Origin of the sequence: Xanthomonas sp. 3498, assembly GCF_014199795.1 — a bacterium.
Classification (GTDB): domain Bacteria; phylum Pseudomonadota; class Gammaproteobacteria; order Xanthomonadales; family Xanthomonadaceae; genus Xanthomonas_A; species Xanthomonas_A rydalmerensis.
In genome coordinates, this window is the sequence record NZ_JACHOH010000001.1 from 1,149,427 (window position 1) to 1,207,097 (window position 57,671).

40 protein-coding genes and 1 pseudogene (2 of these 41 only partly in view) are annotated in these 57,671 nt (G+C 69.3%); 9 read left to right on the forward strand and 32 right to left on the reverse strand.

The annotated features are described in order from the left end of the window. Positions 1 to 448 carry the 3' portion of a leucyl aminopeptidase family protein gene (locus GGR66_RS04605; protein ID WP_184447370.1) on the forward strand. It extends 923 nt beyond the left edge of the window, so 448 of the gene's 1,371 nt are visible here — the last part of the coding sequence; its start codon lies beyond the left edge, outside the window; it ends in the stop codon at positions 446 to 448. Between the two features lie 384 nt (positions 449 to 832). Here GGR66_RS04605 and GGR66_RS04610 read toward each other — a convergent pair whose 3' ends face one another. The 14 genes from GGR66_RS04610 to GGR66_RS04675 form a co-directional block, all read right to left on the reverse strand. Next, the gene (locus GGR66_RS04610) at positions 833 to 2,194 is read right to left on the reverse strand and encodes a VOC family protein (RefSeq protein ID WP_184447371.1); all 1,362 of its coding nucleotides are present in this window, start codon (positions 2,192 to 2,194) and stop codon (positions 833 to 835) included. A gap of 1,103 nt (positions 2,195 to 3,297) precedes the next feature. Continuing rightward, positions 3,298 to 3,888 carry a hypothetical protein gene (locus tag GGR66_RS04615; protein ID WP_221236324.1) on the reverse strand — a complete coding sequence of 197 codons (591 nt, stop codon included), beginning with the start codon at positions 3,886 to 3,888 and terminating at the stop codon, positions 3,298 to 3,300. Between the two features lie 414 nt (positions 3,889 to 4,302). Beyond that, on the reverse strand, positions 4,303 to 5,061 hold the full coding sequence (locus GGR66_RS04620; protein WP_184447372.1) for an HAD family hydrolase: 759 nt from the start codon (positions 5,059 to 5,061) through the stop codon (positions 4,303 to 4,305). 199 nt (positions 5,062 to 5,260) lie between these two features. After that, complete coding sequence (locus GGR66_RS04625; RefSeq protein WP_160970970.1) at positions 5,261 to 5,638, reverse strand: EF-hand domain-containing protein; 378 nt, start codon at positions 5,636 to 5,638, stop codon at positions 5,261 to 5,263. Positions 5,639 to 5,864: 226 nt separating this feature from the next. Then, positions 5,865 to 6,254 carry a hypothetical protein gene (locus tag GGR66_RS04630; protein ID WP_160970968.1) on the reverse strand — a complete coding sequence of 130 codons (390 nt, stop codon included), beginning with the start codon at positions 6,252 to 6,254 and terminating at the stop codon, positions 5,865 to 5,867. Positions 6,255 to 6,333: 79 nt separating this feature from the next. After that, the gene (locus GGR66_RS04635; protein WP_010340161.1) at positions 6,334 to 6,531 is read right to left on the reverse strand and encodes a CPXCG motif-containing cysteine-rich protein; all 198 of its coding nucleotides are present in this window, start codon (positions 6,529 to 6,531) and stop codon (positions 6,334 to 6,336) included. A 30-nt stretch (positions 6,532 to 6,561) separates the two neighbouring features. Further along, entirely contained in the window at positions 6,562 to 7,323 is a 762-nt protein-coding gene (locus GGR66_RS04640) for a M15 family metallopeptidase (RefSeq protein WP_255421570.1), read from the reverse strand. A 129-nt stretch (positions 7,324 to 7,452) separates the two neighbouring features. Next, the gene (locus GGR66_RS04645) at positions 7,453 to 8,817 is read right to left on the reverse strand and encodes a peptidoglycan-binding domain-containing protein (RefSeq protein WP_184447373.1); all 1,365 of its coding nucleotides are present in this window, start codon (positions 8,815 to 8,817) and stop codon (positions 7,453 to 7,455) included. 67 nt (positions 8,818 to 8,884) lie between these two features. Next, positions 8,885 to 9,436, reverse strand: coding sequence for a lysozyme inhibitor LprI family protein (locus tag GGR66_RS21120; RefSeq protein WP_255421571.1), 552 nt, complete (start codon positions 9,434 to 9,436; stop codon positions 8,885 to 8,887). Positions 9,437 to 9,652: 216 nt separating this feature from the next. Continuing rightward, positions 9,653 to 11,563, reverse strand: coding sequence for an XVIPCD domain-containing protein (locus GGR66_RS04655; RefSeq protein ID WP_184447374.1), 1,911 nt, complete (start codon positions 11,561 to 11,563; stop codon positions 9,653 to 9,655). A 155-nt stretch (positions 11,564 to 11,718) separates the two neighbouring features. Next, entirely contained in the window at positions 11,719 to 12,501 is a 783-nt protein-coding gene (locus GGR66_RS04660) for a hypothetical protein (protein WP_184447375.1), read from the reverse strand. A 387-nt stretch (positions 12,502 to 12,888) separates the two neighbouring features. Further along, positions 12,889 to 13,818, reverse strand: a complete 930-nt coding sequence (locus GGR66_RS04665) for a hypothetical protein (RefSeq protein WP_184447376.1) — start codon at positions 13,816 to 13,818, stop codon at positions 12,889 to 12,891. A gap of 113 nt (positions 13,819 to 13,931) precedes the next feature. Next, positions 13,932 to 14,732, reverse strand: coding sequence for an N-acetylmuramoyl-L-alanine amidase (locus tag GGR66_RS04670; RefSeq protein WP_184447377.1), 801 nt, complete (start codon positions 14,730 to 14,732; stop codon positions 13,932 to 13,934). 85 nt (positions 14,733 to 14,817) lie between these two features. Beyond that, positions 14,818 to 17,610 (reverse strand): TonB-dependent receptor, encoded by a 2,793-nt coding sequence (locus tag GGR66_RS04675; protein WP_184447478.1) that lies wholly within the window; start codon positions 17,608 to 17,610, stop codon positions 14,818 to 14,820. A gap of 341 nt (positions 17,611 to 17,951) precedes the next feature. On the opposite strand from GGR66_RS04675, the gene GGR66_RS04680 reads away from it, so the two are divergent. Together GGR66_RS04680 and GGR66_RS04685 are read left to right on the forward strand one after the other, a co-directional pair. After that, positions 17,952 to 19,346 (forward strand): SH3 domain-containing protein, encoded by a 1,395-nt coding sequence (locus GGR66_RS04680; RefSeq protein WP_184447378.1) that lies wholly within the window; start codon positions 17,952 to 17,954, stop codon positions 19,344 to 19,346. Next, the gene (locus tag GGR66_RS04685) at positions 19,343 to 20,449 is read left to right on the forward strand and encodes a dipeptide epimerase (protein ID WP_184447379.1); all 1,107 of its coding nucleotides are present in this window, start codon (positions 19,343 to 19,345) and stop codon (positions 20,447 to 20,449) included. The genes GGR66_RS04680 and GGR66_RS04685 overlap by 4 nt, the downstream gene beginning before the upstream one ends. 247 nt (positions 20,450 to 20,696) lie before the next feature. On the opposite strand, the gene GGR66_RS21125 is transcribed toward GGR66_RS04685, so the two are convergent. The 6 genes and pseudogenes from GGR66_RS21125 to GGR66_RS04710 form a co-directional block, all read right to left on the reverse strand. Further along, the gene (locus GGR66_RS21125) at positions 20,697 to 21,713 is read right to left on the reverse strand and encodes a glycoside hydrolase family 43 protein (protein ID WP_326520934.1); all 1,017 of its coding nucleotides are present in this window, start codon (positions 21,711 to 21,713) and stop codon (positions 20,697 to 20,699) included. Further along, positions 21,687 to 23,159, reverse strand: a pseudogene (locus GGR66_RS21130) (MFS transporter); the annotation flags it as partial. The gene GGR66_RS21125 and the pseudogene GGR66_RS21130, both read right to left, overlap by 27 nt. Before the next feature lie 10 nt (positions 23,160 to 23,169). Continuing rightward, positions 23,170 to 25,812: a glycoside hydrolase family 3 protein gene (locus GGR66_RS04695; RefSeq protein WP_184447479.1), complete on the reverse strand. Its 2,643-nt coding sequence runs from the start codon at positions 25,810 to 25,812 to the stop codon at positions 23,170 to 23,172. A 53-nt stretch (positions 25,813 to 25,865) separates the two neighbouring features. Then, entirely contained in the window at positions 25,866 to 27,557 is a 1,692-nt protein-coding gene (locus GGR66_RS04700; protein WP_184447381.1) for a glycoside hydrolase family 43 protein, read from the reverse strand. After that, the gene (locus GGR66_RS04705) at positions 27,557 to 29,536 is read right to left on the reverse strand and encodes a sialate O-acetylesterase (protein ID WP_184447382.1); all 1,980 of its coding nucleotides are present in this window, start codon (positions 29,534 to 29,536) and stop codon (positions 27,557 to 27,559) included. Before GGR66_RS04705 ends, GGR66_RS04700 begins: the two co-directional genes overlap by 1 nt. Continuing rightward, positions 29,533 to 31,680 (reverse strand): alpha-glucuronidase family glycosyl hydrolase, encoded by a 2,148-nt coding sequence (locus GGR66_RS04710; protein WP_304942087.1) that lies wholly within the window; start codon positions 31,678 to 31,680, stop codon positions 29,533 to 29,535. The genes GGR66_RS04705 and GGR66_RS04710 overlap by 4 nt, the downstream gene beginning before the upstream one ends. Positions 31,681 to 31,776: 96 nt before the next feature. Between GGR66_RS04710 and GGR66_RS04715 the strand changes: the two genes are divergently transcribed. Then, the gene (locus tag GGR66_RS04715) at positions 31,777 to 32,835 is read left to right on the forward strand and encodes a LacI family DNA-binding transcriptional regulator (RefSeq protein WP_184447383.1); all 1,059 of its coding nucleotides are present in this window, start codon (positions 31,777 to 31,779) and stop codon (positions 32,833 to 32,835) included. Positions 32,836 to 32,849: 14 nt separating this feature from the next. Here the strand turns inward: GGR66_RS04715 and GGR66_RS04720 are convergent, their stop codons facing one another. The 7 genes from GGR66_RS04720 to GGR66_RS04750 form a co-directional block, all read right to left on the reverse strand. Then, positions 32,850 to 35,402 (reverse strand): exo 1,3/1,4-beta-D-glucan glucohydrolase, encoded by a 2,553-nt coding sequence (locus GGR66_RS04720; protein ID WP_184447384.1) that lies wholly within the window; start codon positions 35,400 to 35,402, stop codon positions 32,850 to 32,852. A gap of 22 nt (positions 35,403 to 35,424) precedes the next feature. Continuing rightward, entirely contained in the window at positions 35,425 to 36,759 is a 1,335-nt protein-coding gene (gene xylA, locus GGR66_RS04725; protein ID WP_184447385.1) for a xylose isomerase, read from the reverse strand. Positions 36,760 to 36,802: 43 nt separating this feature from the next. Further along, complete coding sequence (gene xylB / locus GGR66_RS04730) at positions 36,803 to 38,335, reverse strand: xylulokinase (protein ID WP_184447386.1); 1,533 nt, start codon at positions 38,333 to 38,335, stop codon at positions 36,803 to 36,805. 23 nt (positions 38,336 to 38,358) lie between these two features. Beyond that, positions 38,359 to 39,870, reverse strand: a complete 1,512-nt coding sequence (locus GGR66_RS04735) for a tryptophan halogenase family protein (RefSeq protein WP_184447481.1) — start codon at positions 39,868 to 39,870, stop codon at positions 38,359 to 38,361. A 31-nt stretch (positions 39,871 to 39,901) separates the two neighbouring features. After that, positions 39,902 to 40,903: a cupin-like domain-containing protein gene (locus GGR66_RS04740; RefSeq protein WP_184447387.1), complete on the reverse strand. Its 1,002-nt coding sequence runs from the start codon at positions 40,901 to 40,903 to the stop codon at positions 39,902 to 39,904. Between the two features lie 21 nt (positions 40,904 to 40,924). Then, on the reverse strand, positions 40,925 to 41,683 hold the full coding sequence (locus tag GGR66_RS04745; RefSeq protein WP_184447388.1) for a SapC family protein: 759 nt from the start codon (positions 41,681 to 41,683) through the stop codon (positions 40,925 to 40,927). A gap of 94 nt (positions 41,684 to 41,777) precedes the next feature. Beyond that, positions 41,778 to 44,909, reverse strand: a complete 3,132-nt coding sequence (locus GGR66_RS04750) for a TonB-dependent receptor (RefSeq protein WP_184447389.1) — start codon at positions 44,907 to 44,909, stop codon at positions 41,778 to 41,780. 402 nt (positions 44,910 to 45,311) lie between these two features. On the opposite strand from GGR66_RS04750, the gene GGR66_RS04755 reads away from it, so the two are divergent. From GGR66_RS04755 to GGR66_RS04770, 4 genes are all read left to right on the forward strand, one after another. Then, a complete protein-coding gene (locus tag GGR66_RS04755; protein ID WP_326520935.1) occupies positions 45,312 to 46,307 on the forward strand; it encodes a LacI family DNA-binding transcriptional regulator in 996 nt (331 codons plus the stop codon). A gap of 987 nt (positions 46,308 to 47,294) precedes the next feature. Further along, the gene (locus GGR66_RS04760; RefSeq protein WP_184447390.1) at positions 47,295 to 48,113 is read left to right on the forward strand and encodes a L,D-transpeptidase family protein; all 819 of its coding nucleotides are present in this window, start codon (positions 47,295 to 47,297) and stop codon (positions 48,111 to 48,113) included. After that, on the forward strand, positions 48,110 to 49,405 hold the full coding sequence (locus GGR66_RS04765; protein ID WP_184447391.1) for an APC family permease: 1,296 nt from the start codon (positions 48,110 to 48,112) through the stop codon (positions 49,403 to 49,405). Before GGR66_RS04760 ends, GGR66_RS04765 begins: the two co-directional genes overlap by 4 nt. An 87-nt stretch (positions 49,406 to 49,492) precedes the next feature. Continuing rightward, the gene (locus GGR66_RS04770) at positions 49,493 to 49,990 is read left to right on the forward strand and encodes a hypothetical protein (RefSeq protein WP_184447392.1); all 498 of its coding nucleotides are present in this window, start codon (positions 49,493 to 49,495) and stop codon (positions 49,988 to 49,990) included. 130 nt (positions 49,991 to 50,120) lie between these two features. On the opposite strand, the gene GGR66_RS04775 is transcribed toward GGR66_RS04770, so the two are convergent. Continuing rightward, complete coding sequence (locus GGR66_RS04775) at positions 50,121 to 50,624, reverse strand: hypothetical protein (protein ID WP_184447393.1); 504 nt, start codon at positions 50,622 to 50,624, stop codon at positions 50,121 to 50,123. Between the two features lie 168 nt (positions 50,625 to 50,792). On the opposite strand from GGR66_RS04775, the gene GGR66_RS04780 reads away from it, so the two are divergent. Then, positions 50,793 to 51,101, forward strand: a complete 309-nt coding sequence (locus tag GGR66_RS04780) for a hypothetical protein (RefSeq protein ID WP_184447394.1) — start codon at positions 50,793 to 50,795, stop codon at positions 51,099 to 51,101. 585 nt (positions 51,102 to 51,686) lie between these two features. Here the strand turns inward: GGR66_RS04780 and GGR66_RS04785 are convergent. The 4 genes from GGR66_RS04785 to GGR66_RS04800 form a co-directional block, all read right to left on the reverse strand. Continuing rightward, positions 51,687 to 52,832, reverse strand: coding sequence for a PQQ-dependent sugar dehydrogenase (locus tag GGR66_RS04785; RefSeq protein WP_184447395.1), 1,146 nt, complete (start codon positions 52,830 to 52,832; stop codon positions 51,687 to 51,689). A gap of 182 nt (positions 52,833 to 53,014) precedes the next feature. Then, a complete protein-coding gene (locus tag GGR66_RS04790) occupies positions 53,015 to 55,189 on the reverse strand; it encodes a glycoside hydrolase family 3 N-terminal domain-containing protein (protein WP_184447396.1) in 2,175 nt (724 codons plus the stop codon). Positions 55,190 to 55,444: 255 nt separating this feature from the next. Further along, a complete protein-coding gene (locus GGR66_RS04795) occupies positions 55,445 to 56,386 on the reverse strand; it encodes an alpha-E domain-containing protein (protein ID WP_160968786.1) in 942 nt (313 codons plus the stop codon). Then, on the reverse strand, positions 56,386 to 57,671 hold the 3' portion of the coding sequence (locus tag GGR66_RS04800; protein WP_184447397.1) for a circularly permuted type 2 ATP-grasp protein. The gene runs 163 nt beyond the window's last position; only the last 1,286 of its 1,449 coding nucleotides appear in the window; its start codon lies off the right edge, out of view; its stop codon occupies positions 56,386 to 56,388. The genes GGR66_RS04795 and GGR66_RS04800 overlap by 1 nt, the downstream gene beginning before the upstream one ends.

Here is a 57,671-nt window from a genome sequence, read left to right on the forward strand (position 1 = left end):
AGGCCGCCTGGTGCTGTGCGATGCGCTGGCCTATGCCAGCGAGCAGCGCCCCGACGCGATCCTGGATTTCGCAACGTTAACCGGCGCCGCGCGCATCGCCCTGGGCCCGGACCTGCCGGCGCTGTTCAGCAACGACGACACGCTGGCGCAGGCCTGGATCGCCGCCGGCGAGCGCACCCGCGACCCGGTCTGGCGCATGCCGCTGTGGCGTCCTTACCTGCGCTACCTCACCAGTTCGGTCGCCGACCTGGCCAATGCCGGCTCGCGCATGGCCGGCGCGGTCACCGCCGCCCTGTACCTGGAGCGCTTCGTACCGGCACGGCAGGCGTGGGCGCACCTGGACGTGTACGCCTGGAACGACAGCGACCGCCCCGGCCGCCCCGCCGGCGGCGAAGCGCTGGCGCTGCGCTCGGCCTACGCCATGCTCAAGGCGCGTTACGCGGGGTAAGCCGCGTTCGATGGGGCTGCGCGGACAAGGGTCGCGCGCAAGCAGACGCTGCGCCGGTGGCTAGGCGGTATCGCGCGGTGCACCGCTTGGCATGCATCGCGTGCAGGAGCCGCTTCGGCCGCGATGCGCGGTGGTGTGAGCATGTTTGTCTTCGGATGCCGTCGGGACTGAAGTCCCTCCCACATTGCACCCGCCGCGCCGACCGTCCTCTCGTGGGACGGCTTCAGCCGCGACGCGCAGTGGCGTGAGCACTACCGTCTTCGGACACCGTCGGGACTGAAGTCCCTCTCACGGTGCACCGCCACATCGATCGTGTGCGTGTAGGGACACGACGATGGGAAACCGCTGTTGCGATTCCCCAATCCCCATTTCCCAATCCCCGCTTCAACCCGCCAGCGCCTGCAGCGAATCGCGTTCGATGCCGGCGTAGATGGCGAACTCGTCGTGCACCGTCGCGCCCAGCGCCTGTTCGAACGCGGCGCGATTGGCGTGGGCGGCGTAGGCGCGCTGCTCGCCGCCGCCGAGGTTGGACTGGAAGATGCCCGCGGCGCTGACCGGCAGGAAATCTTCGTAGACGATCGGATCGGCGCTGGCCAAGCCGTCGGCGATCAGTGCTTCGGCCGGCTTGCCGGCCAGGGCGGCGGCGCCGGCCGCGCGACCGGCGTCGGTGAGTGCGTAACGGAAATAGCCCAGCCCCTCGCGGCGCAGGGTGGCGTAGTCGTCGGGGAAATCGGCGAAGGCGGCCTGCAGGCGCGTGGCGTAGTCGGCACCGGCGCTGCCCTCGGCCGCGCGGGCGCGCTCCAGCAGTGCGTCGTACAGCGCGCGACCCTTCGGCGTCAGGGCCAGGCCGCGCTGTTCGATCTCGCCGAACCGCGCGGTGTGGGTGCCGGCCTCGGCGCCGTCCGCGCCGGCGGGGAAGCGCACGGTTTCCTCCAGCGCCTTGAAGCTCGTCTGGCGCAGCAGGATCGGGCAGGCGCGGCGCGGCGGACCTTCGATCACCGCCTTGGCGTCGATGCCCCGGCGCAGCATCTCCGCCTGCGCCGCGTCGATGTCCAGGGTGCGCGGGGTCAGGTGGTTGATGTGCGGGCCGTGGAAGCTGACCACGTCGGCGATCAGCTTGTGCGCCTCGCTCAGCGCGCGGTAGGTCGGCAGGCTCACGGTCGCGTCGCTGTGCCAGCGGAAGGTCTCCAGCGCCTCGGCGACGAAGCGCTGCGCGTCGGCCTCGGCCAGGCCACCGTCGCGTTCGCACTGCGCGATCAGCGCGAGCGCGCCGTCGGTGAAGATGCGCCGCTCGGCGAGGATCTGCGCCGCCTGTTCGCGCAGCGCCGGATCCTCGATCAGCTCCAGTCGCAGCAGCGAGGTGAACACGCGGAACGGATTGCGCGCCAGCGCCGCCGCGTCCAGCGGGCGGAACGCGGTGGAGTGCACCGGCACGCCGGCCACCGACAGGTCGTAGTAGCCCACCGGCGCCATGCCCATCACCGCGAACAGGCGGCGCAGGGTGGCCAGTTCCTCGGCGGTGCCGACGCGGATCGCGCCATGCCGCTCCTGGTCCAGGCGCGCGCGTTCGTCGTTGCGCTGCAGCTGCGCCTCCAGCGCCGGGTCCGCGGCCAGGGTCTGCGCATTGACCTGCGCCACCAGTTCCATCAGCGTGCCGTACAGCGGCACCTCGGTGCGGTACATGTCGGACATGGCCTGCGCGAACAGGCTGCGGATAGCGTCGGGCGAAACGAAGGCGTTGGTCATCGGGCGGTCCGGAGCGGCAATGGCGCCGGCGGCAGGACCGGCAGAACGTCTATTCTCGCGCCGCGGCGGCGGCGCGGCCAGTATGGATGAATGGGCGGCGGCGCGTACCGGTGCGGCACGGGAATGGCCGGCACCGCTGTCTCCTTCTCCCGCCGGGAGAAGGTGCCCCGCAGGGGCGGATGAGGGTACGGGCGCAGCCTCGTGCTCCCACACTGCGTGAGGTGCTGCGCGCCCGACCCTCACCCCAACCCCTCTCCCGAGGTGAGAGGGGCTTGAGCATCAGCAATTCTTTATGCGCGCGGACGACACCGCTGTCTCCTTCTCCCGCCGGGAGATGGTGCCCCACAGGGGCGGATGAGGGTACTGGCGTAGCCTCGTGCACCCACACTGCGTGAGGTGCTGCGCGCCCGACCCTCACCCCAACCACTCTCCCGGGGGGAGAGGGACTTGAGCATCAGCGATTCTTTATGCGCGCGGACGACACCGCTCTTTCCTTCTCCCGCCGGGAGAAGGTGCCCCGCAGGGGCGGATGAGGGGACGGGCGCAGCCTCGTGCTCCCAAACTGCGCGAGGCGCCGCGCGCCCGACCCTCACCCAAACCCCTCTCCCGGAGGGAGAGGGGCTTGAGCATCAGCATTCTTTATGCGCGCGGACGGCACCGCTGTCTCCTTCTCCCGCCGGGAGAAGGTGCCCCGCAGGGGCGGATGAGGGGACGGGCGCAGCCTCGTGCTCCCACACTGCGTGAGGTGCTGCGCGCCCGACCCTCACCCCAACCCCTCTCCCGGAGGGAGAGGGACTTGAGCATCAGCGATTCTTTATGCGCGCGGACGACACCGCTATCTCCTCTCCCGCCGGGAGAAGGTGCCCCACAGGGGCGGATGAGGGGACGGGCGCAGCCTCGTGCACCCACACTGCGTGAGGTGCTTCGCGCCGGACCCTCACCCCAACCCCACTCCCAGAGGGAGAGGGGCTAGGTCTCCGGTTGGCGTTGGAGCGCGCCGCTGGTGAAGCCTGCATCCTCACTCGCCGCGCGTGGCAGTGCAGGGATGCGCACGACGTGGACGTGAATCCAGGCGGCGGCGGTGCCGTCGCACTGCCGTGGGCCTACTGCGAACGCGTAGACCCGTCCTGGGGCTGCGCCGCGGCCCGGTCGCGTGCGGCGCGGTCGCCCAGTTGCCGGCGCAACAGCGCATCCAGCACGATCGGGCGGTCCCAGTGGTCGTAGCTGGCGACAATGGCGTGACGCAGCGTGCGGTAGGCCAGTGAGCCGGGCGGCGCGTCCAGTCCCGTCGCCACCGCCGCCCAGCCGGCCGGCGCGCCGGCGGCCGTGCGTGCGCGCACCACCTCGCGGTAGGGCCGCCCCGCGGCCTTGGCCAGGAACGCGGCGACATAGACATCGCGCGGCGGCCAGCGGCGCTCGCGCAGCAGGACCTCGGCATAACCATGCGGCATCTGCGCGTAGCGCGCCACCTCGTCGAGGAAGCTGTCGGGGTAGCGCGCGGCGTAGCGGTCGATGTCCAGCAATTGGCGATCGATCCAGGCATCGTCGGTGCCGGGCACCTCCACCGGTGCGGCGTCCGCGGTTTCGGCGGCAACTGCGCGCGCGGGTGGCGCCGCGCCCTGCGCCACGGCCGGGCCGGCAGCGCACAGCACGACACACAGGAACAGAGCGGCAGGAGACGAAGGCAGGCGCATGCGCCGATTCTGCCGGAGGCGACGGGCGCTGTCAGCGCGCGTTACCGAGGAGACCAACCGACAGGTGCGCATCGCGGCCTCGGTGGCAGGGCAACCGGCCTTGTGGGCATGATGGTGTCCACCGCCGCGACGCGCACGCGGCGCATCGACGCAAGCGCGCCCCGCCTGCTCACCGACAGGCCATTGTCGGAGGCAGCGCGTGGACATGGGCGTTATCGACTGAGGCTGGCTACCACAGGAATCGACAAAGCGTTCAAAGCAAGCAAGAGAAAACCACGGGGCGCAATCGCCGGCGCTTGTAGGAGCGGCTTCAGCCGCGACCGGGCTGTATCGGCAAGGCCTCGTCGCGGCTGAAGCCGCTCCTACGAGACACGATCAAGCGGGCACGCCAACGTCGCCAGGCAGGGGAGTCGCTCAGCCCCGCGGCAGGCTCGCCGCATGCCGGTTGAGATCCGCCACCGCCTGCGGCCAGTCCGCGGCCGCGGCCACTTCGCGCAGGCGCGGTTCGTCGGCGGACAGGCCGTGCTCGGCCTCGTGCGCCCAAGTGGTGGTGTACGGCGTGTGGATGCCCCAGCCGCCGAGCGCGATCACCGGCTCCACGTCCGACCGCAGCGAGTTGCCGATCATCACGAAGCGCTCGGCACCGATGCCGAATTCGGACAGCACCTTGGCGTAGGTCTTCGGATCCTTCTCCGACACCACCTCGATGCGCGGGAACAGGTCGCCCAGGCCGGATTGTTCGATCTTGGCTTCCTGGTGGAACAGGTCGCCCTTGGTAATCAGCACGATCTCGAACTCGGCGGCGATCGCCGCCACCGCCTCGCGCACCCCATCGATCACCTCCACCGGATGCTGCAGGGTGGCGCGGCCGATCTCGACGATGCGCTGCAGGTCGCGCGCAGCGATGCGGGCGTCGGTCAGTTCGATTGCCGCCTCGATCATCGACAGGGTCATGCCCTTCACCCCATAGCCGAACACCGCCAGGTTGCGGCGCTCCACCGCCAGCAGATGCTGCAGGGTGCGGGCGTCCTGCAGGTCCAGATACTGGCCGAGAATGGCTTCAAACGCGGCTTCGGCGTCGCGGTAGTAGTCCTCGCTCTTCCACAGCGTGTCGTCGCCGTCGAAACCGACCAGGGCGATGGGAGAAGCGCGCAAAGCAGTGGGCGTCGGCATCATCGGCCAAGCATAGCAGCGCGTCCCGACCGCAGCCGACACGCTGCTCCACCGCACAACGCACGACGGCGGCCATGGGCCGCCGTCGTGGTGGAGCGTCTGGCTGCAACGACGCCCGGGTGATGCACCAGAGGTTCGGTCCCAGCGAGGCGGTTGCGTGCTCATCGCCACGCAACCGCCAATGCCGGTACCGCTCCCGTTACTGGCCGCCGTTGCTGTCGCTGCCGGTCGCCGCGCCGCCCTGCTGCTTGGCGACGTAGGCCTTGTACTCGTCCGGCGTCAGCTTGCCGTCATGGTCGGCGTCGGCCTGCGCGAAGATCTGGCTGAGGCCGGCGTTGACCTGCGCCTCCTGCTTGCTGATGGCGCCGTCCTTGTCGGCGTCGACGTCGGCCCAGGTTTGGCCGCCGCCCGAGGCCGCGCCGGCCTGCCCACTCTGGCCGGTGGCGCTGGTCGACGACTGCGTCTGCGCCTGCGCAGCGGCATCAGCCTGCGCGTCCTGGGCGAACGCCGGCAGGGCCAGTGCGGCGGCGAGAATGGCGGCGGTACCGATCAGCGGGGTGCGGGTGCGAATGTTCATGGGTGGATTCTCCTTGGCTCTCTCGGTGTGACATGTCCGGTCGATTCCGGAACACGGCGCTACCGTGCCGGTCTCAGACTGAATCCATTCCCTGTCGAAAATTGCCGCAAAACGGATCGTTAACCACGGCGCCGACGCAGCGCGCTACCGCACTGGTTAGGGATTGGTGAGCACGCAGTAAGGCGTCCATTCGAGACGTTTGGATTGCAGAAAGAAAACGTCTTTTTCAGCGTGTTTCGTGACCGCCGTCGCCGGCGTTTTCGCTTGAACGCGCCCTGAATACGATCCACGCCAGGGCCACGCCGGACAGCGCGCCGGCCACTTCCAGCACCACGCGCGAGCCCAGTTCGTCCGGATCGTGGATGGTGGACAGGGCGATGCGCGCGTACAGCGGCGACTCCAGGCGCACGATGCTGGTGTAGAACAGGTTCCAGCAGTCGATGCCGGCCGACACCGCCACCGCGATCAGGCACGCGCCGCCCAGTTGCTGGCCCTCGGACCAGCCCAGCCGCCGGCCCAGCCACTGCCACAGCGCATACACCAGGAAGCCGACCGCCAATGCGATCAGCCCGGCTTCCAGCGAGCCCAGCAGGCCGAAATGCAGCGGCAGGTTCATCGGGATTCCTTGGTCGGCAGGGACGCAAGTCTAGAGCGTGTCGCGCCTCGGCGTGCGATGCGCCAAGCCGGCGCGCAGATCAACTGGCGTTTTCGGCGATCGCGCTCACCACTGGCGCACCGTCCTCGTCCCAGCGCACCGTCATCAGCATCGGCTTGCAGCACACCTGGCAGTCCTCGACGTACTGCTGCACGTCCACCGACGGATCCAGCGCGACATCGATCCATTCGCCGCAGTAAGGGCATTGCAGGTCGACGAACTGGTGCGTGCCGGTCATGGGGGGGGCCGTGGCGAGGGTGGCGTGCCGCTAGCGCACCGGCACGTCGAAGGCGACGCCGGGGCTGGGCTCGGGCTGGAAGGTGTAGTGCCACCATTCCATCGGATAGTTGACGAAGCCGCGTGCGGCCATCGCCTTCAACAGTTGCTGACGGTGCGCGCGCTGGGTGGCGTCGATGGCCGGCGTGTCGGTGTGTGCGCTGGGGTCGAAGAAATCGAAGCCGGCGCCCATGTCCAGCGCGCGGCAAGCGCCCTGGCGGCAGTCCAGCAAGCCCAGGTCGACGGTGGCGCCGCGGCTGTGGCCGGAGTGCTCGGCGATGTAGTCGCCCAGCAACACGCTTTTTTCCAGCTTGGGGTAGTAGCGCGCCTTGGCGACCTGATCCTGCGGATCGCGCGCCCAGGCGACGAAGGCGCGCACCGATCGCTGCGGCCGATAGCAGTCGAACACCTGCAGGCGGTAGCCCTTGGCCTGCAGGTCGTGTTGCACCTGCGCCAAGGCCTTCGCAACCGGTGCCAGCAGATAGCACTTGGGCGCGTCGTAACCCGGCACGGGACGCCCGGTGAAGTTGTCGTGGCCGGCGTAGCGGATGTCCATCGCGATGTCCGGCGCCAGCGTGTGCACATCGACCAGTCCCGCCTGCGCCGGCGTGGTCGCCGGCGAGGTGGTCGGTTCCGCGGCGAGCGCGACGGGCGCGACGACGAGGGCGAGCGCCAGGCCTACCGCGCGCAGTGCGCCATGCCGGCGCCAGGGGCGCGAGGCACAGCGGTGGCGGGAGCGGCGGTCATGCGGCATGTGCGCAGCATAGGCCATGGCCGTCGCCGCTGTCCTGCCACAACACGCAGCCGTCGATGCACGATCTGCGAACCACGCGATGCGCGGCGGCCACCGGCGCATGCCGATGACCGCCCTGCACAGCGCGCGTCAGCGTCCGGGAGCCTGCGCCTGGGTCTGGGTGCGCTGCTGGTCCTGCACCTGCCGCTCCTGGGCCTGGCGCTGGGTCTCGGCCGCCAGTTGCTGCTGGCTCTGCTCCAGCGGCACGGTCGCCGCCTGCTGGCGATCGACATAGGCGCGATGCACGTCGTGCGCGTTCTCCGGGTTGCGCTGCACCGCGATCATGCCACGGCCATCGGTGCTGGCGACCAGGTCGTCGATGCGCGACATGCCGCTGACCTTGGCCTCGAACGCCAACTGCCCGGCCGCACGCTGCATGGACTCGCGGTCGCCGTAGCCACCGTTGGGGCCCTGCTTTTCCAGCTGCGCGACCGCCTGGTCGAACAGCGGGCTGTCGCGCCGCAGCTGCTCCACGCCCTGCTGCCGCTGCACGCTGCGGTCGATCGCGGCCAGCGTCTCCGGGCCGGCCTTGCCGTCCACGCCCTTCAGGTGCTGGTCCTGCTGGAACTTCTCCACCGCCGCTTCGGTCTTGGGGCCGTAGGTGCCGATCGCATCCTTGGCCTCCAGGTAGCCGAGCGTGGCCAGCTTTTCCTGCAGGCCCTTCACCGCCTCGCCCTGCGCATTGCGCGCGAGCACGCCGCCATGCGCGGCCGGCTCGCGCTGGCCGTCGTGCGGCTTCGGCGCCGCGTGCCCGTCGCGCTGCTCGCCAGGCTTGGCCACGGTCTTGCCGAGGTCGGCCAGCTTGAGCAGGTCGGCCTTCTCGTTCTCGGCGCGGTTCTCCAGCGAATCCAGGGTCTTCTGCTTGTGCACGCGCGGGAACAGCTCCTTGACGTGCTCGGCCTTGTAGTCCTGCACCGCGCTGACGATCTCCTTGTCGGAAATCTTCGACAGGTCGGCCTGCTTGCCGAACTTTTCTTCCATCGCACGCAGGAACACGCCGGAGCCGCCCGGCTTCTTGTCGCTGCCGGGGCCGTACTGGACCGCGGTGCTCCACATCGCGTCCTGCACCGCCGGGCCGCGGTCGGACAGGTCCATGCCCTTGTCCTTGAGCCGGTCGACCAATTTGTCGAAGTGGGTGCGCTTGATGTAGTCGTGCTGTTCCTGGCCGAAGCCGGGGTCGGTCTTGGCCAGGTCCTTCCACTTGGCGCTGAACGCGTCCGAACCCGGCTTGAGGCCGGCGAAGTCGTCGCTGTACTTGCTGTCCTTGACGAAGGCGGCGACGGTGCCGCCGTTGATGACCTTGCCCTCACGGGTCGTCGTCTGCGAGGTCATCTGGTACGAGCCGTAGGACACGCCGCCGGGGTCGTCGACGCCGGAGGACACGGTCGACGCGCCGCGGCCGCCGGTCTCGTAATGCTTGGAAGTCTGGCCCAGTTCCCAATCCTTGTCGCTCATCGCTATCTCCTTGGCTGGACGCGCGGCGTGGAAAACGCCGCGCGTCGGGGTTCAATACAGGGGTGAATCAGTGCGCTTCGAGTTCGTCGGCGCGGCGCGCGGTCATTTCCAAGCGGCACTCGGCCGCATCCACACGCTCGGCCTGGCCACCGTCCGGATCGGCGACGCACTTCTCGTCGCGCTCGGCGATCCACTTGCGCTGCCGCTCGCGCAGCGCGTGCTGCTCGGTCTCGCCGAGCTTGGCCATCGCCGCCTTGTAGGCGGTGTTGAGGCGCTGGTCCTGGTAGGCATGTTCGTCGGAAATGCACTGCAGCATCGCCGGGGTGGCGCCGCCGGCGGCGGTGATGCAGGTGTCGTAGGACGGTCGCAACACGGGGGAATCTCCTGAAGCGGTGGAAGGGTTGGGCGCCGCAGCGGATGCGGCCGGCGTGGCCGTGCCCACATCGGCCTGGGTGCCGGCATCGTGGGGGGCAGCAGGGGATGCCGCGGTAGCGGCGTCCGCAGCCGGAGCGGCCGGTGCCTGCGCCTGGCTGGGCGTGGAGGACGGCGCACTGCAGGCGGCAGTGGCCACGCACAGCAGCAGCAGGGAAGAGCGTTGGAAAGCCTTGGCGATGGCCATGGTCGGATTGCGTCCTTGTCGTTAGCGCGAGCGGAAAGGCGAGGTTCTAAGCGATCATTGCGCACGCTGTCCATCGCACGCCGCGATGGTGGGTGATCGCGTTGGGCTGGCGTTGGGCAATGTCGCGTCGGCGCATGTACGGCAGTGGCCGCCGCCATCGCCATGCACGACCACCGCCGCAACGTGCGCGACGGCGGCCGTTGCCGCACACACCGGTCAGCGCGGCGCCTGGGTTTTCTCGTGCTGTGGATCCGGCTGCTGCGGCTGTTCCTGCGCTTGCCGCTGGGTTTCGGCGGCCAGCTGCTGCTGGCTGCGCTCCAGCGGCACCGATGCGGCCTGCTGCTTGTCCACGTAGGCGCGATTGACGTCGTGCGGATTGTCGGGATTGCGCTGCACGGCGATCAGGCCGCGGCGGTCGCCGCTGAGCACCAGGTCGTCGATGCGCTGCATGCCGCTCACCTTGGCCTCGAACGCGACCTGGCCGGCGACGCGCTGCATCTCTTCGGCGCTCTTGAAGCCGCCGTTGGGCCCCTGCTTCTGCAGGTGCTCCATGGCCTGCTTGTACAGCGGGTTGTCGGCCAGTGCCGCCGCATCGGCCTTGGCCGGCGCGGGCTGCCTGGCGATCGCCTCCAGGGTCGCCTTGTCGGCGATGCCGGTGGGCGCCAGGCCCTTCTCGCGCTGCAGGTTGGCGACCACTTGCTGGGTGCGCTCGCCGTAATAGCCGGTGCCGCTGAGCAGCTTGCCCTGGTCGTCCTTGACGCCCAGTTCGATCAGGCGTTGCTGCATCGCCTTGACGTCGGCGCCCTGCTCGCCCGGCTTCAGCGCCGTGCGCGGTTCCTGCGTGCCCTGCGTCTGTGCCTGGGTCTGCTGGCGGTCCTGCAGCAGGTCGCGGCCCTTGGCCAGCGGATCGGAGGCGAACAGCTTGGCGTTGTGGTGCGTAGCCAGGTAGTCGTCCAGCGGCATGGTGTTGACGCCCTTGCTGCCGGTGGACTGGCTGACCAGCAGCTCGCCGCTCTTGGGATCGCGCACGACCATCATGATGTGGTCGATGCCCTTCCAGTGCTCGTGCGCGGTCTTGCCCGAATCCACGCCGATGACCATGCCTTCCTTCAGCGCGCCGGGCTTGAACACGTCCTTGCCCTGCAGCAGCACGCCGGAGCTGTCGAAGGCCTTCTTGACGATCTCGCCGGAGCCGGACATGCCCTGCACCAGCATGTCCTTCTGGGTGAACACGTCGCGGCCGGCCTTGCGGTTGATCTCGTTCATCGTCGCGTTCTGCAGCTCGGTCACCCAGCCGGAACAGTCGATGTAGCCCTGCGACAGATGCTTGCCGTCCACGCCGGGGTGGTAGTACCTGCTGCTCTTGACGTTGATCGCGTACTGCACGTCGTCGTGCTTGACGCCCAGATCGTAGGCGGCGGTCAGCGCGATGCCGTCGTGGCCGCCCTGCTTGCCGCCGTCCGCTGCCGGCGTGCGCGCGGGCGCCGGCGCAGCCTGGCCCTCGGCGATCGGCTTGATGCCCTTTTCCGGAATCGCGATGTGGTCGTACTTGGCGTCCCAGTACTTCACGAAAGCCTTGGCCATATCCTGGTCGGACAGCTTCTTGAAGTCGGCCAGCGAGGTGCCGGTGTAGGCCTGGAACTGGCGCGCGCCCTGCGCGTCCTTCTCGCCGGGCACGTTGTTGAGGATGTTGGCGCGGGTGCCCTTGAGCTCGAAGTGGCCGGTGGCGATCGCGGCCTGGATCGAGCGGTAGCCACCGGCGCCCTGCTGGTGCGCCATGTACATGTCCAGGCCATCGGGCTGCGGCTTGCCGGACAGGTAGGCGCGGCCGTCGCGCTCGTGCTGGCGGGTCAGGCTGTTGCGGTTGTCCTGGTACATGCGCGCGGCGGCATCGGTGTTGGCCACCGCGTCGAGTTCGCGGCCACGGATGCCATAGGCGCTGGCGGCGCCGGGCGTGAACTGGAACAGGCCCTTGGCGCTGTTGGGACCGCGACTGGCCTGCTCGTCGAAGCGGCCGCCGGTTTCGATGTAGGCGAAGCGCATGAAATCGTCGACCGGAATCTGCCGCTGCCTGGCTTCCCGCTCGATGATGTCGAGATTCTCTGCCTTGGTGGTATCGCGTGCCATCTCGTGTAACTCCTTGAGGTTGAGGTACGGCCATCGCGGCCGCCTGGGTCAACCGAGCTCGTCCATGAGCTTGTTAGTGCGCGGTCAACAGAACGATTGCGTACTGCGGAACATCGGGTGCTGCGTCCATCGGCGCGCCGCCGCGCGCCGTCGGGTCATGCGTCGGGCGCCGGCTGGTATTGGCCGCTATCGGGGTCATAGGCGTACCGCAGCACGTCGCTGCCATCGAGCAGGCGCGCGCGGCCGGGACCGGCGATCGCGGTGCCGTGCAGCGCCACCCGCAGCGCCGGCATGCGCTGGCCGGGCACCGCCTGGAATTCCAGGGTGCCGGTGCTGGACACGTGCGGCACCACGCCATCCGGGTCGCTGACCGCCTCGTTGTCCTCGCCGGCCGCCACCGTGCCGCAATAGACCCAGCTGCGGTAATCGCCGAGGTCGTGCCGGTTCGGATCGAACACGAACAACGCGAAGCCGGCCTCGGTGATGCCGTTGCCGAAGCGGGTGGTGGGCACGGCCAGCAGCAAGCGGCCATCGCCGAGCGCATGCTGCTGCGGGGTGCGCGTGGTATCGAACGCATCGGCACGCGCATAGGCGCCGAAGCTGCCGACGTAGCGCTGCGCATGCAGCACCATCCACGGCCGCTCGCCGCCCGGGGTGGTCAGCTGGAAGGTGGCGGCGCCGAGCGAAACGCCCTCGCCCGGGTTCGGGAAGGTTTCCGCATCGTCGATGCCGTACTGGCCCGGCGTGGCATAACTGAAACCGGTGTAGTACCGCTTGCCGTCCAGTTCGAAATGCCGGCCGCCCCAGAAATTCACCACGGCGCCGTTGTCGATCTCGTAGGACACGGCACCATCGCCGTCCCAGCCGTAGATCAGGTACAGCACGCTGCCCGCATCGGGTGGCATTTCGGGAGCGGCGCGCTTGTTGTCGTTCGACATGTCCAGAACATCCTGTATTCGGTGAAGAAGCCGGAAGAACCCACCTGCACGTCCCGACGCGCACCGCCGCCGCTTCCGCCCAGGCATGGGCGAGGCACGACGCGGACGCGACGCCTGATGCGGAGCGCGAACACTCCCCGCAGGCGCGGTTTCGGACGGAACAAGGTGACGTAACACGCCGGCCCCGAGCAGGGGCAATGATGGCGGTCGCGCATGGCGAACCGCACGCCGGCAATCCACGCCGGCATTTCGGGCGAGTGCAGCATCCCATGCCGCTCGCGAATGACTCGCCTGATCATCAGGCCCCGTGGGGCGCATCTTAAACCAGGTCCTACGCCCGAAACCACCGCTGCCGTGCGCGCAGCGTCACCTCCCCGCGCCGCCCGTTCAGCGGTCCAGCGGCGGGGTGTACTGTTGCTTGGCGGGGTCGTAGGTGTAGGTGACGGCATCGGCCGGGCCCAGCGTGCGGACCTTGCCAGGCCCCTCCACCACCGTGCCCTGCAGGGCCACCCGCAGCGACGGCACGCTGCCGCTGGCCGGCGGCACGAAGCTCAGCGTGCCGGTGCTGGTGGCGCACTTCATGGTGCCCTGGTCGTCGCAGGCGGCGCTGTTGTCCTCGCCGGCGGCGACCGTGCCCAGGTAGACCCAGCCCTTGTAGTCGCCCAGGTCGTTCTTGTTCGGGTCGAAGGTGAAGATCGCGAAGCCGGCACTGGTGATGCCGTCGGCGAAGCGGGTGGTCGGCAGCGCCAGCAGCAGGTGGCCGTCCTGGGTGGCGGTGCTCTGCGGCTTGCGCTGTTCGTCCAGGGTGTCGGCCTTGCCGTCGGACCCGAAATCGCCGGCCCAGCGCTGCGCGTGGAACAGGGTCCAGGTCGGCTTGCCGCCGGCGCTGTCGAGCACGTAGGTGGCCTGGCCGATGCTGACGGTGGCCGCCGGGTCGGGCAGGTCCTGGTCGCCGGCCTGGCTCCCGGGCTTGTCGTACTTGCCGCCGGTGGCATCGGCGAAACCGGTGTAGTACTGCTTGCCGCCGAGGTCGAAGCGGTAGCCGTACCAGAAGCTGGCCACCGCGCCGTTGTCGATGGCGTAGGAGGCCGAGCCGTCGCCCTTGGCGCCGTAGATGTCGGCCAGTACCCGACCCGGCGCCGGCACCTCGGCGGCGGCCGGCTGTGCCGCGGCGCTCGCCTCGGCAGGCGCTGCGGTTGCGGGCGCGCTCGCGGTGGCCGGGGTCTGCGCCGCGGCCGGCGCATCGGCGGCCTTGTCCTTGCACCCGCCCAACAGCAGGAAGGTTGCCGCCCACAGGGCCGTGGTTCCTCGCCTCATCGCACTGCGTCCTTTGGAGTCCGTTGGCGCGCGATGCTACCAAGAACCGCGGCGGCGCCAGGTGACAGGCGTGTCCGCCGCCGCGACCGACGCTGGCGCCACACCGCGCTGGCTCAGGACGCGTCCGGTTCCATCGCCGGGACCGGCTGCGGCCGCGCCAGCAGCGGCTGGGTCAGCGCGTACAGGATGCGCAGGTCTTCGTCGTCGAAGGCGGTGGCGTCGTTGCCGCGGTAGTGGTGATGGAAGGCGCGCAGGGTGGCGGCGCGGTCGTCGACCGGATAGCCGATCAGCGCCAGCGCCTGCCACGGATCGAAGCCGGGCGGCGCCGGCGGCGTGTCGGCGGCCGGCCAGCGGCCGAAGCCGGACTCGGCCAATTGCTTCCACGGGAACAGCGGGCCCGGGTCGACCTTGCGCGACGGCGCGAAGTCCTCGTGCCCGACCACCTGGGTGCGCGGGATGCGCAGGCGCGTGCACAGGTCCTCCAGCAACACCAGCAGGCTGTCGATCTGTTGCGGCGCGAACGGGGTCTTGCCGTCGTTGTCGAGTTCGATGCCGATGGACGCGGAATTGATGTCGGTGATGCTGCCCCAGCGCCCGGCGCCGCCATGCCAGGCGCGGTCCAGGTCGGCGACCAGTTGGTAGCGCGTGCCGTCGCGGCCGATCAGGTAGTGCGCGCTGACCTTGCCCTTGCTGTTGTGCGAGCGCAGCGTGTCCAGGCTCTGCTGCACCGAGTGCTGGTCGGTGTAGTGGATGACGATCAGGATCGGCCGGCGCGCGTCGTAGTTCGGCGACGGCACCCAGGTGGCCAGCGGGTTGCGCTGCGGCGCGTGCGCGCAGGCCCCGAGCAACGCGAGCGTGACCAGCAACAGCAGCCGGCGCACGGCGGACAGGGACGGCACGGGAACGCGGGTCATGGACACTTCCTGGTCGGGGACGCACAAGCGTACGCAATCGGCGCGGCGGCGGCGTGCAAGCGCGCATCGACGGCCACGCGCGCGCTCAGAAGCGGTAGTTGAAGTTGACGTACCACTGCCGCCCGATCGCGCTGTACACCCGCGGGAAGTACGGCCAGGTGGTGTAGGTGTCGTCGCGCGGGTGCAGCGCGTCGAACAGGTTGAGCACGCTCAGGCCGACGGTCGCCTTGTCGGTGATCTGCTTGGCGAGGTCGACGTTCCACACCAGATACGGCGCCACTCGGCCGCGCTCGGCGTAGTCGGGCCGCGAGCCGTAGCGGTAGCCGTACACGCTGGCCGACCAGTCGCCGCGGCTCCAGTTCGCACGCCAGTTGCTGCGCGTGCGGAACGCCAGGTAGTCGACGTCGTTCATCACGTCCACCGGGCGCGCGCCGGCGAACTGCGCCACCTCCATCCGCAGCACCCGGGTCAGGCCGGCCTGCAGGCCGAGCGTGCCCCAGGCGCCGAGGTCCAGGTCGTAGCGCAGGCTGGCGTCGATGCCGTCGGTGCGCATCAGCGACTGGTTGATGGGGAAGGTCTTGAAGGCGGTGATCTGGCCTTCGCTGGTCAGGTCGGTGCCGGGGCTGCGCGTGACCGCATCCAGGTAGAACCGGCAGGCTGCCGAGGCGGTGTCCACCGCGGCGCCGGCGCGGTCGCGGCCGAGCAGGCAGTTGGCGTTGTTCTCCAGCAGGGTTTCGCTGGAAATGGCCTCGACCCGGCCCTGGAGTTCGATGCGGTAGTAATCCAGGCTCAGCGACAGCGCCGGCAGCACGTCCCACACCGCGCCGAGCGTGGTCGACTTGCCGGTCTCCTCGCGCAGCGACGGATTGGACGCCTGGGTGGAGAAGGTCTGGTACTCGTGCGCGCTCGCGCAGGCCGCCGACAACGGATCCAGGCCGTCGCGGCGGCACAGGTATTCGTCGACCACGGTGGGGTTGTTGGCGCTGGTGCCGGCGTAGATCCACAGCAGGTCCGGCGCGCGGAAGCTGGTGGCGTGGCTGCCGCGCAGCAGCAGGGTGTCGAACGGACGCCACTCCAGGCCGGCCTGCCACGTAGCCGCGCCATCGACCGCGGTGATGTCGTCGTAGGCGTCGTAGCGCGCGGCCAGGGTGGCGCTGAGCCGGCTGGCGATCGGCACGCGCAGCTCCAGGCCGGCGGCGTAGCGCTTGCGCGGGCCGCCGCCGGGGGTCTGGGTGAGGTTGTAGATGCGCTCGCTGCCGGTGTAGTCGACAGTGGTGCGCGGATCGGGCTGCAGGTCGTAGGTCTGCCGTGCCGCCTCCAGCACGGCGGCGATCTGCACCATGCCCGCCGGCACCGCGAACAGGTCGCCGCTGACCACGAACTGGGCCTGGTCGGTGGCCGATTCGCCGCGGCTGACCACCTCGGTGGTGAGCTGCTGGTACAAGTCGGGGCTGCCGGGCGCGAACAGCCGGTCCGTGCGCACGCGGCGGATCTCGGTGCCGTCCGGGCGATAGCCCAGCAGCGGCCCGAGGTAATAGTCGCGCACCGCGTTGGTGAGGAAACGCGGGCGCCGGGTGGTGATGTCGTAGCGCGACAGCGACACGCTGGCATCCCAGTCGAAACGTCCGTCGAGGGCCTTGCCGCGCACGCCGGCGTTGAGGTTCCAGCTGCGCTCGTCGTAGTCGATGGTCTTGATGCCGCCGACCTCGTCCGGCAGGAAGATGCGCTGCGCGGTGACCAGCCCCAGGTCCGGATCGTAGGTGGTGAACGCGCCCTCGCCGATGTAGTAGTGGGTCTGGCTGGAGCTCTTGTCCTGCGAGCGATTGGCCAGCAGTTGCGCGTAGGCGACGACGTCCTGGCCGAGCTCGGCATCGCCGGCCAGGTAGGCAGAGGTCTTGCCGTAGCCGTTCTGCACCGAGCGCCCGGCGTAGTAGTCGAACGCGCCGCAGCGGTTGGCCGCGGGCAGACTGTCGCTGGTGCGGTACGGACGGAACGCCGGATTGGTCGCGGTGCAGGCCGCCGCCAGCGCCTGCGGCGAGGTCGACAGCGTGCCCGCCTGCGGCCACAGATAGGTGTTGCCGCGGCGCAGGTAGACACCGGAGATGGACACATTGGGCGAGCTGGGATCGGCCTTGTTGGCCGGATGGTCGTCGTAGGAATCCATGAAGCCGCGCTGGCGGGCAACGATGGGTTCGCGATCCAGCCGCTCGAAGGCGTAGGTGAAACTCCAGCCGTCGCCGCGGCGCCCGCCGGTCCACTGCAGTTGCCCGCTATCGCCGCCGCCACGGGTGGTGGTGCCGGCGCGCACGCGCAGGCTGTCGCCCTGGAAATCGCGCTTGGTGATGATGTTGACCACGCCGGCGACCGCGTCGGAGCCGTAGATGGCCGAGGCGCCGCCGCTCATCACCTCGATGCGCTCCACCGCCGCCGCCGGAATGCTGCCCAGGCTGACCGCGGTGCCGTTGGCGCCGTAGGGCTGCGGATAATCGGCCATGCGCTTGCCATTGAGCAGGATCAGCTGGTAGCCCGGCCCCAGCCCGCGCAGGTTGAGGTACTGGCCGTTGGGCGAGCTACCGGTCTGGTCACTTTCGTTGAAGGTGCTGCCGCTGAACTGGGTCAGCGTGCCCAGCGATTCCCACACCGTACCGAAGCCCTGCTTGCGGATGTCCTCGGCGGTGATGACGGTGACCGGCGCAGGGCCCTCCACCTGCGCGCGGGCGATGCGCGAGCCGGTGACCAGCACGGCATCGAGATCGCGCGGCGTCGCCGCCTGTTCCTGCGCTGCTGCCGCCGCCGACACGGCCGCGGCCAGCGTCGTCAGCGCGGCCAGCGCCACGCGTACGGGACGCAAGGGAAAAGGACGACGAACGATTCGCATGGGCACGCGGCTCTCCTGCATGGCGCGGATGAATGGCGCGAACGCCGCGGGCGCGGCCACAGCCAAGCGCCTGTCCCTGGCGTCCACGCACACGGCGATGACGCGTGCACGGCACGCGGCCATCGTGTTGCGGGTTCCTGCATGTTGCCGAGCGGACGCGGCGCTGCCGTGCGGTGCTTGCACGTTCCCCAGCGCCATCGCCACGCGCCCCCTGTGCATTCGGATGTAACACGCGCTCGCAAAACCTGTCAACGCAGCGCCTTGACAGGGAAAAACCGGGAATCGAAGATCCTGGCGTCGGCGCAGTACGCGCCGGCCTTCTTTCCAGACAGTGGGATCCCATGATCACGATGCGCGGCCTGTGCCTGTTGCTCGCCGCGGCGGCGAGCGGCGCCTTCGCAACGGCACGCGCCAGCGACGCCATGCCGCTGCAGGCGCAGCCGGCGCAATTGCAGGCCGAGCACTGGATCGCCCGGCTGCCGGCGGCGTCGCCTCCGCTGTTGGAGGCGACGCAGCGCGCCGCGTTCAATACCCACCTGCTGCGCGACGATCCGTCGATGCACGACCTGGCCGCACTGCCGGCGCGACTGCCCGCCGCGCAGGTCCGTGCGCAGATCCTGGCGCTGTCGGCACCACCGACACGCACGCTCTACGATACCCAAGGCGCTGTGCTCGACGCCGCGCGCCTGCAGGCGCTGCAGCGCGCGCTGGCGCTGGATGCGCTGCCGGCGCAGGTGCAGCCGCACTACGCGCTGGTGGTGCAACGCGCCGACCTGCGGCGCTTCCCGACCGCCGAGCGCGTGTTCAGCGACCGCGACGATCGCGATATCGACCGCTTCCAGGAATCGGTGCTGTATCCGGGCAGCGCGGTGGCGATCCTGCACGCCAGCGCCGATGGGCAATGGCTGTTCGTGCTGGCGCACAACTACGCCGCCTGGATCGCCCGCGACCGCATCGCCGAGAGCGACCGTGCCAGCGTGCTGGCATACGCGCAGCGCACGCCGCGGCTGCTGGTCACCGGCGCACGCGCGTCCACCGTGTTCACCCCGGAACAACCGTCGGCCTCGCAGGTGGCGCTGGACATGGGCAGTTCCCTGCCGCTGCTGCGCGACTGGCCACCGCGGCAGGTGGTCAACGGTCAGTCGCCGCTGGCCGCCTACGTGGTGCAGCTGCCGCTGCGCGACCGCGACGGACGCCTGCAGTTGGTACCCGCGCTGGTACCGCGCAGTGCCGACGTCGCCGAGGCACCGCTGCCCGCCACGCCGCCGTCGCTGCTGCAGCAGGCCTTCAAGTTCCTCGGCGAACGCTACGGTTGGGGCAACAGTTACGACGCACGCGACTGCAGTGGCTTCGTCGTCGACCTCCACCGCAGCCTGGGTATCGACCTGCCGCGCAACACCGGCGACCAGGCACGCAGTCCCAGCCTGGCTTCGGTGCCCTACGTGGCGACCGACCCGCTGCCGCAGCGCCGGCAGGCGCTGGCACGGCTGCGCGTGGGCGACCTGGTCTACATCCCTGGCCACGTGATGCTGGTGATCGGCCACGAGGACGGCCAGACCTGGGTGATCCACGACGTGGCCGGCGCCAGCTACCGCGACGCCGCCGGGCAGGTGCAGCGCGTGCGCCTCAATGGCGTGTCGGTGACGCCGCTGGAGCCGCTGCTGCTCGGCGACGGCACGCCCTTCATCGACCGCATCACCCGCATCCAGCGCCTGCGCGCGCCCACGACCGAATGAAGATCACTGAGATCCGCCTGGGCATGCTGCGCGTGCCGCTGAAGACCCCGTTCAAGACCGCGCTGCGCACCGTGCAGGCGATCGAGGACGTGGTGGTCATGGTCCACACCGACGACGGCCGGATCGGCCACGGCAGCGCCCCGGCCACCCCGCCGATCACCGGCGACACGCACGGTTCGATCATCGCGGCGATCGAACGCTGCCTGGCGCCGCGGCTGATCGGCGAGGACATCGCCGACCTGCAGCGCCTGCGCGGCCTGATCCAGGGCGCGCTGGAGCACAACAGCAGCGCCAAGGCAGCGATGGAGATCGCCGTGCACGACCTGTGGGCGCAGCAGCATGGCGCACCGCTGTACCGCCTGCTCGGCGGCGGCACCCCGCAGCTGACCACCGACCTCACCATCAGCGTGAATGCCGTGGACACGATGGTGGCCGACGCGCTGTCGGCGCTGGCGCGCGGCTTCGTGGCGCTGAAGATCAAGATCGGCACCGATCTCGCCGAGGACATCGCGCGGGTCAAGGCGATCCATGCCGCGGTCGGCAAGCGCGCGCAGCTGCGACTGGACGCCAACCAGGGCTGGACGCCGAAGCAGGCGGTGCAGGCGATGCATGCGCTGGAGCGCGCCGGGGTGACGCTGGAACTGCTGGAGCAGCCGGTCAAGGCCGGCGACGTGGACGGCCTGCAGTACGTGACCGAGCGGGTGCAGACCCCGGTGATGGCCGACGAAAGTGTGTTCTCGCCGGCGCAGGCGATCGCGCTGCTGCAGCGGCGCGCGGCGGACATCGTCAACATCAAGCTGGTCAAGGCCGGCGGCCTGTCCAACGCGCTGCGCATCGCCGACATCGCTGCGGTGTACGGGGTGCCGTGCATGATCGGCTGCATGCTCGAATCGAGCGTCGGCGTGGCCGCGGCGGCGCACCTGGCGGTGGCGCGCGCGGACGTCATCACCAAGGTGGACCTGGATGGGCCGTCGCTGGGGGCCTTCGATCCGGTGGTCGGCGGGGTGCAGTTCGACGAGGCGCAGATCCGGATTGGCGAGGCGCCGGGATTGGGGATTCGCGAGATCCAGGGGTTGGAGCTGTTGCCGCGGACGGTGCGTTGATGCCAAGTCGTGCGCGGCGCGGGGTGATCGGCGCCTGTGTTGCGGTGACGGATACGAGATCGGATTTTCCCGTTTCCTTCCGCGATTGGAGCAGACCTCCAGCCACGACAACGCACTCGTAGGAGCGGCTTCAGTCGCGACAGGCGTTCCCGGGCAGGCCTGTCGCGGCTGAAGCCGCTCCTACAGCGGACAGGGCGACTGCCTTGGCACGGCCCGTGCCCGTGCAGCGTCGCTGGACATCGGCATCTCAGCCCCCATAGGGATCGACAGTCCGAATGCTCCCATCCGGCTCGACGTGCAGCGGCGTGCACTTGACCGAGCGCAGGTGGGTCACGCCGCCGGACAACAGGGCGTCGTGGTAGAACAGGTACCAGCGCCCCTGGAAGGCGCAGATGGAGTGGTGCGTGGTCCAGCCCACCACCGGCTTCAGCAGCACGCCGCGATAGGTAAACGGGCCGTACGGGCTGTCGCCGATGGCGTAGCACAGCAGGTGCGTGTTGCCGGTGGAGTACGACAGGTAGTACCGGCCCTGGTCCTTGTGCAGCCACGGTCCCTCGAAGAAGCGGCGCGCGTGATCGTCGGCGCGCAGCGGTTGCCCGTGCTCGTCGAGAATCACGATTTCCCGCGTGCGCTCCGCCAGCCGGGTCATGCCCGGGTCCAGCCGGGCGATGCGCGGGCCCAGTGCCGGCGCATCGCCCTCGGGCTCGGCATGCGCCGCCTCAAAGCGGTCGTCGCGGTACTTCTGCAACTGGCCGCCCCAGATGCCGCCGAAGCAGAGGTAGTGCGCGCCGTCGTCGTCCTCGAAGACGGCCGGGTCGATCGAGTAGGTACCCGCGATCGGCTCGGGCTCGGCGGCGAACGGGCCTTCCGGGCGGTCGGCCACCGCCACGCCGATGCGGAACACGCCCTGCGCGTCCTTGGCCGGGAAATAGAGGTAATAGCGGCCATCGCGCGTGGCCGCGTCCGGCGCCCACATCTGCCGGCTGGCCCACGGCACGTCGCGCACATGCAGGGCCACGCCGCAGTCGGTAGCCGTGCCTTCGGGCGAGTCCATGCGCAGCACGTGGTAGTCCTCCATGCCGAAGTGACCGCCCTCGTCGTCGAACGGTGCGCCGCTGTCGATGTCGTGCGACGGATAGATGTACAGGCGTCCCTCGAACACGTGGGCCGACGGATCCGCGGTGTAGATGTGGGTCACCAGCGGTTGCGCGATGGCATGTGCCGCGAGGTGGTCGAGATCGCTTCCCTGCCGCCGCAGCTGCAGGTCGTGTTCGATGCGCAGTTCCATGCGCTTGTCGATCCGGTAGAAGAACAACAGCGCCACCGCGACCAGGAACGGGATGGCGCAGTAAATGCTCACTGTCAGGCGAATGCCATCCACTACGGCCTGCGGCTGCTGCTGCGCGCCTGCCTGGTAGCCGTGGTGCGCGAGGATGCCGGCGACCAGCGCGCCGCCGATGCTGAGGCCGATCTTCAGCCCGCACAGCATCGCCGAGAAGATGATCGCGGTGGCGCGGCGATGGTTCTTCCATTCCGAGTAGTCGGCGACGTCGGCGATCATCGCCCACAGCAGCGGGATGGTGATGCCGTAGCAGAAGCCGTGCAGCATGAAGGCGCCGAAGGCCACGCCGATCGCGGTGGGCGGAAACACGTAGAACGCCAGCAGGAACACGGTGGAAACCAGCAGCGCGCCGCCGAAGGCATCGCGCTTGCCGAAGCGGTCGGCCAGGCTCCGGGAAAAGCCGATGCCCAGGATCATGCACAGGATGCCGCAGGCGTTGAACAGGCTGAACGCCGAGGTGGCCGGGTCCTGCGGCCAGGTGAAGCCGGACAGGCCCCATCCGCTGAGCACCGCGTTCACGCCGCCGATGAAGCCATTGAAGCCGGAGGCGTCGAGAAAGCCCGCCAGGGCGGCCTCGCTCAGGTAGTACTGGAAGTAGTAGATGTAGGTGCCGCCCTTCAGCGCCAGGTTGACGAAGACCAGCACCGTCAGTGCCAGCATCACCTTCCATGGCCGGTTGTGCAGCAGGTCGGACAGGTCCTGCAGCACGCCTGCGCTCTGTTCCTTCGCCGGCACGATGCGCTCGCGGGTGGTGGCGAAGGTGATCAGGAAGAACAGCGTGCCTACCACCGCGAACACCGTCATCAGGCGCTCGAAGCCGCGCACGTTGTCGCCGTCGCCCAGGATCAGCACCAGCGGCAACAGCAGCACCTGGATGATGAACTGCGCGATCATCACCGCCACGAAGCGATAGGCCGACAGGCTGTTGCGCTGGGCCATGTTGCCGGTCAGCACCCCGCTGAGCGCGGAGTACGGCAGGTTGTTGGCCGCGTACACGAGCATCAGCAGGCCGTAGGTGGTCAGGGCATACATCACCTTGCCGCGCGCGCCCAGGTCCGGGGTACTGAAGGCGAGCAGCGACAGCACGCCGAACGGGATCGCCGTCCACAGGATCCAGGGCCGGAACTTGCCCCAGCGGGTCGCCGTGCGGTCGGCGGCGATGCCGATCAGCGGGGTGAACACGAACGCGCCGAGCAGGCCGATCACGAAGATGATCGTCGCCGCCGTGGCGGCCGGCAATCGGTACACATCGGTATAGAAGAAGGCCAGATAAGTGATCAGCGTCTGGAAGATCAGGTTCGCCGCCAGGTCGCCCAGGCTGTAGCCCAGCTTCTCCCGCACCGACAGCACGTGCACGGCGGTCTCCACACTGCGCGGCTCAGTCACGGCGCGCCTCCACGGTGAAGCGCCCACGCACGCGGGCATCGGCGCTGGAGCCGCCGATCCGCACTTCGTAGCCTCCGGGCGGCACGACATAGCGGCCGCGGGCGTCGTCGTACTGGCGCAGCGCCTGTTGCGCATCCAGTTCGAACGTCAGGGTCCGCCGCTCGCCCGGGGCCAGACGAACGCGCTGGAAGCCACGCAGCGTCTGCTGCGCATCGCCGGGCGCGGCCGCCAGCCGCCGCACGTACAGTTGCGCGACTTCGTCGCCCGCGTGCTTGCCGGTGTTGGCTACTTCCACCTGCACCTTGAGGCGTCCGTCGTCGGCGATGCGCGGCGCATCCATGCGCAGCTTGCCGTAGTCGAACCGCGTGTACGACAGGCCGTGGCCGAACGGATACAGCGGGATGCCGCGAAAGTAGCGGTAGGTGCGGCCTTCCATCGCGTAGTCGTCGAACGCCGGCAGCGCCTGATCCGCCCTGTAGAACGTCACCGGCAAGCGGCCGGCGGGATTGACCTCGCCGAACAGCGCCTGGCCCACCGCGGTGCCGCCGCGCTGCCCGGGATACCAGCTCATCAGGATCGCCGACAGATGCGCCTGCGCCCATTCCACCGCCAGTGCCGAGCCGCCGGTCAGCACCATCACCACCGGCTTGCCGGTGGCGTGCAGCGCTTCCAGCAGGGCGCGCTGCGGCGCGGGCAGGCGCAGGTCGGTGCGGTCGCCGCCGGCGAAGCCCGGATAGTCCACCTTCATCTCTTCGCCCTCGACGTCGCCGGTCAACCCGCCGACGAACACCACCACGTCCGCGTTGCGGGCGGCATCGAGGGCCTCGTCGAACGGCGGCTTCGCGCCGGGCATGCGCCAGCCCAGCCGCACGCCGGCGTCGCGCTCGGCGTCGTAGTACTCCAGCTTCACCGCATAGGCGCGGCCCGCCTGCAGGTCTAGGTCCACGCCGTCGGCGCGCATGCGGTCGCTGTCGGTCCAGTGGTCCAGCAGCAGCTTGCCGTCGACATAGAGACGGAAGCCGTCGTCGGCGGCCGCCTCGATCCGGTAGCGACCCGAGACCGGCGGCAGCAGCTGGCCGCTCCAGCGGATGCTGAAATGATCGTTGGGAATGCCCTGCCCCGGCCCCGCTTCGCCGCGGGCCAGCAGGTTGTCGGTCGGCGAGCCGCGGTCCCAACGGAAGCCGATCTGGGCGTCGGTACGGACCAGCGCCGGCGTCCCCGCCAGATCGGGCGTGCGGAAGTACTCGCCGCGCAGGCCACGTTCCGGGGAATCGGCCGACGGCCGCAGGTATGCCGCCTCGATCAGCGGCGTGGCGCCCGGATCGTCGCGCCCTTCGACCAGATCCACACCGCGCGCATAACGCACCTCGATGCCCTTCGCCGCGTCGCGAATACCCTGCAGGATGGTGACCGGCGCCGCCGGGGTGCCGAAGTAGTTGCCGAGCAGGGCCATGGTGTCGTCGGCGGTCGGGCCGACCACGGCGATGCGCTTGAGCTTGCGCGACAGCGGCAGCACGCCATCGTTCTTCAGCAGCACCAGCGATTCCTGCGCGGCCTGCAAGGCCAGCGCATCGTGCGCGGGCGCCTGGTTCACCGAGGCGGGAATGCGTGCCCAGCGCACGCGCTCGGGCGGGTCGAACATGCCCAGTCGCATCCGCGCGGTGAACAGGCGCGTCACCGCATCGTCGATCTCCGCTTCGTCGATCAGCCCCTGGCGTACCGCCGCCGGCAGCGTGGCGTATTCCTGGCCGCACTCCAGTTCGGTGCCGTTCTTGACCGCCAGCGCCGCGGCCGCCTCGCGGCTGGGCGCGAGGTGGTGATGCTTCCAGATATCGACGATGGCCCAGCAGTCCGAGACCACGTAGCCGGTGAAGCCCCAGTCGCGGCGCAGCACGTCGCGCAACAGGAATTGGCTGGCGCTGGCGGACTCGCCGTACACCCGGTTGTAGGCGCCCATCACCGCATCCACCTGGCCTTCCTTCACCAGCGCCTCGAACGCCGGCAGGTAGGTGTCGTAGAGATCGTGCTTGCTGGGGCGGGCGTCGAAGTGATGACGGTCGGCCTCCGGGCCGCTGTGCACGGCGAAATGCTTGGCGGTGGCGTCGAGCTTGCGGTACACCGGATCGTCGCCCTGCAATCCCTGCACGAAGGCCACGCCCATGCGCGCGGTGAGGTAGGGATCCTCGCCGTAGGTCTCCTGGCCGCGTCCCCAGCGCGGGTCGCGGAAGATGTTGATGTTCGGCGACCAGAAGGTCAGCCCCTGGTAGCGGCCGTGCGCGCCTTCGCGGAGGAACTGGTGGTGCTTGGCGCGCGCCTCGTCGCTGATGGTGGTGGCCACCTGCCCCATCAACGGCACGTCGAAGGTGGCGGCCAGCCCGATGGCCTGCGGAAACACGGTGGCCTGGCCTGCCCGCGCCACGCCGTGCAGCGCTTCGTTCCACCAGTCGTAGGCCGGCACGCCCAGACGTTCGATCGCCGGCGCGGCGTTCTGCATCTGCGCCGCTTTCTCCTCCAGGGTCATCTGCGCCACCAGCGCCGCCGCCCGGGTCTCGAAGCTGGCCGAGGTGTCTTGCCACGGCTGGGTGTCGGCGGCATGGCCAACGCTGGCCAGCGTAGCGGCGGCGCATAGGGCCAGCGCGCGGACGAGGCGGCCAGGGCGGGCGGAAGGAAGGGAAGACCTGCGCATCATCATTTGCTCCTCGAGGCGCGCTCGTCGCGCGCGAAAGGACCGAGCAGGGCGCCCACGAAGCCGCCTGCACGATCCGTACTCAACACGGTCCCGTCGACATCGTCGGCGAGCGTCTGCCAGCCCTGCCCCGCACCGGTGTCGAACGCGAATGCATACGTTCCTTCGTCACCCGCGATCTTCAGGCGCAACGACGTCGACGCATCCAGTTCGCGGCTGGCCAGGGTCCTGGTCGCGCCCTTGCCCTCGCGCGCCTCCAGGAAGACCTCCACGCGATCGCGTCCCGCACGGCGCACGCCGAGGAAGTACCACCAGGCCTCGTTCTGGAACGCCGCCAGCCCAGCCGCCACGCCCGGCGCCGGCCGCGTTAGTGCGGTGCTGGCCTCGAAGCGCAGGTGCTGCTGGCGGCGCCCCAGGAAGGCGGGGTTGCGCAAGCTGTCCAGGTTCTCCGGCAACGGATGCACGGCCAGACTGCCCGGGCGCGTGCGCAGGTCCGCCCAGTCCCGCTTGGGCACCCGCACACGCAACCAGCCGCGGCCGAGCGTCGGCCCGTCGAATTCGTCGCGCTCGATGAAGTTGCCGGTGGAAGGCGCCTGCGACGCCTCGCCCTGCATCCACGACGGCGCCTGGACCGCATAGGGGATGGCCTGCCCGGCCGGCAGGATCAGCGGCCAGCCGTCGCGCCACTGCACCGGCAGCAGGTAGGTCTCGCGCCCGGTGTTGTAGTGGCGCACGTCGTAGGTGCGGCTGGCCAGGAACACCGCCCACCAGGACCCGTCCGGCCCTTCCACCAAGTCCGCATGCCCGGCGTTGGCGATCGGCAGCGGCCGGTCGTCGGGCAGGTCGCGCTGGGTGAGGATGGGATTGCCCGCGTACGGCGCGTAAGGCCCCCAGACGTCGCGGCTGCGTAACACCACTTGGGAGTGCTGCGGCCCGGTGCCGCCCTCGGCATCGGAGAGGTAGTACCAGCCATCGCGACGATACAGATGCGGCCCCTCGATCCAGATCGGATTCTTCGCCGGCTCCACGCCGCCATCGATCAGCACCTTGCGCGGCCCCACCGGGGTGAAGGTGGCCAGGTCGAGTTGCTGCATCCAGATCGCGCGATGGCCGTCGTAGCGCGGCGGGCCGGGCGGCTCGTCGTTGTTGAGCAGGTAGACGCGACCGTCGGCGTCGAAGAACAGCGACGGGTCGATGCCACCGATGCCCGGCAGCCAGTGCGGGTCCGACCAGGGACCGGCGGGATCGCGCGCGGTGGCGATGAAGTTGCCGCCGCTGTCCACGGCCGTGGTGACCACGTAGAACATGCCGTCGTGATAGGCGATGGCCGGCGCGAAGATGCCGCGCGACACGCTCAGGCCATCGAAGTCCAGTTGCGTCGGGCGGTCGATCACGTTGCCGATCTGCTTCCAGTACACCAGATCCACGCTCTCGAACACCGGAATGCCGGGGAAGTAGGTGAAGCTGGAATTGACCAGGTAGAACCGCCCGTTCGCGCGCACGATGCTCGGGTCGGCGTGGAAGCCGGCCAGGATCGGGTTGCGGTAATGGCCTGCTGGCAGCGGTGCATCGAAGGCCGCGTCGCGCCCGGCGTATTCGAACCAGTCGAAGTAGACCGGTGGCGCAGGCGCGGCCCACAGCGGCTGCAGCGCAGCGGACAACAGCAGGAGGGCCGAGGCGAGCAGCGGACGCATCAGGGAATCTCCTCGGAAACTGCGAGTTCGAACGGTCCCGCCGGCGCCCCGGACCTGTCGCGCAGCGTGCAGATCGGACCATCGGCCCAGCAGTAGCGCACGCGCGTGGCGGATGCGGCCTGCGGGCTGTGCAGGACGACGTCGCGCCCGTCCAGCGTGGCGTCGGCATACCGGCAGTGCTGCGCCTGCGCATCGCAGAGTTCGAAGCCGATGGGACCGTTCGCACCGGTCGTGACCAGGCTGCCGTCGACGTCGTCGAACACGATCCGCACCGCGCCCTGCGTGCGCGCTGCCGTGCGTGGCGTCGGGCCGGACGGCGCCAATGCGCGTTCGCCGTAGACCACGTGACGCGCCACCCGCGCCAGGCGCCGCCCCAGTTCCTGCTTGTTGGGCGGATGGATGTCGTAGGCATCGCCGATGTCGATGGCCACCGCGAGCCCGGAGTGCGGATCTTCTGCAACGACGCGGCGCTGCGCCTCGCGCAGCTGCGCCCAGCCGCTCTCCGTCGGTGTCTGCGGTGGGCGGCCGTAGCCGGCCAGTTGCACCACCAGCAACGGCAGCGCCGCGCCGAACTGCCTGCGCCAGTCGTCGCGCAGGTGGCGCAGCCGTGTCGCATAGACGGCGCCCTCGCCGGCATTGGATTCGCCCTGGTACCAGACGATGCCGCGCAGGCCGTCGTTGCCCAGCGGCGCGATCATGCCGTTGTACAGCGTCGACATGCCGGAGGCCGCATGCCACGGCGCCAGCGGCGGGGACTGTGGATCGGGCGCCACGCGATACTGCCAATGCCCATCCAGGACGATCCGCGTGCCATCGTCCAGTTGCACGGCATGGGCGCTCGCGGGGCCTGCCAGTCCGCCCTCGCCGTAGGTGTCCAGCACGTTGACGACCACCGTGTTGACGCCCGCTTTCAACAGGCCGGGCGGCAGCGCATACCGGCGCGGATCGCTTGGCGCGTTCTGGCTGCCCACGGCCACGCCGTTGACCCAGGTCATGTCCGTCTCGTCGACCGGCCCCAGCACGAGCCGTGCGCCCTGCGCCGCCTGTGCGGCGGTCAGGGTGACCTGCGTGCGGTACCAGACCATGCCGTTGTAGGCGGCGAGCGCGGGCACGCCCCAACGTTCCCAGGCGCCGAGCGTGGCCGGCGCGTCCTGCCACCGCGTGCGGTCCGCGCCGGGCTGCCAGGGTGTATCGCCCGGCTTGGTACCGGCGCGCGTGGTCCACCACTGTTGCCAGTGCCGGCCCCAGCGTGCGCTCGCGGCGACGGGGTCGGTGGCGTACAGCGCCAGCACGTCCAGCGCATCGTCCATGCCGCCTTGCGCGCGCAGGGCGTCGGCGCTGGTCCAGGCCTCGATGCGCGCGCCGCCCCAGGCCGCCTGGATCAGGCCCATCGGCACCTTAACTGTCTTCTGCAGCTCGCGCGCGAAGTAGAAGCAGGCAGCGGAGAAATTGCGCACCGTCTCCGGCGATGCGGGTCGCCACGCGACGTCGGTCGGAAACATGTCCTGCGGCGTGACCGCCGCGGCCTTGGGCACGGCGAACAGGCGGATGCTCGGCTGGACGGCGGCGGCCAGTTCGCTGCTCGCATCCAGCGCGCGCCACACCGGCAGCTCCATGTTCGACTGCCCGGAACACAGCCAGACATCGCCCATCAGCACATCGCGCACCACCTGGCGGTCCTGCCCCGCGCGCACGGTCATGTCGTAGGGACCGCCGGCGGCGGTAGGCTGCAGCGTCGCGTGCCAGCGACCTCCGGCATCGGCGCGTGCACTGACCGACTGCCGTGCGAATGTCACCGACACCGTGGCGCCCGGCGCGGCGTGGCCCCACACCGGAATCGCCCGGTCGCGTTGCAGCACGGCGTGATCATGGAACAGCGGATGCAACAGCGGCGGCGTCGCCTGCTGCGCCATGCATGGCATCGCGCAGGCTCCTGAAACCATCGCCAGCAGCCAGCCCGTCCACGTTGTCGGCTTCATCGTCCATCTCCGGGTGCGGAGGGAAACTGCAGGGCCTGGTACCAGGCCAGCGAGTGCGGCGGCGCGGTTTCGCCTGGGGGCAAGGGCCGACCGCTCACCGACTGGAAGTACGCCACGCTGGCATCGCGCCACCACTGCGCTTCGCGCAGCTGGATGCGCAGGAACGCCGCGACCTGCGCATGCCGCTCGGCATCCACCTTGCCGCGCAGGCCGTCCCAGGTGGCCTGCATGGCCTGCACCTGGCGCACGCCCTGCGAATAGCGGCCGACCAGCTCGTCCCACAACGGCCGCCCGGAGGCCATGCGGTGATCCCACGGCACGTGGTGGAACCACAACAGCAGCGGCTCGGGCACCCGCGCCAGGTCGCCATACACGGCCGCCACCTCGGGCGCGTACTGGCTCACCGCATTGCTGCCGCGAGCGGTGCGGTCGAAGCCGATGCCGTCGCGATCGGCGCGGTGGTAGTACACCGAGGTCCAATCCGCGCGCGGGCCGCCGTCCACCCAAGGGCCGGGACCGTAGTGGTGGCCGCGCGCCATCAGGTGGTGCAGGCCCAGCGGGGTCATGTAGTTCACCGCGGCCTCGCGCGAGGCCATCATCATCCCGACGATGGGCTGCACCACCTCGGGCCTCGGCGAAAACGTCATCGCCGCCCATTCCGCCGCGATGGCACGGGCGGAGCGATGCGGATTCCAGGCGAGACGGCCGAACGCATACCAATTGGCCTGGTCGAAGTGCGAGCCGCTCCAGGTGCGGTCGTTGCCGATGTTGGCGACGCCTGCGATGCCGCTCAGGGCATGGCCTTCCAGCGAACCGTCCACCACGTCCGCCACCGTGGCGCCCGCGCCGCGGGCGTGGGTGTCGGACTGCAGCACTTCCTCGTACAACGGCCCCAGGTACACCAGGTGCGTGGCAAAGCCGAGATACTCCTTGGTGATCTGGAATTCCAGCATCAGCGGCGTGCGCGGCATCGCGCCGAACAGCGGATGGAACGGCTCGCGCGGCTGGAAGTCGATGGGCCCGTTCTTGACCTGCACGATCACGTTCGCGCGGAACGCGCCGTCGAGGCCGGCGAACTCGGTGTAGGCCTGCATGGCACGGTCCACCGGCACGTCGTGGGCATAGACGAAGGCCCGCCACATCACCACGCCGCCGTGCGGCGCCAGCGCATCGGCCAGCAGGTTGGCGCCGTCCGCATGCGAACGGCCATAGTCCTGCGGGCCGGGCTGCCCTTCCGAATTGGCCTTGACCAGGAAGCCGCCGAAATCCGGAATCCGCGCGTAGATGTCATCGACCTTGTCGCGCCACCAGCGCTGCACGGCCGGGTCGAGCGGATCGGCGGTCTTCAGCCCACCCAATTCGATGGGCGCGCTGAAGCGCGCGCTCAGGTAGACGCGGATGCCGTAGGGCCGGAACACGTCCGCCAGCGCCGCCGCCTTGTCGAGATAGGCCGGCGCCAGGCTCTGCGCGTTGGCGTTGACGTTGTTCAGTACCGTGCCGTTGATGCCCAGCGAGGCATTGGCCCGCGCATAGTCCGTGTAACGCGGGTCGCGCCACTCCGGCAGGCTTTGCCAGTCCCACAACGAGCGGCCCGCATAGCCGCGCTCGACATGGCCGTCCAGGTCGTCCCAATGGTCGAGCACGCGCAGTCGGATCCGTGGCGACTCATGCACTTCGAGCGCGTCCAGCGACGCACCGGTCTGCAGCAGCCGCAGCAGATGGAACACCCCGTACAGCACGCCGATGTCGCGACGTGCGGCCACCAGCAACACCGCGTGCCCGTCGATGCGGGCGCGCTTGAGCAGGTAGCCCTCCTCGCCCAGCGACGCGATCTCCTCCCGGAACGGCGCAAGCGCTGGCGACGACTGCGGCGTGCCCAGCATCACCGCATGATCGCCGGTCGCGACCGCGCGCGTCGCCGGCGCGCGGCCCAGCAGGCCGGTGAGGCCGCGTATCAGTTCATCGCGCGCCGCACGCTGCGTCGGGGTCTGCTCCGGCGCCACTACCTCATCCAACTCCGCCGCGCGCGCAGCGCCTTGCGAAGGCAGATACCGCAGCCACAACGCAGCGCCATCCTCCGCGCGCACGCTGCCCGTGCAGACCATCAGCGCCATGGCAGCGCACGCCATCCACTGACACCGCATGACATGCGCATGACGCCCAAGCGCCGCCAGCAAACCTTGTAAGCTGACGGCGTGCCCGCGGCGCGCCAACGTCAAGAAGAACAAAGGGAACGCGTTTTGGACAAGCCGAAGAAATCGGTCCGCCGCAAGACCAGCGGGGTCACGATCGACGAGGTGGCGGCCTTGGCCGGGGTGTCGCCGATGACCGTCTCGCGCGCGATCAACCAGGGCAAGGTGCGCGATGCCACCCGCGAGCGCGTGATGCGCGCGGTGCGCGAACTGGGCTACACGCCCAACCTGGCGGCCAGTTCGCTGGCCGCCGCGCAGCACACGCGCATCGCGCTGATCTACACCAACCCCAGCGGCGCCTACCTGCGCGAACTGCTGGTCGGTTTGTTGCGCGTCGCGTCCAACGCCGCCATCCAGTTGGTCATCCACTACTGGGAAGACCTGGACGCCGACGCCGAGCGCAAGGCCGCGCGCGCCTTGGGCGGCCGCGTGGATGGCGTGATCCTGCCGCCGCCGCTGTGCGAGTCGCAGGCGGCAGTGACCGAACTGGTCAAGGCGGGCATCCCGGTGGTCGCGATCGCCGCCGGACGCCTCAGCGACGCGATCTCCTGCGTGCGCATCGACGACTTCCACGCCGGCAAGGAGATGGCCGAGCATCTGATTCAGCACGGCCACCGGCGCATCGGCTTCATCCGCGGGCGCCAGGACCTCAGCGCCAGCGCGCGGCGCTACGAGGGCTTCGTCACCGCCCTGCAGGAGGCCGGGCTGAAGGTCGAACCCGGCCTGGTCCAGCAGGGCGACTACACCTACCGCTCCGGGCTCGCCGCCGCCGAGAAGCTGCTGTCGCACCGCCGCCCGCCGACCGCGATCTTCGCCAGCAACGACGACATGGGGGCGGCAGCGATCTCGGTCGCGCACCGGCGCGGCCTGGAAGTGCCGCGCGACCTGTCGGTGGTGGGCTTCGACGACACCTCGGCCGCCACCACCGTCTGGCCGGAGCTCACCACCATCCATCAACCGATCGCTTCGATGGCCGATGCCGCCATCGACATCCTGCTGCGCAGCATCCGCCGCAAGCGCGACGACGCGCGCATGTCCAGCGACCACGTGGTCCCGCACCGGCTGGTGCTGCGCGGTTCGGTCGCCAGCCCGCCCAAGGGCCGCTAGCGCAGGTCGCATGCTCACGTGCTCGGACATGCGACGGTGGCCTCCGCTTCGTTCAATGCACCGAGCGCGACCCGCGACACCGACAGCGTCATCGTGCCCGCCGTGGTCAACGCCCACGGACGATCCAGCTTGCTCAGATCCGCACCGGCTGCCGCCAGGCACTTGAGCGGCACGCCCACGCGCTTCCATTGGCCCACCGGCAGGGCTGTCAGCGTCGGCCCGATCGCGACCCGCGCGGTGCAACCGCTGCCGCAACCGACCGCCAGCCACACCTCGCCCTGCGGTGCGGCGTCCACGCGCAGCGTGGTCACCAGCATCAGGTCGCCGTTGCTCTCGCGCTGCAGGTCCAGCGGAGTATGCGATTGCAGCGCCACCACCGCCTCGCGACCGCCCGACCAGGCAAGGCGGCGGCCATCTTCCTGCGCCAGGTGATCCACGCCGGTGACCTTCAGCGCGCCGCCATCGAGCGATTCCGGCACCCGGGTGACGGTCACGCCCTGCCCGCTGCTGCCCTCCAGGCGCAGCGCCATGCCCGGGCCGGCCGCGCCGCGGACGAAGAACACCCCGGCCGCGCCCTCGTTGCCGGTGAGGCCGGAGACCTCGGGCAGCCTGGCCAGATCGCCGTTGTCGGCATAGCGCAGGCCGAAGCCGAAGGCGAACAGCGGGTCGTAGCCCTTCTGCCCCACGTTGTTGGCGTACTGCGTGGCCGTGCGCGGCCAACTGAAGCTGAGCCTGCCCTTGAAGTCGTGCTGCACGCCGCCCTGCGGAGTGCGCAGCAGCACGTCGGCGATGCCGGCGCCCTCCGAACCCGGCAGCCATGCCGCGACGAAGGCATCGGCGGCATTGAGTTCGCGGTTGACCCACAGCGGGCGCCCGCTGAGGAACACCGCGACCACGGGAATGCCGTCGGCCTTGAGCCGCTTGATCAACGCCAGGTCGGTGTCGTCGCCCGGCTTGTAGGCCAGGGTCGGCCGATCGCCCTGGAACTCCGCGTACGGGTTTTCGCCGAACACCACCACCGCGACGTCCGGCTTGGTCGTGTATCTGCCGTCGACCGAAAGCACGGCCTCGCCGCCTGCGGCCTTGGCCTGCTGCGCGAAGCCCTCGTAGATGGTGTCCGCGTTCGGGAAGTCCTTGCGGGTGGTGCCGGTGCCCTGCCAGTTCAGCGTCCAGCCGCCGGCCTGCTTGCCGACGTCGTTGGCACCGTCGCCGGCCACCAGGATGCGTTGCTTCGGCGACAGCGGCAGCACGCCGCCCTGGTTCTTCAGCAGCACCAGCGACTCGCGCACCGCCTGCCGCGCCACCGCGCGATGCGCCGGGGCGCCGATCAGCGCGAACTGGCCACCGACCGCGCGCGACGACGGCTTGCCCGCCTCGAACAGGCCCAGCCGCATCTTGACCCGCAGGATCCGGCGTACCGCATCGTCCAGGCGTTGCTGGGAAATGGTGCCGTTCTTCGCCGCCGCCAATGTGGTCGTGTAGAAGCCCTTCCAACTGTCCGAGGCCATGGCCATGTCCAGGCCGGCGTTGATGGTGGCGGGGCAATCGGTGGGCGTGCAGCCCTTGACCTGTCCGTGGCCGTTCCAGTCGCCGACCACGAAGCCGCCGAAGTGCATGCGTCCCTTCAGCGCGTCGGTCAGGTAGGCCTTGTGGCCATGCATCTTTTCGCCGTTGACGCTGTTGAACGAGGCCATCGCGGTCTGCGCGCCCGCGGCGATCGCCGGGGGATAGCCGGCGGCATGGATGCGCACCAGTTCGGCCTCACCGATTCTGGTGTCGCCCTGGTCCCGGCCGTCGGTGGTGCCACCATCGCCCAGGAAGTGCTTGACCGAGGCGATCACATGGCGGCCATCGAGGAAGTCCGGCGATCCCACCTTGCCCTGCAGCCCCTCGACCATCGCCCCGGCGTAGCTGGCCACCACCTCGGGCGACTCGGAATAGCCCTCGTAGGTGCGGCCCCAGCGGTCGTCCTGCGGCACCGCCACGGTCGGCGCGAAGGTCCATTCCATGCCGGTGGCACGGGTCTCCAGCGCGGTGATTTCACCGATCCGCCGCAGCAGCGCCGGGTTACGCGTCGCGCCCAGGCCGATGTTGTGCGGGAACAGCGTGGCGCCGACGATGTTGCTCTGCCCGTGCACCGCGTCGATGCCGAACAGCACCGGGATCGCCTTGCCGCCCTTGGAGGTGTCCATCGACGCCGCATAGAACGCATCGGCCAGCGCCAGCCATTCGGCCGGCGCGGCATCGTAGCGGCCGCCGGGATCGGAGTTGCCGCCGGCCAGGATCGACCCCAATCGATACTTGCGCACGTCCTCCGGGGTGAGGCTGCCGATGTCGCCCTGCACCAGCTGGCCGACCTTTTCCTCCACCGTCATGGTGGCGATCAGCGCGGTGAGTCGCCGTTCCAGCGCGGGATCCTCGGGCAGCGGCCAGGTCACGTTGGGCCAGGGGCTGGCCTCCGCCCGGGCGGGCGCCGCGGCCTGGACGTCGCCCTTGCAGACGGCAAGCGCGAGCAGCAGCGCGGCCAGCAGTCCGCCGTGGTGGCGTGTGGAATGGGTGTCGGTCACGGCGCTCTCCTTGCCGCCGCGCTCAGCGCAGCAGGTACTGGTTGATCAGGTTCTCGTAGCGCTCCTGCCGGCCACTGATCTGCCGTAGCTCGCCACCCTTCGCGCCCAATGCGGCCAACTCGGCGAGGCCGAGCGCGCCGCCCGCGAACTCCTTGCCGGCACCACTGTCGAAGCTGGCATAGCGCTCCTGGCGCCACTGTTCCCAGGGCGAGTCGTTGAGCAACGCATGGGCGACTTCCAGCCCGCGTGCGAACGCATCCATGCCGCCGATGTGGGCGATGAACAGATCCTCGAGCTCGGTGGACTCGCGGCGCACCTTGGCGTCGAAGTTCAGGCCGCCCTCCAGGCCGCCCTGGCGCAGCACCACCAGCATGGCGCCCACGGTGTCGTACAGGTCTGTCGGGAACTGGTCGGTATCCCAACCGTTCTGCGCATTGCCGCGGTTGGCGTCGATGCTGCCCAGCAGGCCGTGGTCGGAGGCGACCTGCAGGTCGTGTTCGAAGGTGTGGCCGGACAGCGTGGCGTGGTTGGCCTCGATGTTGAGCTTGAAGTCCTTGTCCAGCCCATGCTGCTTCAGGAAACCCGTCACCGTCGCGCTGTCGAAGTCGTACTGGTGCTTCATCGGCTCCATCGGCTTGGGCTCGATCAGGAAGTTGCCCTTCAGGCCGATGCTGCGGCCGTAGTCGCGCGCCATGGTGAGGAAGCGCGCGAAGTGGTCGAGTTCGCGCTGCATCTGCGTGTTCGCCAGCGAGGCATAGCCTTCGCGGCCGCCCCAGAACACGTAATGCTCGCCGCCCAGTTCCACCGTCGCCTCCAGCGCCGCCTTCACCTGCACGGCGGCCCGCGCCACCACGGCGAAATCCGGATTGGTCGCGGCACCGTTCATGTAGCGCGGATGCGAGAACAGATTGGCCGTGCCCCACAGCAGCTTCATCCCGGTCGCGTCCTGGCGCGCCTTGGCCAGGCCCACCATGTGCTTGAGGTTCTTCTCGTACTGCGCGGCATCGTCGGCGTCCGGCGCCAGGTCGATGTCGTGGAAGCACCAGTACGGCACGCCGAGCTTGGTGAAGAATTCGAACGCCGCATCCACTTTCGCCTCGGCGCTGGCCATCGGCGCGCCCACCTCCCACGGGAAGTGGCGCGTGCCCGGGCCGAACGGATCCTGCCCGGCGTTGCAGAAGGTGTGCCAGTAGCACACCGCAAAGCGCAGATGTTCCTGCATGGTCTTGCCGCCGACGAGCTTGTTCGCGTCGTAGACCTTGAAGGCGAGCGGGTTGTCCGAACCGCGACCTTCGAAGGGGATGCGGCCGATGCCGGGGAAGTATTCCTTGGCGCCGATAAAGGGCTGGGTGTGCATGGTGCGGGTTCCTGTCGTGGTGGGAGGGAGTGCGAAAAGGGAATCAGCCGCGGAACAGCGGCATGCAGGCGTTGAGATGGCGCAGGAAGCGCGCATAGGCCGCGGCATAGGCCTGGGTGCGCGCCGGATCGGGGCGGGCGGACCGCTGCGGATCCACCGCCACATGCCGCTGCGCGATGTCGGCGATGGACGCGGCATCGCCGCGCGCCAGGCCGATGGCCCACAGCGCCTGCAGGGCCGCACCGAACGCCGCGCCTTCCGGTTGCGTGGGCACGTCCACCGGCAGGCCGAACACATCGGCCACCAGTTGCCGCCATGCGCCGCTGTTGCTGCCGCCGCCGGTCAGCACGATGCGCTCGAACTGCATGCCCGCGCGCACGAATGCGTCGAAGCCGTATTTCAGGCTGTAGGTCGCCCCTTCCATCGCCGCGCGATAGAGGTGGGCCGGGGTCATGTTGGTCGTGTCCAGACCCGCCAGCAGGCCCTTGCCCAGCGGCAGGTCCGGCGTGCGCTCGCCATTGAGGAACGGCAGCATCACCAGGCCGTCGGCGCCAGGCGCGGTGGCGTGCAGATGCGCATCGCCATCGCGGGTGCTGAAGCCGAATGCGGCGGCGACCTGTTCCGTCGCCACGGTGCAGTTCATCGTGCAGATCAGCGGCAGCCAGCCGCCGGTGGAGGAGCAGAACGCGGCCCACGCGCCGTCCGGGTCGACCACCGGCGTGTCGGAATAGGCGAACAAGGTGCCGGAGGTGCCCAGGCTCATCGCCAGGCGACCGGGCACGACGCAGCCGGTGCCGATCGCCGCCATCATGTTGTCGCCGCCACCGACGGCGACCTTCAGCGTCGTCGGCACGCCGAGCAGGCGGGCGGCCGCCGGGTCGATGTCGAACACCGCATCCGGCGCGGCGAAGCGCGGCAGGCAGTCCGCCAGATCGCGCTGCGGATCGGTCGCACGCAGCAGTTCGGCCGACCACGTGCGTGTGCGCACGTCCAGCCAGCCCGTACCCGATGCGTCGCCGTATTCGCAGAAGCGCTGGCCGGTCAGCACGAAGTTGAGGTAGTCGTGCGGCAGCAGAATGGTGGCGAGCCGCGCATAGACCTCGGGCCGGTGCGTCTTGGTCCAGGGCAGCTTGGAGGCGGTGTAACCGGTGAGGATCGGGTTGCCCGCCAGCGCGATGGTGCGCGCCGCGCCGCCGACCGCGTCCATGATCTGCACGCATTCGGCCGAGGTGCTGGTGTCGCACCACAGCTTGGCCGGTGCCAGCACCTCGCCTGCCGCATCGACCGGAACGAAGCCGTGCTGCTGGCCCGAGACCGCCAGCGCGGCGAGGCGCGATCGCAGCGCAGGATCGATCGCCTGGAAGCAGGCCTGCAGGGCCGCGACCCAGTCGGCCGGCCGCTGTTCACGGCTGCCATCGGCGGCGGAATGCAGATCCAGCGGCGCATTGCTGCTGGCCACGACGCTGCGCCCGACCGGGTCGTAGACCACGACCTTCAGGCTCTGCGTCCCCGCATCGATTCCGGCCACCAACTCCCTCTCTTCCACTTCGTACCGCCTTATAGTTAGCGCTATCATTTTTGAGCGACAGCAATGTGCTGCTACGCCAGGGAAACGCTCCGTTGCCAGACGTCGGGCGCCGCCTTGCAATAGCGTTCGATGAACTCCGCCTGCGACGGCATCGCGGCACTCGCCTGCTGCAGCGGCTGGCGGATCCGCAGCAACAGCGTGCGCAGGTCCGCGTCGTCGATGGCGGCAGCCAGCGGGTGCGGCGGTCCCGGCTGGATGCCCTGTCCCAGCAATACGCTGGTCCACGAATCCACGCGGAACAGTTCGCCGGGGTCCTGCCAGGCATGCGCCCGTTCGCGCCAGGCGCGCAGCCGGAGCGCGAGCGACTCGGGCAGTGCCATCTCACGGCAGGCTTTCCACATCGGCTCGTCGCGCTGGGTGGCGTGGTAGTGCAGGATGATGAAGTCGCGCACGTGCTCCATCTCCTGGCGACTGACCGTGTTGTACAGCTCCACCAGCGCTGGGCTGATGCCCTCGCTTGGAAACAGCTGGATCAGGCGCACCACGGCGCTGATGGTCAGGTGGATGCTGGTCGATTCCAGCGGCTCGATGAAGCCGCTGGCCAGGCCCAGCGCCACCACGTTCCTGTTCCATGCCTGCAACCTGCGCCCGCTGCGGAACGGCACCAGCCACGGATCCCGCAGCGGCGGGCCGTCGACGTCGCGCAGCAGCTTGGCGTGCGCCTCGTCGTCGGACATGTGGCGACTGGAGAACACCAGCCCGCAGCCGACCCGGTGCTGCAGGGCGATATGCCAGCGCCACCCGGCCTCGTGCGCGATGGCACGGGTATACGGCACCGGCGGCGCGACCGCCTCGGTCTGCACCGCGACGGCGCGATCGCTGGGCAACCAGTCGTGCCAGTCCTCGTAGCCGGTGTGCAGGGTCTGCTCGGTCAGCAGGCCACGGAACCCGGTGCAGTCGATGAACAGGTCGCCCTCGATGATCTGCCCGTCTTCCAGCAGCAACGACGCGACGGAGCCGTCATGCGCATGTTGCCGCACCTCGCGGATCTGTCCTTCGATCCGGCGCAGGCCATGCGCTTCGGCCTTCTTGCGCAGGAATTTCGCGTAGAGCGCGGCGTCGAAGTGGTAGGCGTAACTGACCTGCGGCTGGGTGTCCAGCGCGAACTTGTCGCCGCGCGAGGCGATGCTTTCCAGGCAGAAATCGCCAAGGTCCGACGGCATACCCCGGCGCAGGCTGTCCAGCCAGAAATGATGGAACGGCGTGGCCCAGGTGCCCTGTCCGATGGTGCCGAACGGATGGATGAAGCGATCGCCGGGGCGGCGCCAATGCTCGAACGAGATCGACAGCTTGAACGTGCCGGCCACGGCACGCAGGAACTCCTGCTCGTCGATCTGCAGGAAGCGGTGGAAGGTGCGGATCGGCGGCACGGTCGACTCGCCGACGCCCACCGTGCCGATCTGCTCGGACTCCACCAGGGTGATGTCCAGGCGATCGCGAAACTGGTGGGCCAGCGCGCAGCCGGCCAGCCAGCCAGCGGTGCCGCCGCCGGCGATGACGACCTTGCGGATGCGCCCGTCCATGGTGGTGGCGAGAGTCAAGTCGATGCTCCCATCAGCGATTGAGCCGTGCCAGCAACTGCGCGCGCGTGCGGCGCGCCCGTGCCTCGTCGAACGGGGCCAGCTCGCCCCGGGCGGCCTCGGGCAGATGCTGGCCTGCACGTTCGCCGGGACCGAACACGTAGTAGTCGAAGAGCTTCGCCCAGGCCTGCTTCTCGCGTGCCGGCAGATCGCGCAGCGCCCACATCGCGTGCTGCAGCGCCGTCAGCGGCGAGGGCAGAAAGGCCGGCGCGCTGCGCCACCAGTAGTTCACCAGCACGTTGAACGGCGCCAGGCTGCGCACGTGGTGCCACCACATGCTCGGGATGAACAGCGCATCGCCCGGCTCCAGCTCGACGTGCTGCGCGCTGGCGAGGGCATCGCGGAAACGCGGATAACGCGCGAAGTCGGGGCGATCGACATCCACCACGCTGACCACCTGGCCGCCCGGCGTCGGTTCCAGCGGTCCCGGATACAGGTTGTCGATCTGCTCGGGCGGAAACAGGGTGACGCGGCGTCGGCCCACGGCACAGCAGGCGAGGTTGTCCGGCGTGTCGAAATGGCAGGAGGCGGTGACGCGGTTGCCGATCCAGATGCTGGCCGGCGCATCGATGCCCTGCCCGGCCAGGCCGGCGTCGTTGACCTGCGCGAACCCCGGCAGCGCCCGCTCGATCGGCAGCGATGCGACATAGTAGGTGGGCGGCCGCAGGTCCTCGAGGGTGGCGGCGATCGCATCCAGCACCTGCGTCAGCGGTCCGCGCCGGACCTCGAAATTCAACTGGGTGAAGTCCGCGTTGTAGAACGGGCGCCCCTCGATCCCGGGTTCGCCGAAGGAGTACGGAACCGGCACGCCCGCATCGAAACCGCGCAGGTAGGCCAATGCGTCCTGCGTGGAGCGCAAGCCGGCCTGGACCAAGCCCCAGTCGCGCGCGATGCCGCGCAAGACCACCGGCTCCCCGGCCGCCACCAGCGCCTGCAATGGCAGGGCCGTGGGCTGCACGCCCTCCAGTGTCCGCATGGCCGCGCCGTCCGGCACCGCTCAGTTCCTACCTGCGGTGACGGCGGCATCCTGCAGGCGCAGGCGTCGCTGTTTCTCGGCGATCAGGCGGCGCATGTTGTGCAGCGAAGCCAGCATCAGGTACGCGCCCTCCAGATAGCCGGCGCGGTTGAGCGCGGCCAGCGCAGGACCGTCCAGCCCGGCCAGGCGTTCGCGGTCGATCGCATGCAGGCCGTTGACGCCGACCCGATGCTGCGCATCGAGTTGCACGTCGAGCGCGACGGGCTGGATCAACCCCTGTGCATCGAGCGCGGCGAACATGTCCGCGCCGAACGCATGGCCCTCATGGATGCCGCGCAGCACCCCGGCGATGTGGTCGAGATAGGGCGTGTTGCCGCCCTGCGGCAGGAACACCGGCTCGCCCTGCATCGCGGTCACCCGCGGATGCTCCATGTCCACGTGCAGGACCGCTTCCTGGCTGAGCACGCCATCGATCCGCTGCTCCTGGAACCCGATGAGGAACGGCCCCTTGGCCGCCGCCCCGGGCAGATAGGACGCCGTCCAGCGCCGCTCGTGCAGGAACAGGTTCTCGTGCTGCTCGAACCCCAGCAACGCCACGGACTGCCACGCGCCGGTCGCCGGATCCTTGCGCAGGAAGATCGGATACTCGCGCTGCAACTCGGCGAACTCGCTCGGGTAGGCCGGCAGCATGCCCACCGCATCGCCGAACTCGGGGCCGAAGTCGGTGGCCACGCGCAGGTCGCGGTGGGCGATGTTGTTGAGCATTTCGTAACGCGGCATGGTGGTGCGCACTCCCGGTGGAGCCTGGCACGGGACACCGCCGCAACCGCGGCGGCGCCCGTGACGACATGCGAAGAGATCCTCTCCGCCTTCCTCAGAACTTGTAGCGAACGCCCAGCATGTAACGCGGACTCTGGTCGGCCAGCTTGACGATCATCTGCGAGGTGCGCGAGCGCCAGCGCACGTCCTCGCCGGTCAGGTTGATCGCCTCCAGCCCGAACGACCAGTTGTCGTTCAACGTGTAGTTCACGCTGAGGTCCCACTGTTCGTACGGTTCCACATAGTACGGATTGCGGCTGGTGCCCTGGTTGGCCAGGATCAGGTACTGGTCGCGCCAGTTCCAGGCCAGGCGCACCGACCAGCCGTACTTTTCGTACATCAGCACCGCATTGGCGGTGTCGCTCAGGCCGGTGAGCGCGAACTGGTCGATGCTGGGGTCGCCGGCATTGTCGTAGCCGACGTCACCTTTGACGATGGTGTAGTTGGCGAGGATGCCGAACCCGGTGTCGCCGAGGAAGTACTGCCCGCCGAGTTCCCAGCCATGCAGCTTGGCCTGGTTCTGGTTGATCGGGCGGTTGACGTTGAACTCGTACAACGGATCGTCGGCCTCGCCGTAGAGATCGTAGGCCGCTTCGGTCGCCAGCACCTGCGCGCCGGTGCCGTTGTAGGCGGCCAGGCCGGCCGGGTTGTTGCGCAGCAAGGCCAGCGCAGTGAACAACGACGTATCGTTGGCCGAGCAGGCCGCCGCATTGGCCGGGCCGACCTGGGCAAGGCAGGCACCGCTGGTGAGGAACCCCAGGGCGGTCCTCGCGTCCGGACCGGAGGTCGGATCGCGCAGGCCGTACAGCGTCTCCTGCACCACGGTATTGCCGACGAAATTGTTGACCGACTTGTTCCAGTACGTCACCGACAGATAGCTCGCGTCGGCGAAGTACCACTCCAGCGCCAGGTCGAGGTTGTCGGATTCCAGCGGCTTCAACGACGGGTTCTGTGCGGTGCCGCTGGCCCGCGAGGACGGATCGATCAGCACCGAACCGAATGGCTGCTGTGCCCCGGGACCGGCATAGAGGTTGCCGATCGGCGCACGCGCGATGCTCTTGCCGAACGAGACGCGCCCCTTCAGCGTCTCGCTGAGATCGATGCTGAAATCGAGGTTGGGCAGGATGTAGCTGTAGCTGGTCTTTTCGCTGAACGGTTGCTGCTCGTTGGACAGCACCACGCGGAAGTCGTTGTTGGACTGCCACTCGATCGCTTCGGGCGTGGCGATGACGGAGGTCGACACCACGTCGGTGGTTTCGTAGCGCACGCCCAGCCGGGTATTGGTGCGCATGCCGGCCAGCTCGCCATCCAGCTCGACCTGGAAATAGGCCGAGCGGGTCTTCTCTTCCACGAAGTTGTCGGCGGCGCGCTGCGGGCTCACGCCCAGGCCGACGCCGTACTGGCTGGCCGCCCATTCCGCGAGCCGGCCCGCATCGCCCCGCCATGCCGGCCAACTGCTGCCGCCGTAGTCATGGAACAGGCCGATGATGTTGACCGGCTGCATCAGGTTCATCAGGCCGCCGGCGGTATCCCGGTCGACATTGGCCACGCCCCAGTCGCCCAGGGTGGAATACGCCTCGGCGGCCTGGATGCGATGGGTGGTCGACTTGTTGCTGTCCACGCCGAACTGGAAGCGGCCCTGGTCGAAGCTCCACTCGCCATCCACGCGGGCCTGCTTGATCTGGCTGATCTGGCTCTGCGAGTTGACCCGCAGCACCTGCGTACCGATCTCGCCCGGCACGAAGCCCGGGTTGACCACGCCGTTGGTCCTGGCCGCGGCGTCGGCGTCGCTCGGATACCAGACCTGTGTGCCGATCGGCAGGCCGTTGTTGAAGTTCAGCTCCTGCACCCAGGACCCGCCGCATTGCGGACCGGAGGTGCAGTTGTTGGTGCCGGCGATGCTCATGAAGATGGAGCCGCCACCGGTCAGCGGATCGTTCGGGCGGCTTTCGTTCTTCGAGTCGTGCGCGTCGAAGCTGAGCTTGAGCCGGTCGGTCACGTTCCACACCGCGTTCAGACCGAGCGAACCCAGCTTGTACTTCTGCATGCTGCGCTGCTGCTCGAGGCCGAAATCCTTGGTGCCGGCGATTTCGCGGATGTAGGTCGGCACGGCCACCGCGCCGCTGGTATCGAACGTCACATCGGTGTAGTTGCTGTTCTGCAGCCACATGCCCTGCTCGCCACGATTCTCGGTGATCTCGTTGGTCGAATAGGTGTAGTCCAGGGTCAAGGTCAGGCTGTCGGTGGGCGCGAACTGCAGCACCGCCTGGCCGTTGACGCGCTCGCGCTCGAACTCGGAGAACGCATAGCGCAAGTCGTTCGGTCGTGCGTACAGCGCACCGGCCTGCGGCGCGTTGACCACGGTCGGGTTGCCGGGCATTGAGCCGGTCCACGGCTGCACGTTCCAATAGTTCTCCGTGGCCTGCACCGAGCCGCCCTTGCGCTTCTGGTAGCTCGCGCTCACGCCGACGCCGAAGGTCTTGTCCGGGTTGCTGTAGCTGAAGATGCCGGACAGTTCGGGCGTCAGGTCGTCGTCGAACGGCTGGCTGCGGTCGGAGACCGCCTTGGCGCCGGCGCTGGCGACGATGCCCTGGTGGTCGAACGGGCGCGCAGTCAGGATGTTGATGGTGGCACCGATGCCGCCGCTGGGCATGTTGGCCTGGCTGGTCTTGTAGACCTCGATGCCATTGATCGCTTCGGCGGCGAGCTGGGCGAAGTTGAAGGCGCGGGTGCCGCCGTCGACACCGCCAATGGCGACCTGCCCGGCAGCGCCGAACGCATCGGCGCCAGGCATCTGCCGCCCGTTGAGCGTCACCATGTTGAACTGCGGGCCGAAGCCGCGCGCGGTGACCTGTGCGCCTTCGCCGTCGCGTCGCTCGATGGAGATGCCGGTGATGCGCTGCAGCGACTCGGCCAGGTTGGTGTCGGGGAACTTGCCGATGTCCTCGGCACTGATGGCATCCACCACACCCGCGGAATCGCGCTTGATGTCCATCGCCTGGCTGAGGCTGTTGCGCAGGCCGGTGACCTGCACGGTGTCCAGCTGCGTCGGGCTGCTCTGCGCCTGTTGCTCTGCCGCCGGTGCCGGCGTCGACGCGTCCTGCGCGAATGCGGGATTGATGACCAGGACGCCACCGACGAAGGTGAACATGGCCCTGGATTTGAACTTCGCCAGCGTGCGGCTCATGGACGAGCCCCCAGGTCTGGGCTACGACGGAACATAGAAGCGCTCATGACTCTCCCCTCTGACATGCGATCGATGGATGTATCGCCCCTCCCCCAAGAGGCACGCACGGGCGATGCCCGTCTTCCACGCCGAACATCGCAGCGCGCTGTGCGTTCGCTGCGACTCAAAACTCCGTTTCAGGATTGCCAGACGACGCGCGATAAAGGCTCCCCCCGAGCCCGACTGCCGCTGATTGATAGCGCTATCATCGCGTCGAGCGCAGACTACGCACCTGGGATATCGCTTGTCATCATGCGTCGCAACAAAGGACCGCATTCCTTGAAGAGCACCTCCAAAACGACGCGTCGAAGAGGGAGCGCCATCACCATCGACGACGTCGCGGCGCATGCGGGCGTCTCGCCGATGACCGTCTCGCGCGTCACCCATGGCCATGCCGGCGTACGCGAGAGCACGCGCGAGCGGGTGATGCGCAGCGTGCGCGCCCTGGATTACCGGCCCAACCCGGCCGCCAGCGCCCTCGCCGCGGCGCAGCACACCTGCATCGCGTTGATCTACACCAATCCCAGTTCCAGCTATCTGCGCGAACTGCTGGTCGGCGCGCTGCGCGGATCCACCCGCGCGGCGGCGCAGTTGGTGATCGCCACCTGGGATGGGTTGGGTCCGCGTGCACGCCGCGCCGCCGCGCACACGCTCTGCACCAGCGTGGCGGGCGTGCTTCTCCCGGCACCGTTGTGCGAATCGAAGGCCATCGTCGCCGTGTTCGCCGACGCCGGGATTCCCGTCGTCTCCATCGCGTCCGGCCGGTTCAGCGACAGGATTTCCTGCGTGCGCATCGACGACCGCCGCGCCAGCCATGACCTGGTGTCGCACCTGATCGCGCACGGGCATACCCGCATCGGCTACATCACCGGCGACCCGAACCAGACCGCCAGTGCGCACCGCTGGCAGGGCTACCGGGATGCCCTGGCCGATGCCGGCATCGGCTACGACGCCGCGCTGGTGCAGCCGGGCGACTTCACCTATCGCGCCGGCCTGGAGGCGGCCGAACGGTTGTTGGCCTTGCAGGCGCGCCCGAGCGCGATTTTCGCGAGCAACGACGACATGGCCTCGGCCGTGGTGTCGGTGGCGCACCGTCGCCGCCTGAAGGTACCCGAGGATCTGTCGGTGGTGGGGTTCGACGATACGTCGGCGGCGACGATGGTGTGGCCGGAGCTGACCACCATCCATCAACCGGTGGCGGACATGACCGACACGGCGATCGACCTGCTGCTGCGGGAGATCCGGCAGGCCGCTGGCGCGGAGCGCCTCAGGGTCAATCACGTGGTGCCGCACCGCCTGGTCACGCGCGACTCCGTCTCGCGGCCGCTGGCGGTTCGCGTGCCATCGGGCGAGCCGTGAGGCCGGCGCGCTGGCGTTGTTATTGGTGCTGTCGCAGGTATCGCTTCGGCTGTTGACGTTGCCGTTGCTTCTGCTGTTGATGTTGCTGTTGTTCTGGCTTTTGACTTACCGGGTCCCCCTTCCGAAGCGGCGGCCATCCCGGGGAAAAACCTCGAAGGGGCGGCGCACAAGGACGTGCGCCGTCCGCGGCAGGGGCAGGATGCCCCTTCCGCGGATCCCCGGGATGGACGCGGACCCGGAGCGCGTTAGCGCGGAGGGCGCGAGGCAGGGTGTGCTTTCTTTTGGTTACTTTTCTTTGCACAAGCAAAGAAAAGTAACTCGCCGCCAGGCGAAAGCTTTGCTCTTGCTCTTGCTCTTGCTGCTGCCGCAGCTGGATTGCAGGAGCGACTTGAGCGGCGCCAGGGATTATCGATCACGTCGGTCGCGGCTAAAGCCGCTCCTACAGTCTTTCTCATCCGACTCAAGCTTGAAGCAACAGCAAAGGCTTTCGCCCTTTCGGGCGAGTTACTTTTCTTTGCTCGCGCAAAGAAAAGGTAACCAAAAGAAAGCGCGCCCTGCCTACGCGCCCTCCGTGCTGCGCGCTCCGGGTCCGCGAACCAGACGGGATCCGCGGAAGGGGCATCCTGCCCCTGCCGCGGACGGCGCACGTCCATGTGCGCCGCCCTTCGGGTTTTTCCCGCCTGGTTCGCCGCTTCGGAAGGGAACCCGGCAAGTCAAAAGCCAGAGCAACAGCAACAGCAAAAGCAGGAGCAACGGCAACGGCAACGGCAACGGCATGGATCAGCTTGCCCTGGTGCGGCATGGGCACCCACGACACAACACCGCTACCACTGCCCACACTTCACCTGCACATACACCACCCGCCATCCACTACATCGGCCGAATTGCCGGCAAGCGAGCGGCACCAGCGCGCGCCATCCGCCTCGTAACTGCGCTACCGTTCACCCATGGCGCGCCCACCCGCCCATGCTGCCACCGGAGATGCCCATGCCCCTGCGCCATCGGTCCCCTGCCACGCCACTGCACGCCGGCCGCCACCGCGCCTGGCGCATCGGCCTGGCCCTGCTGTGCCTCCTGATCGCCGCGCCGGGCGTGGCCGCCGATAACGGCGCCGTGCCCGCGTTGCAGCGCGCGCAGCAACTGATCCTGGTACTGGCGCCGGACTGGGACAGCCCGCAGGGGCGGCTGCAGGCATTCGAGCGAGACGCGCACGGGTGGCACGCGCACGGGCAGGCCTTCGACGTGAGCCTCGGCCGCCACGGCAGCGCCTGGGGCCTGGGCCTGCATCCGGCACAAGCGGATGGTCCGCAGAAGCGCGAAGGCGACGGCCGCAGCCCGGCCGGGGTGTTCACCATCGGCGAGGCCTTCGGCTACGCGCCGCGTATCGACAGCGCCATGCCCTACCAAGCGATGCAGCAGAGCAACTACTGCATCGATGTGCCGGACTCGCCGCTGTACAACCGCATCGTCGATGCCAAGGACGTCGGCAGCGCCGCGGTCGCCGGGTCCACCGAACCCATGCGCCTGGACCTCCAACACGACGGCGACCAGCGTTATCGCGAAGGCTTCGTGATCCAGCACAACGCGCAGGCCACGCCCGGCGCCGGCAGCTGCATCTTCGCCCACCTGTGGCGCGCCCCGGGCGCCCCCACCGCCGGCTGCACCGCGATGCAGCCGGCCGACATGCAGCGGCTGCTGGCGTGGCTGCAGCCGTCCGCCGCGCCGCTGTTCGTGCTGCTGCCGCGCAGTGCCTACCAACGCCTGCAGGCCGACTGGGCGCTGCCGGCCGTGGAGCCGGCACCGTGAGCCAGGCGCCCGCGCCCGGGCTGGTGCGTGCGGTCAGCCGTTGGCAGATCGTCGGGTTGTCGATCAACGACGTGATCGGCAGCGGCATCTACCTGCTGCCGGCGGCCACCGCTGCCCTGCTCGGGCCGCTGAGCCTGTGGGCGGTGCTGCTGGCCGGCGTGGCGGTGGCGCTGTTGGTGCTGTGCTACGCGCAGGCCGCCAGCTACTTCGACGAACCCGGCGGCAGCTATCTGTATGCGCGCGAGGCATTCGGCCGTTTCGCCGGCTTCGAGATCGGCTGGATGATCTGGCTGACCCGGATCAGTTCGGCGGCCGCGCTGAGCAACGGCCTGGCCGATGCGGTGGTGCGCTTCTGGCCGGCCGCGGCCAGTGGCGGCGCACGCCTGGCCATCGTGGTCGGCTCGCTCGGTCTGCTCACCGCGATCAACGTGATCGGGGTGAAGTCGGCCGCGCGCACCGGCGTGGCGCTGGTGATCGGTAAGCTGGTGCCGCTGCTGCTGTTCGTGGCGATCGGCGTGTTCTACGTGGACTGGTCGTGGGCGTTCTCGGGCAAGACCCCGGACCCGCGCGATGTCGGCAATCTGGGCGAGGCAGCCTTGTTGCTGCTGTTCGCCTACGCCGGGTTCGAGAACATCCCGGCCGCCGCCGGCGAGTACCGCAATCCGCGCCGCGACGTGCCGTTCGCACTGATCACCATGATCGTCACCGTCACCCTGATCTATGCCGCGGTGCAGGTGGTGGCGCAGGGCACGCTGCCCAACGTGGCGCAGTCGGCGACGCCGCTGGCCGATGCCGCCAGCGGCTTCGGCGGCGAGGCGCTGGCGCTGATCCTCACCGTGGGCGCCACCATCTCCATCCTCGGCACCACCAGCAATACGGTGATGCTGGGACCGCGCTTCCTGTTCGCGCTGGCCAAGGACGGCTACGGCCCGGCGTTCCTGGCGCGGGTGCATCCGCGCTTTCGCACGCCGGCCGCGGCGATCCTGCTGCAGGGCGTGCTGTCGCTGGCGCTGGCCCTGTCCGGGTCGTTCGTGCAGTTGGCGCTGCTGTCGATGGTGACCCGCCTGTTCGCCTACATCGGCACCGCCGCGGCGGTGCTGGTGCTGGCGCGGCGCTATGGTGACCGGCCCGGTGCGCTGCGCCTGCCGGGCGGGCCGTTGATTCCGCTGGCGGCGCTGTTGCTGGCGTTGGCGCTGCTGCTCAGCGCCAGTTGGCAGAACCTGGCCGCCGCGGGCGTGGCGCTGCTGGTCGGTGCGCTGTTCTATCGATTCCCGCGCAAGGACGCGGCGTGAACGCCTTCACGCCGCCTTGCGTGCAGGTCACGCGCGGATAACCGCGGCGCCCGGACGCTGGATGCCCGCCAGCAAGAGCCGACCGCCATGAAACGACGCCGCGTCTACAGCGCTCCGGATCTGCCCACCGCCACCCGTGCGCTGCAGGCCGCGCGCGGCGCCGGCCTCGACAACGACGACCTGTCGCTGGTCGCCCGCGGCGACATCGAGCTGGAAGCCATCCCCGATGACCGCAAGGAAGGCAAGACCGACACCGTGCCGGCGGCCGCGCGCGGCGCCCTCGGCGGCGGTGCAGCCGGGCTGCTGGCCGGGTTGGCGGCGATCGCGGTGCCCCCGCTGGGCATCACCTTGGCCGGCGCCGGGGTCATGGCGATCGCCGGCGCCCTGGTCGGCAGTTGGTCCTCGGCCCTGGTCGGGTCCACCGTGCCGGACCCGGTACGGCGCAACTTCGAAGAGGAGATCGAAGCCGGGCGCATCCTCGTGGTGATCGAAGGCGAGCCGGAACAGTTGGATGCCGCCGATGCGCCGCTGCAGGCGGCCGGCACCACGGCACTGCCCTACGAAGCGGCGGCTGCCGCGCACTGAGGCCACACCGGCGGCTGGGTACATTGCGCGAGACCTCGATGCTGCACAGGTCGTTGCGCTGGATGGTCTGCGAGACCTAAACGCCGCGAGAAGACTGCCATCGCGTCGTCATCGGTGGGCGCGCCCCTCATCAGACCGGCGGTAGCGACCGCATGCGCACCAACAGGCCGGCGGCGTAGACCAACCCATAGGCGATCAGCGCCGCGGCGATGCTCATGGTCAGCGGACTGGCGTTCTGCAGGGTCTGCGCGCTGCCGCCGGAGAACGCGCCGCTGGCCCAGCGCCAGGCCAGGCGCCCGAGCAACAGCACGCTCAGCGCGGCGCCGATCCACGGGTTGGGCGTGTAACAGCGCGCGCCGTCCTGCAGCTCGATGCGGGTGTGGTGCAGGGCGAAGGCGCCCAGCGCGGCGCCGCCCACCGCGCCCAGCGCCATGCCCAGGCGCACGGCGGGCAAGTGCGCGGCCAGCCAGGTCAGCAGGGCCGCGACCAGCAGCAGGAACCCAAGCCGCACACCGGTGCGCCGCGGCTGCCAGGGCTGGCGGCCGAAGTAGCGGCGGATGCGCCGGTAATACAGCCAGCCGACCCCGGCCGTGGCTAGGTACGGGGTCAACAAGGCGATGCCGTTGGCGGCCATGGGCTTTGCCGGAAGAGAGGGAGGTAGCGGCGGATCGTAAGCCACCGGGCGCGCCGGCGCAGCCTGCCAGAAGGCATGAATGTTTCATATCGCGATCACGCCGCGCAGGGACCGGATTAACGGCCGCCTGGCTAGCGTGGAGCGCATTCACAGCAACGGAGACCCACGATGAGCGTTCCGTATCAGATTCCCGGCCGCGCGCCCAACGACGAGGATCGCAGCACTATCTCGCAGTACTGGCGCGATCGCTTCGCCGACGAGCCCTACTACAGCGAAGGCGAGCGATTCGAAGACTACGAGCCCGCCTACCACGCCGGCCACGAGGCGCGCATCCGCGACTTCAACCGCGCCTACGAACAGGTGGAAGCGGAACTGCACCGCGACTGGGACCAGAACAAGGGCTCGCAGACGCTGAGCTGGAGCAAGGCCCGCCACGCGGTGCGGCGCGCCTGGGAGCGCGCTGGCAACGGAGAATGACGCCGGCTTTCCGCGTTATCCGATGACCGCAGGAAAAACAGCGTAGGAGCGGCTTCAGCTGCGACCGGCAGGTGGCATCGACCATCAGACCGTCGCGGCTGAAGCCGCTCCTACGACGCTGTCGTGGATGCAATGCCTGCATCCGGGAATGTGGCGACGAATTGCGGCCTAGCTTGAGTTGCTCCGGCTTGTCAGCACATCGGCGGCGCGGAGCACGTGGTCCGCAAAAAAAGGCGGGCGGCCTCTAACACAGGCGCGCAATTATCAGAACTTGCAGGAGCGGCTTTAGCCGCGACAGGCCTTCCCGAGAAAACCTGCCGCGGCTAAAGCCGCTCCTACGACGCATGGGCGTCGCGTTTTTGGGCGTCGCGTTTTTGTTGCACTCGCGCACCCGGTCTCTCGTAAATGACTGCCGGAACAGAGGGCCGTCGGCCGCACCATTGCCTGCGAGAGATCGAACAACCGTGTTGCTTTCTGGGTGACGTTGCACGCCCACCCACACCGCATGGGATCGCACCATCGTCAACGCGCACAAATGCTGCTCGCCAGGCAGCGACGCAACCGCCGCTGCCTGGCGCGTGCGTCTCAACTCTCCAGCGGCTGCAACTTCAGCAAGCGTCCACCAGCGCCATCCTCGAGCAGCCACAGCGCACCATCCGGCCCCTGCTCCACTTCGCGGATGCGCTGGCCCATGTCGTAGCGCGCCGCCTCGCGTGCGGTCTCGCCGTTGAACTCGATCCGGACCAGCGACTGCGAGGACAGCCCGCCGATGAAGCCGTTGCCGCGCCATTGCGGGAAGCGGCTGCCGTTGTAGATGACGAAGCCGGCCGGCGAGATCACCGGCGTCCAACTCACCTTGGGCGCGGCGAATTCCGGGCGCGTGCTGTGATCGGGGATCGGGCGGCCGTCGTAATGGTCGCCATTGGACACGAGCGGGTAGCCGTAGTTGGCGCCGCGCTGGATCAGATTGAGTTCGTCGCCGCCAGCCGGACCCATTTCGTGCTCCCACAACCGGCCATTGGCGTCGAAGGCCAGGCCGAGCACATTGCGGTGGCCGAGCGACCAGACCTGCGCGGCGACGCCGCCGCGGTTGGCGAACGGGTTGTCGGCCGGCACGCTGCCGTCGTCGTTGAGGCGCACGATCTTGCCCAGGTTGCCGCTCATGTCCTGCGCCGGATCGAACTTCTGCCGCTCGCTGGAGCTGATCCACAGCTTGCCGTCGGGGCCGAACGCCAGCCGGTGGCCGAAGTGGCCGTTGCCGGACACCTTGGGCTGCTGCCGCCAGATCACCTGCTGCTGCGACAGGGTGCCGCCGCCGCTGGTGTCCAACGTCAGCTTGGCGCGCATCACCGCCGCGCCGCGGGTGTCGCCGCTGCCGGGTTCGGCGTAGCTCAGGTAGACCCAGCCGTTCTTGGCGAAGCCCGGATGCGGCAGCACATCGCCCAGGCCGCCCTGGCCGCCATAGGCCACCGCCGGGACGCCGCTGATCGTGCCAGTGTGGCCGCTGGCCGGGTCGATGCGCTTGAGCGTGCCGCCCTTCTCGCTGACCAAGGCGGTGCCGTCGGGCAGGAAGCTCATCGCCCACGGTTCGTTGAAAGTAGCGACCGGTGTCGCCGAGAACGGCCAGTCGCCGCGCCGCTCGGCCGCTTTGTCGGCGGGTGCGGCGTGTGCCGCCGAGATCGCCAGGCCCATGGCCAGCGCGCAAGCCAAACCCAGGGGAGTACGTTGCATGACGTGCACCTATCGGTTGGGGTCGAATCCCGAACCTAGCAGACGCCGCGTGCACGGCAAGCATGCCGCGGCCAGGGCGTGGCCGCGGTCACGTCACGGCGACGGGTCCGGTAGACACGTCGCGTATTCACGTCCATCGACGCGGCGGCGGCAGGACTTGCCGCACTCCCGCGCCGCGGCGCTCAGGCCTGCGGCAGCAGCTCGAACGCGACCGGCTCGCCGCTGGCCGCCGACGCGCACACCCACAGGTCGAACAGGCCCGGCTCGGCCGCGCACTGCCCGTCGCGGCCGGTGAAGGCCAGCGCGTGGCGGTCGAGAGTGAAGCTGACCTCCATGCCCTCGCCTGCCGCCAGCCGCACCTTGCGGAACGCCTTCAACTCGCGCACCGGGCGCACCCGGCTGGCGACGCGATCGTGGATGTACAGCTGCACCACTTCCTCGCCCTCGCGCTCGCCGACGTTGTCGATGCGGGTGGTCACGGTCAGGGTATCGTCCCAGCCGACCTGGGTGCGGTCGAGCTGCGGCGCGCCGTAGGCGAACTGCGTATAGCCGATGCCATGGCCGAACGGATACAGCGGCGCGTTCGGCACCTCGCGCCAGCGCGACTTGAACTCGCTCATCGTCGGCAGTTCCGGCCGGCCGGTGCGCGGGTGGTTGTAGAAGTACGGCTGCTGCCCGGCGTCGAGCGGGAAACTCACCGGCAGGCGCGCGGACGGGTTGTAGTCGCCGAACAGCACGTCGGCCACCGCCGGGCCGGTCTGCGTGCCCAGGTACCAGGTCACCGCGATCGCCGCGGCGTCGCGCACCGCGCCCTGCAGCGCCAGCGCGCGGCCGTTGCGCAGCAGCACCACCAGCGGCGTGCCGGTGGCGGCGACCGCCTCGGCCAGCGCCTGCTGCGCCGGCGGCAGCACGATCTGCGTGCGCGACTGCGCCTCGCCGCTGTAGCGCTGCGGCTCGCCCAGGGCCAGCACCACCACGTCGGCGGCGCGCGCGGCGGCAACGGCCGCCTCGATGCCGCCGTCCAGCGGCGCTTCCAGCGCGCAGCCGGGCACCACGGTCAACGCCTGCGCGTCGTCCAGCGCGGCGCGCACGCCGGCTTCCAGGGTCACGTAGCGGCTCTTGTCGCCGAACAGGGTCCAGCAGCCCTCGATGTTGTCGCGGTCCTGCACGAACGGGCCGATCAGCGCGATCTTCTGCCCCTGCTTGCGCAGCGGCAGCACCGGGCCGTCGTTCTTCAGCAGCACGATCGAGCGCCGTGCCGCCTCGCGCGCCAGCGCATCGTGCGCGGCGATATGCGACTGGTCGGCCTCGCGCGCCGGATCCAGCGAGCGGTACGGATCGTCGAGCAGGCCGATCGCCTCCTTCAGTTCCAGCACGCGGCGCACCGACGCATCCAGCAGCGCCATCGGCACCTCGCCATCCTCGACCAGCGATGGCAGGTGCGCGGCGTAGAAGCCGCTCTGCATGCTCATGTCCATGCCGGCCAGGAACGCCTTCTTGGTCGCGTCGCGCTCGTCGGCGGCATAGCCGTGCGCGATCAGCTCCATGTCGGCGGTGTAGTCCGAGACCACCACCCCGCGGAACTTCCATTCGCCGCGCAGGATCTCGGTCAGCAGTTCGTGGTTGGCGCTGGCCGGCACGCCGTTGATGTCGTTGAAGGAGGTCATCACGCTCAGCGCGCCAGCCTCGAAGGCGGCCTTGAACGGCGGCAGGTGCACGTCGCGCAGGGTCTGCGGGGAGATGTCGACGCTGGCGTATTCCATGCCGGCGGCGACCGCGCCGTAGGCCGCGAAGTGCTTGGGCGTGGCCAGCAGCGCATCGTCGGCGCGCAGGTCCGGCCCGTGGAAGCCGCGCACCCGTGCGGCGGCAAAGGCGCAGCCCAGCACCACGTCCTCGCCGGCGCCCTCGGCACCGCGCCCCCAACGCTGGTCGCGGGCGATATCCACCGCCGGCGCGTAGGTCCAATGGATGCCGGCGGCGGTGGCCTCGATCGCGGTGGCGCGCGCGGTGCGCTCGGCCAGGTCCGGCTCGAAGCTGGCGGACTCGCCCAGCGGGATCGGGAACACCGTGCGCATGCCGTGGATCACGTCCGCGGCCAGGATCACGGGAATGCCCATACGGCTCTCCAGCGCTGCGCGCTGGATCATGCGGCCGGACTCGGCGCCGCCGCCATTGAACAGCGAGCCGACCAGACCGGACCGCACCTGCTGCAGCACCTCGTCGGCATTGCGGACATTGGCTTCCGGATTCACGTCGGGGGCGAACGGGCGCACCATGTCGGCGAAAACGCCGAGTTGGCCGACCTTCTCCTCGACGGTCATGCGGGCGATGAGCGATTCGATACGATCCGAAGCCATGGGGTCCTTTGAGAAAACGTTTACATAGCCGCCAATTCTAGCTCTGCGGCCAGTCGATGGGGCAAGTTCCGGCACAGGAATCGCCTATTCATAAAACTGTCTACCGGCCGGGTCCGGCGCGGCCGCCGCGTACCATACGCCTACGCACGTGCACCGCCTAGGGAAGGCGATGGTGGGCTAGGCATAGAAAGGCCCCGGCTGGCAAGGGCCACGCCGGGCCGCCGGCCTCAGGCCCGGCGGCGCCCCCCGGGCGCCTCAGGAGCTGAAGTAAGCCTCGGCGATGGCGTTGTGCAGGTGGCCGAGGTGGGTCTGGATCTCGTCCATGAACCCGGCCGGGTTGTGCTGCGCCAGGTAGGCGGGGTCGGCATTGCGCACCAGCCCGCTGATGCGCATCAGCGCGCGCTCCACCGGCGGCCGCGGCGGCATGGTCGGCAGGATGTGCTGGGCGCGGACCAGGCAGAACTGCACGCTGCGCGGGAAGTCGTTGTTCTGCAGCAGGAAACGCAGCGCCTGCTCGCCGGTGACGCGCTGCCGCACGTGCCGGCGGTACATCTGGTAGGCGGCCTGCGCGCGCAGCACGCTCATCCACTGCATCGCCTGGTAGGCCTCGCGGTCGTCCGCCTTGCGCGGGGTGATCAGGCCCGAGGCGCCGGCATCGATGATGCGCGTGGTCATGTCGGCCTGCTCGATCGCCGTGCCCAGGCGCAGGAACTGGAAGCCGATGTCGCGGCTGACGTTGGCGGTCAGCAGCCCGGACACCTTCAGGCAGGCGTCGGTGACGTGGCCCAGGAACTCCATGCGGTAACGGCGGCCGACGCTGCGCTCGCCGTTGGCGTCGATGTACAGATGCAGGTCGTTGACCGCCTCCCAGATCTCCTGCGGCAGGGTGTCGCGGATGCCGCGCAGCAGTTCGCGCGCGTGCTGCACCGAGGTGCGCAGCGAGGACGGATTGCGTTCGTCCAGCAGCAGGAAGCGCACCACGTCGGCGTCGCCGACGTCATCGCCGGCGTTGGGGAACCACAGCGCGAAGATCTCGCCGGCGCCGACCGTGTCGATCATCGGCCGCCAGGCGAAGCGCACCGAGCGCGGCAGGTCCAGCTGCAGCAGGCTGCCCACGCCGACCAGCCGCGCGGTGGTCTCGGCGCGGCGCACGTAGCGGCTGAACCAGTAGAGGTTGTCGGCAACGCGCGAGAGCATCAGTCCAGTTCCTCGTCCAGGTCCACCACCCAGGTGTCCTTGGCGCCGCCGCCCTGCGAGGAATTGACCACCAGCGAGCCCTCCTCCATCGCCACCCGGGTCAGCCCGCCGGTGGTGACGTAGACGTCGTCGCGGGACAGGATGAACGGGCGCAGGTCCAGGTGCCGCGGCGCCGGCCCGGCGTCGGTCACGATCGGCGCGGTGGACAGGCCCAGGGTCGGCTGCGCCATGTAGTTGCGCGGGTCGGCCAGGATCAGCTTGCGGAACTGCTCGCGCTGGCGCGTGGTCGAGCGCGGGCCGATCAGCATGCCGTAGCCGCCGGACTCGTTGGCCGGCTTCACCACCAGCTCGTCCAGATGCTCGAGCACGTACTGGCGGTCCTTGTCGTCATGGCACAGGTAGCTGGGCACGTTGGGCAGGATCGGCTCCTCGTCCAGGTAGTAGCGGATCATCTTCGGCACATAGGCGAACACCACCTTGTCGTCGGCCACGCCGGCGCCCGGCGCATTGGCCAGCGCCACCTTGCCGGCGCGCCAGCTGCGGATCAGCCCGGCCACGCCCAGCACCGAGTCGGCGCGGAACGCCTCCGGATCCAGGAACAGGTCGTCGACCCGGCGGTAGATCACGTCGACCCGGCGCGGCCCGTACACGGTGCGCATGTAGGTGCAATCGTCGTCGGCCACGAACAGGTCGTCGCCCTCGACCAGCTCGATGCCCATCGCCTGCGCCAGGTAGGCGTGTTCGAAATAGGCGCTGTTGAAGATGCCCGGAGTCAGCAGCGCGATCACCGGCTGGTCGCCCGGACGCGGCGACAGCGCCGCCAGGGTGTCGTACAGCTGCGCCGGGTAGTCGTCCACCGGCAGGATCGCGCTGGTCTCGAACAGTTCCGGGAACACCCGCTTGGCGACCATGCGGTTCTCGAGCATGTACGACACGCCGCTGGGGATGCGCAGGTTGTCCTCCAGCGCGTACAGGGTGCCGTCGGCGTCGCGCACCAGGTCCGAGCCGCACACGTGCGCCCACACCCCCAGCGCCGGCGTGATGCCCACGCACTGCGGGCGGAAGTTCACCGAGTGCTCCAGCAGCATCGCCGGGAACACCTTGTCCTTGACGATGCGCTGGGCGCCGTAGATGTCGCCGATGAACAGGTTGAGCGCGCGCATGCGCTGCTTCAGCCCGGCCTCGGTGCGCTGCCATTCGTGCAGCGGGATCACCCGCGGGATCAGGTCGAACGGCAGCGTGCGGTCGACGTTGCGGCCGTCGGAGTAGACGGTGAAGGTGATGC

What these genes read in the sequence shown, in the direction of transcription:
- GGR66_RS04775 (WP_184447393.1), bottom strand. Translation starts at nt 50,624, where the DNA reads ATGGCCGCCAACGGCATCGCCTTGTTGACCCCGTACCTAGCCACGGCC.
- GGR66_RS04635 (WP_010340161.1), bottom strand. Translation starts at nt 6,531, where the DNA reads ATGACCGGCACGCACCAGTTCGTCGACCTGCAATGCCCTTACTGCGGC.
- GGR66_RS04665 (WP_184447376.1), bottom strand. Translation starts at nt 13,818, where the DNA reads ATGAGGCGAGGAACCACGGCCCTGTGGGCGGCAACCTTCCTGCTGTTG.
- GGR66_RS04640 (WP_255421570.1), bottom strand. Translation starts at nt 7,323, where the DNA reads ATGCCGCATGACCGCCGCTCCCGCCACCGCTGTGCCTCGCGCCCCTGG.
- GGR66_RS04735 (WP_184447481.1), bottom strand. Translation starts at nt 39,870, where the DNA reads ATGGACGGGCGCATCCGCAAGGTCGTCATCGCCGGCGGCGGCACCGCT.
- GGR66_RS21120 (WP_255421571.1), bottom strand. Translation starts at nt 9,436, where the DNA reads ATGGCCATCGCCAAGGCTTTCCAACGCTCTTCCCTGCTGCTGCTGTGC.
- GGR66_RS04610 (WP_184447371.1), bottom strand. Translation starts at nt 2,194, where the DNA reads ATGACCAACGCCTTCGTTTCGCCCGACGCTATCCGCAGCCTGTTCGCG.
- GGR66_RS04655 (WP_184447374.1), bottom strand. Translation starts at nt 11,563, where the DNA reads ATGGCACGCGATACCACCAAGGCAGAGAATCTCGACATCATCGAGCGG.
- GGR66_RS04680 (WP_184447378.1), top strand. Translation starts at nt 17,952, where the DNA reads ATGATCACGATGCGCGGCCTGTGCCTGTTGCTCGCCGCGGCGGCGAGC.
- GGR66_RS04660 (WP_184447375.1), bottom strand. Translation starts at nt 12,501, where the DNA reads ATGTCGAACGACAACAAGCGCGCCGCTCCCGAAATGCCACCCGATGCG.
- GGR66_RS04625 (WP_160970970.1), bottom strand. Translation starts at nt 5,638, where the DNA reads ATGAACATTCGCACCCGCACCCCGCTGATCGGTACCGCCGCCATTCTC.
- GGR66_RS04740 (WP_184447387.1), bottom strand. Translation starts at nt 40,903, where the DNA reads ATGCGGACACTGGAGGGCGTGCAGCCCACGGCCCTGCCATTGCAGGCG.
- GGR66_RS04785 (WP_184447395.1), bottom strand. Translation starts at nt 52,832, where the DNA reads ATGCAACGTACTCCCCTGGGTTTGGCTTGCGCGCTGGCCATGGGCCTG.
- xylA (WP_184447385.1), bottom strand. Translation starts at nt 36,759, where the DNA reads ATGCACACCCAGCCCTTTATCGGCGCCAAGGAATACTTCCCCGGCATC.
- GGR66_RS04705 (WP_184447382.1), bottom strand. Translation starts at nt 29,536, where the DNA reads ATGAAGCCGACAACGTGGACGGGCTGGCTGCTGGCGATGGTTTCAGGA.
- GGR66_RS04780 (WP_184447394.1), top strand. Translation starts at nt 50,793, where the DNA reads ATGAGCGTTCCGTATCAGATTCCCGGCCGCGCGCCCAACGACGAGGAT.
- GGR66_RS04685 (WP_184447379.1), top strand. Translation starts at nt 19,343, where the DNA reads ATGAAGATCACTGAGATCCGCCTGGGCATGCTGCGCGTGCCGCTGAAG.
- GGR66_RS04675 (WP_184447478.1), bottom strand. Translation starts at nt 17,610, where the DNA reads ATGCGAATCGTTCGTCGTCCTTTTCCCTTGCGTCCCGTACGCGTGGCG.
- GGR66_RS04795 (WP_160968786.1), bottom strand. Translation starts at nt 56,386, where the DNA reads ATGCTCTCGCGCGTTGCCGACAACCTCTACTGGTTCAGCCGCTACGTG.
- GGR66_RS04770 (WP_184447392.1), top strand. Translation starts at nt 49,493, where the DNA reads ATGAAACGACGCCGCGTCTACAGCGCTCCGGATCTGCCCACCGCCACC.
- GGR66_RS04750 (WP_184447389.1), bottom strand. Translation starts at nt 44,909, where the DNA reads ATGAGCCGCACGCTGGCGAAGTTCAAATCCAGGGCCATGTTCACCTTC.
- GGR66_RS04710 (WP_304942087.1), bottom strand. Translation starts at nt 31,680, where the DNA reads ATGCGGTGTCAGTGGATGGCGTGCGCTGCCATGGCGCTGATGGTCTGC.
- GGR66_RS04670 (WP_184447377.1), bottom strand. Translation starts at nt 14,732, where the DNA reads ATGACCCGCGTTCCCGTGCCGTCCCTGTCCGCCGTGCGCCGGCTGCTG.
- GGR66_RS04615 (WP_221236324.1), bottom strand. Translation starts at nt 3,888, where the DNA reads ATGCGCCTGCCTTCGTCTCCTGCCGCTCTGTTCCTGTGTGTCGTGCTG.
- GGR66_RS04620 (WP_184447372.1), bottom strand. Translation starts at nt 5,061, where the DNA reads ATGCCGACGCCCACTGCTTTGCGCGCTTCTCCCATCGCCCTGGTCGGT.
- GGR66_RS04755 (WP_326520935.1), top strand. Translation starts at nt 45,312, where the DNA reads ATGACCGTCTCGCGCGTCACCCATGGCCATGCCGGCGTACGCGAGAGC.
- GGR66_RS04700 (WP_184447381.1), bottom strand. Translation starts at nt 27,557, where the DNA reads ATGCGTCCGCTGCTCGCCTCGGCCCTCCTGCTGTTGTCCGCTGCGCTG.
- GGR66_RS04760 (WP_184447390.1), top strand. Translation starts at nt 47,295, where the DNA reads ATGCCCCTGCGCCATCGGTCCCCTGCCACGCCACTGCACGCCGGCCGC.
- xylB (WP_184447386.1), bottom strand. Translation starts at nt 38,335, where the DNA reads ATGATAGCGCTAACTATAAGGCGGTACGAAGTGGAAGAGAGGGAGTTG.
- GGR66_RS04645 (WP_184447373.1), bottom strand. Translation starts at nt 8,817, where the DNA reads ATGAGCGACAAGGATTGGGAACTGGGCCAGACTTCCAAGCATTACGAG.
- GGR66_RS04630 (WP_160970968.1), bottom strand. Translation starts at nt 6,254, where the DNA reads ATGAACCTGCCGCTGCATTTCGGCCTGCTGGGCTCGCTGGAAGCCGGG.
- GGR66_RS04745 (WP_184447388.1), bottom strand. Translation starts at nt 41,683, where the DNA reads ATGCCGCGTTACGAAATGCTCAACAACATCGCCCACCGCGACCTGCGC.
- GGR66_RS04790 (WP_184447396.1), bottom strand. Translation starts at nt 55,189, where the DNA reads ATGGCTTCGGATCGTATCGAATCGCTCATCGCCCGCATGACCGTCGAG.